Annotated in this window: 42 protein-coding genes (1 of these 42 cut by a window edge); 16 read left to right on the top strand and 26 right to left on the bottom strand. The window is 31.1% G+C overall.

From position 1 onward, the window contains the following. Nucleotides 1-150: 150 nt before the first annotated feature. Together Q0998_RS13265 and Q0998_RS13260 are read left to right on the top strand one after the other, a co-directional pair. Nucleotides 151-612 carry a (2Fe-2S)-binding protein gene (locus Q0998_RS13265; RefSeq protein WP_299670493.1) on the top strand — a complete coding sequence of 154 codons (462 nt, stop codon included), beginning with the start codon at nt 151-153 and terminating at the stop codon, nt 610-612. Between the two features lie 110 nt (nt 613-722). After that, on the top strand, nt 723-2,876 hold the full coding sequence (locus tag Q0998_RS13260; protein ID WP_299670491.1) for a molybdopterin cofactor-binding domain-containing protein: 2,154 nt from the start codon (nt 723-725) through the stop codon (nt 2,874-2,876). 57 nt (nt 2,877-2,933) lie between these two features. Here Q0998_RS13260 and Q0998_RS13255 read toward each other — a convergent pair whose 3' ends face one another. The 4 genes from Q0998_RS13255 to metG all read right to left on the bottom strand — a co-directional run bounded on the left by Q0998_RS13255 (nt 2,934) and on the right by metG (nt 7,228). After that, a complete protein-coding gene (locus tag Q0998_RS13255) occupies nt 2,934-3,638 on the bottom strand; it encodes an OmpA family protein (protein ID WP_299670490.1) in 705 nt (234 codons plus the stop codon). 5 nt (nt 3,639-3,643) lie between these two features. Continuing rightward, nucleotides 3,644-4,102 (bottom strand): lipocalin family protein, encoded by a 459-nt coding sequence (locus tag Q0998_RS13250; protein ID WP_299670488.1) that lies wholly within the window; start codon nt 4,100-4,102, stop codon nt 3,644-3,646. A gap of 79 nt (nt 4,103-4,181) precedes the next feature. Beyond that, nucleotides 4,182-5,084 carry a histone deacetylase gene (locus tag Q0998_RS13245; protein ID WP_299670486.1) on the bottom strand — a complete coding sequence of 301 codons (903 nt, stop codon included), beginning with the start codon at nt 5,082-5,084 and terminating at the stop codon, nt 4,182-4,184. After that, nucleotides 5,084-7,228 (bottom strand): methionine--tRNA ligase, encoded by a 2,145-nt coding sequence (gene metG / locus Q0998_RS13240; RefSeq protein WP_299670484.1) that lies wholly within the window; start codon nt 7,226-7,228, stop codon nt 5,084-5,086. Before metG ends, Q0998_RS13245 begins: the two co-directional genes overlap by 1 nt. 86 nt (nt 7,229-7,314) lie before the next feature. On the opposite strand from metG, the gene Q0998_RS13235 reads away from it, so the two are divergent. The 3 genes from Q0998_RS13235 (at nt 7,315) to Q0998_RS13225 (ending at nt 9,612) form a co-directional block, all read left to right on the top strand. Then, complete coding sequence (locus Q0998_RS13235; protein ID WP_299670482.1) at nt 7,315-7,881, top strand: hypothetical protein; 567 nt, start codon at nt 7,315-7,317, stop codon at nt 7,879-7,881. A gap of 1 nt (nt 7,882) precedes the next feature. Further along, entirely contained in the window at nt 7,883-8,881 is a 999-nt protein-coding gene (locus Q0998_RS13230) for an LD-carboxypeptidase (RefSeq protein WP_299670480.1), read from the top strand. Between the two features lie 371 nt (nt 8,882-9,252). Continuing rightward, on the top strand, nt 9,253-9,612 hold the full coding sequence (locus Q0998_RS13225) for a YraN family protein (RefSeq protein ID WP_299670478.1): 360 nt from the start codon (nt 9,253-9,255) through the stop codon (nt 9,610-9,612). On the opposite strand, the gene Q0998_RS13220 is transcribed toward Q0998_RS13225, so the two are convergent. Continuing rightward, complete coding sequence (locus Q0998_RS13220) at nt 9,609-10,973, bottom strand: TlpA disulfide reductase family protein (RefSeq protein WP_299670476.1); 1,365 nt, start codon at nt 10,971-10,973, stop codon at nt 9,609-9,611. The genes Q0998_RS13225 and Q0998_RS13220 overlap by 4 nt on opposite strands. 101 nt (nt 10,974-11,074) lie before the next feature. Here Q0998_RS13220 and Q0998_RS13215 point away from each other — a divergent pair, with 101 nt between their 5' ends. Then, entirely contained in the window at nt 11,075-11,869 is a 795-nt protein-coding gene (locus tag Q0998_RS13215; protein ID WP_299670474.1) for an SDR family oxidoreductase, read from the top strand. On the opposite strand, the gene Q0998_RS13210 is transcribed toward Q0998_RS13215, so the two are convergent. Next, nucleotides 11,862-12,224, bottom strand: a complete 363-nt coding sequence (locus Q0998_RS13210; RefSeq protein ID WP_299670472.1) for a hypothetical protein — start codon at nt 12,222-12,224, stop codon at nt 11,862-11,864. The two genes, Q0998_RS13215 and Q0998_RS13210, sit on opposite strands and share 8 nt — an antisense overlap. Before the next feature lie 81 nt (nt 12,225-12,305). Between Q0998_RS13210 and Q0998_RS13205 the strand changes: the two genes are divergently transcribed. After that, on the top strand, nt 12,306-12,821 hold the full coding sequence (locus Q0998_RS13205; RefSeq protein ID WP_299670470.1) for a CvpA family protein: 516 nt from the start codon (nt 12,306-12,308) through the stop codon (nt 12,819-12,821). Between the two features lie 41 nt (nt 12,822-12,862). Further along, nucleotides 12,863-13,246 carry a hypothetical protein gene (locus Q0998_RS13200; RefSeq protein WP_299670468.1) on the top strand — a complete coding sequence of 128 codons (384 nt, stop codon included), beginning with the start codon at nt 12,863-12,865 and terminating at the stop codon, nt 13,244-13,246. A 44-nt stretch (nt 13,247-13,290) separates the two neighbouring features. Here the strand turns inward: Q0998_RS13200 and Q0998_RS13195 are convergent, their stop codons facing one another. The 14 genes from Q0998_RS13195 to Q0998_RS13130 all read right to left on the bottom strand — a co-directional run bounded on the left by Q0998_RS13195 (nt 13,291) and on the right by Q0998_RS13130 (nt 27,504). Beyond that, complete coding sequence (locus Q0998_RS13195; protein WP_299670466.1) at nt 13,291-13,920, bottom strand: carbonic anhydrase family protein; 630 nt, start codon at nt 13,918-13,920, stop codon at nt 13,291-13,293. Nucleotides 13,921-13,932: 12 nt separating this feature from the next. Continuing rightward, nucleotides 13,933-15,795 carry a SulP family inorganic anion transporter gene (locus Q0998_RS13190; protein ID WP_299670465.1) on the bottom strand — a complete coding sequence of 621 codons (1,863 nt, stop codon included), beginning with the start codon at nt 15,793-15,795 and terminating at the stop codon, nt 13,933-13,935. An 85-nt stretch (nt 15,796-15,880) separates the two neighbouring features. After that, the gene (locus Q0998_RS13185) at nt 15,881-16,663 is read right to left on the bottom strand and encodes a universal stress protein (RefSeq protein ID WP_299670463.1); all 783 of its coding nucleotides are present in this window, start codon (nt 16,661-16,663) and stop codon (nt 15,881-15,883) included. 10 nt (nt 16,664-16,673) lie between these two features. Beyond that, entirely contained in the window at nt 16,674-18,257 is a 1,584-nt protein-coding gene (locus tag Q0998_RS13180; protein WP_299670461.1) for a SulP family inorganic anion transporter, read from the bottom strand. Between the two features lie 82 nt (nt 18,258-18,339). Beyond that, the gene (locus Q0998_RS13175) at nt 18,340-18,645 is read right to left on the bottom strand and encodes a hypothetical protein (RefSeq protein ID WP_299670459.1); all 306 of its coding nucleotides are present in this window, start codon (nt 18,643-18,645) and stop codon (nt 18,340-18,342) included. Nucleotides 18,646-18,711: 66 nt separating this feature from the next. Continuing rightward, entirely contained in the window at nt 18,712-19,470 is a 759-nt protein-coding gene (locus tag Q0998_RS13170; RefSeq protein WP_299670457.1) for a tetratricopeptide repeat protein, read from the bottom strand. Between the two features lie 2 nt (nt 19,471-19,472). After that, nucleotides 19,473-21,209 carry a BatD family protein gene (locus Q0998_RS13165; protein ID WP_299670455.1) on the bottom strand — a complete coding sequence of 579 codons (1,737 nt, stop codon included), beginning with the start codon at nt 21,207-21,209 and terminating at the stop codon, nt 19,473-19,475. Nucleotides 21,210-21,267: 58 nt separating this feature from the next. Continuing rightward, the gene (locus Q0998_RS13160; protein ID WP_299670453.1) at nt 21,268-22,077 is read right to left on the bottom strand and encodes a tetratricopeptide repeat protein; all 810 of its coding nucleotides are present in this window, start codon (nt 22,075-22,077) and stop codon (nt 21,268-21,270) included. Nucleotide 22,078: 1 nt separating this feature from the next. Beyond that, complete coding sequence (locus Q0998_RS13155; protein WP_299670451.1) at nt 22,079-23,125, bottom strand: VWA domain-containing protein; 1,047 nt, start codon at nt 23,123-23,125, stop codon at nt 22,079-22,081. A 27-nt stretch (nt 23,126-23,152) separates the two neighbouring features. Next, nucleotides 23,153-23,515: a four helix bundle protein gene (locus Q0998_RS13150; protein ID WP_299670448.1), complete on the bottom strand. Its 363-nt coding sequence runs from the start codon at nt 23,513-23,515 to the stop codon at nt 23,153-23,155. A gap of 40 nt (nt 23,516-23,555) precedes the next feature. Then, the gene (locus tag Q0998_RS13145; protein ID WP_299670446.1) at nt 23,556-24,560 is read right to left on the bottom strand and encodes a VWA domain-containing protein; all 1,005 of its coding nucleotides are present in this window, start codon (nt 24,558-24,560) and stop codon (nt 23,556-23,558) included. Continuing rightward, nucleotides 24,547-25,470, bottom strand: coding sequence for a hypothetical protein (locus Q0998_RS13140; RefSeq protein WP_299670444.1), 924 nt, complete (start codon nt 25,468-25,470; stop codon nt 24,547-24,549). The genes Q0998_RS13145 and Q0998_RS13140 overlap by 14 nt, the downstream gene beginning before the upstream one ends. Nucleotides 25,471-25,476: 6 nt before the next feature. Continuing rightward, entirely contained in the window at nt 25,477-26,346 is an 870-nt protein-coding gene (locus Q0998_RS13135; RefSeq protein WP_299670442.1) for a DUF58 domain-containing protein, read from the bottom strand. Between the two features lie 168 nt (nt 26,347-26,514). Next, a complete protein-coding gene (locus Q0998_RS13130; RefSeq protein WP_299670440.1) occupies nt 26,515-27,504 on the bottom strand; it encodes a MoxR family ATPase in 990 nt (329 codons plus the stop codon). A 140-nt stretch (nt 27,505-27,644) separates the two neighbouring features. On the opposite strand from Q0998_RS13130, the gene Q0998_RS13125 reads away from it, so the two are divergent. From Q0998_RS13125 to Q0998_RS13110, 4 genes are all read left to right on the top strand, one after another. Continuing rightward, on the top strand, nt 27,645-28,211 hold the full coding sequence (locus Q0998_RS13125) for a sigma-70 family RNA polymerase sigma factor (RefSeq protein WP_299670439.1): 567 nt from the start codon (nt 27,645-27,647) through the stop codon (nt 28,209-28,211). A gap of 65 nt (nt 28,212-28,276) precedes the next feature. Further along, on the top strand, nt 28,277-29,266 hold the full coding sequence (locus Q0998_RS13120) for a FecR family protein (RefSeq protein WP_299670437.1): 990 nt from the start codon (nt 28,277-28,279) through the stop codon (nt 29,264-29,266). Between the two features lie 20 nt (nt 29,267-29,286). Continuing rightward, nucleotides 29,287-32,223, top strand: coding sequence for a TonB-dependent receptor (locus Q0998_RS13115; protein WP_299670435.1), 2,937 nt, complete (start codon nt 29,287-29,289; stop codon nt 32,221-32,223). Nucleotides 32,224-32,369: 146 nt separating this feature from the next. After that, a complete protein-coding gene (locus tag Q0998_RS13110; RefSeq protein WP_299670433.1) occupies nt 32,370-35,189 on the top strand; it encodes a TonB-dependent receptor in 2,820 nt (939 codons plus the stop codon). 104 nt (nt 35,190-35,293) lie between these two features. On the opposite strand, the gene Q0998_RS13105 is transcribed toward Q0998_RS13110, so the two are convergent. From Q0998_RS13105 to Q0998_RS13085, 5 genes are all read right to left on the bottom strand, one after another. Further along, nucleotides 35,294-36,061: a UDP-2,3-diacylglucosamine diphosphatase gene (locus Q0998_RS13105; protein ID WP_299670431.1), complete on the bottom strand. Its 768-nt coding sequence runs from the start codon at nt 36,059-36,061 to the stop codon at nt 35,294-35,296. A 93-nt stretch (nt 36,062-36,154) separates the two neighbouring features. Beyond that, nucleotides 36,155-36,400: a hypothetical protein gene (locus Q0998_RS13100; RefSeq protein WP_299670429.1), complete on the bottom strand. Its 246-nt coding sequence runs from the start codon at nt 36,398-36,400 to the stop codon at nt 36,155-36,157. A gap of 49 nt (nt 36,401-36,449) precedes the next feature. Further along, nucleotides 36,450-38,021, bottom strand: coding sequence for a S41 family peptidase (locus Q0998_RS13095; RefSeq protein WP_299670427.1), 1,572 nt, complete (start codon nt 38,019-38,021; stop codon nt 36,450-36,452). Further along, nucleotides 38,014-38,439: a dCMP deaminase family protein gene (locus Q0998_RS13090; RefSeq protein WP_299670425.1), complete on the bottom strand. Its 426-nt coding sequence runs from the start codon at nt 38,437-38,439 to the stop codon at nt 38,014-38,016. The genes Q0998_RS13095 and Q0998_RS13090 overlap by 8 nt, the downstream gene beginning before the upstream one ends. Nucleotides 38,440-38,601: 162 nt before the next feature. Beyond that, nucleotides 38,602-39,183: a HupE/UreJ family protein gene (locus tag Q0998_RS13085; protein WP_299670497.1), complete on the bottom strand. Its 582-nt coding sequence runs from the start codon at nt 39,181-39,183 to the stop codon at nt 38,602-38,604. Nucleotides 39,184-39,298: 115 nt separating this feature from the next. Between Q0998_RS13085 and Q0998_RS13080 the strand changes: the two genes are divergently transcribed. Next, nucleotides 39,299-40,330 carry a helix-turn-helix transcriptional regulator gene (locus Q0998_RS13080; protein WP_299670423.1) on the top strand — a complete coding sequence of 344 codons (1,032 nt, stop codon included), beginning with the start codon at nt 39,299-39,301 and terminating at the stop codon, nt 40,328-40,330. Here Q0998_RS13080 and Q0998_RS13075 read toward each other — a convergent pair. Beyond that, a complete protein-coding gene (locus Q0998_RS13075) occupies nt 40,327-41,784 on the bottom strand; it encodes a BLUF domain-containing protein (protein ID WP_299670422.1) in 1,458 nt (485 codons plus the stop codon). The genes Q0998_RS13080 and Q0998_RS13075 overlap by 4 nt on opposite strands. A 242-nt stretch (nt 41,785-42,026) precedes the next feature. Between Q0998_RS13075 and Q0998_RS13070 the strand changes: the two genes are divergently transcribed. The 3 genes from Q0998_RS13070 to Q0998_RS13060 all read left to right on the top strand — a co-directional run. Beyond that, a complete protein-coding gene (locus Q0998_RS13070; protein WP_299670421.1) occupies nt 42,027-42,467 on the top strand; it encodes a DUF2383 domain-containing protein in 441 nt (146 codons plus the stop codon). Between the two features lie 385 nt (nt 42,468-42,852). Next, nucleotides 42,853-43,632 carry an EcsC family protein gene (locus Q0998_RS13065; RefSeq protein ID WP_299670420.1) on the top strand — a complete coding sequence of 260 codons (780 nt, stop codon included), beginning with the start codon at nt 42,853-42,855 and terminating at the stop codon, nt 43,630-43,632. 807 nt (nt 43,633-44,439) lie between these two features. After that, on the top strand, nt 44,440-45,240 hold the 5' portion of the coding sequence (locus Q0998_RS13060; RefSeq protein WP_299670419.1) for a TonB-dependent receptor. 2,298 nt of this gene lie beyond the right edge of the window; the window shows 801 of its 3,099 coding nt (coding positions 1-801); its start codon is at nt 44,440-44,442; its stop codon lies beyond the right edge, outside the window.

Raw genomic sequence — 45,240 nt, 5'->3', positions numbered from 1 at the left:
ATTTGTAGGATGGTTGAAGAAAAGCCAGTATATCAAAAATTAATAAAACAGAAGCTAAACGTATAACTCAATAATTAAAATTATATTCTTGAATCAATAATGAAGTTTAAAATTTTGTAACTTACCTCAGTAATTTAAAACCAACTATTTATGCCGAACTACACATTAAATATTAACGGAAAAATGAGGTCTGTTTCTACAGATGCAGACACGCCATTACTATGGGTTTTAAGAGATGAATTAGATTTGGTAGGTACTAAGTTTGGTTGTGGTATTGCACAATGCGGCGCTTGTACAGTACATATAGATGGTTTAGCAGCAAGAAGTTGCCAAATGCAAGTTGCTATTTTAGAAGACGTAAAAATAACAACTATAGAGGGTCTTTCTAAAGACGGAAATCATCCTGTACAAGAAGCTTGGAAAGAAATTGATGTACCGCAATGCGGGTATTGTCAATCAGGACAAATAATGACAGCTGCTGCTTTTTTAGCGGAAAATAAAAGCCCTTCAGAAAAAGAAATAAGAGAAGCTATGCATGGTAATATTTGTAGATGTGCTTCTTATAATAGAATTGAAAAGGCTGTAATAGTTGCTGCAGAAAAAATGTCATAATCAAAAAAAATCCTTGAATTTTTACGAAGAAGACCTTCTTAAAATTGTCATATCCGTAAAATTTATATTCAACTTAATAGGATAACGGAAATCTAAAAAACGGTAAACAAATGAAATCTCAAAATAACTATAATTTTAGCCGAAGAAATTTTTTAAAAACATCTGTATTGGCAAGTGGTGGACTTTTAATTGGTTTTAATTTGATTTCTGCCTGCAAAGCAGAAGCAAAAATGCCAGTAGATATTGCCAATTTGAACTTTAACGATTTCAATGCATTTATTAAAATTTCTGAACAAGGGTATGTTACTATTTTTTCTCCGAACCCAGAAATTGGTCAAGGTGTAAAAACTTCAATGCCAATGATTATTGCTGAAGAATTAGATGTAGATTGGAAAAAAGTAACGGTTGCACAGGGCGTTTTAGATACAAAAAATTATACAAGACAAGTTGCTGGCGGAAGTCAATCTATTCGTAAAGGTTGGGATGCTTTAAGACAAACAGGTGCCACTGCAAAACAAATGTTAGTAAATGCTGCAGCTCAAAAGTGGAGTGTTGATGCTTCCACTTTAAAAGCTTCCAATGGAATTATAACCAATTCAAAAGGAGAAAAATTAGGGTATGGTGATGTTGTAAAAGAAGCGGCTTTATTAGAAGTTCCAGAAAATGTAAAATTAAAAGAAGCGAAAGATTTTACCATCATTGGTCAAGAAATTGTAAATGTAGATATCGATAAAATTATTACTGGAAAGCCATTGTTTGGTTTAGACTATAAATCTGAAGGAATGCTGTATGCATCCGTCTTAAGACCACCTGCATTCGGACAAACATTAGATACTTTTGATGCATCCAAAGCAAAAAGCATCAATGGTGTTTCTGAAATACTTAAATTTGGAGATAAAATTGCAGTTTTAGCAACTTCTACTTGGGCAGCAATGAAAGGTAAAAAAGCACTTTCTGCTACTTGGAAAACAGCTTCCAAAGCAGAAAGTACAGAGGCTCATGATAAAATTTTAACTGAAATTTTAGATGGGAATAAACTAGAAGTACGAAGAGAAGATGGAAACATTAAAAATGCGTTTGCCAAAGCAGATAAAGTAATTGAAAAAACATACCATTCACCTTTTTTACCACACAATTGTATGGAGCCTATGAATTTTTATGCAGATGTAACGGCAGACAAAATTCACTTAGTTGGACCAATTCAAACGCCACAATGGACAGCAAATAGAGTGGCAAAATTACTGGAACGAAAAGTAGAGGAGGTTCATTTAGAAATGACAAGAATGGGCGGTGGTTTTGGTAGAAGATTGTATGGAGATTTTGCTTTAGAAGCAGCAGAAATATCAAATCTGGCAAAAAAACCTGTAAAAGTTGTGTTTTCTAGAGAAGATGATATGACGGCAGGAATTTATAGACCAGCCATTAAATATAGAATAAAAGCAGCTTTAAAAGATGGCAAGGTTACAGGGTATCATTTAAAAGAAGCAGCTGTAAATGGAAATATGTATGGTTTGATTCCTAACTTTTTCCCCGCAGGATGTATTCCAAATTACAAAGTTGAAGCAGGGAATTATAAAAGTAACATAACCACGGGAGCTTGGAGAGCGCCTTATACAAACTTCTTGGCGTTTGCAGAACAAAGTTTTTTTGATGAACTAGCTACTGAATTAAATATAGATCCTATTCAATTGCGTTTAGACTTGTTACAAAATGTAAAAAATACTGACGATAAAAGAATCGAATATTCTGGTCAAAGAATGGAAGATACTATTAAGTTGGTAAGAGAAAAATCTAATTGGGGCAATACATCAGAAGGAAGATATCAAGGTTTTGCAGCGTATTATAGTCATAATACACATGTTGCGGAGGTTGCAGAAATCGAATTAAAAAATGGAAATCCTGTGATTAAAAAAGTAACAGTAGCTGTAGATTGTGGTGTTGTGGTAAATCCTACTGGCGCAAGAAATCAGGTGGAAGGTGGTGTCATTGATGGAATTGGGCATGCCATGTACAGTGATTTTTCTTTTAAAAATGGAAAGCCAGCATACCAAAACTTTGATAGGTATCGATTGATTAAAATGAACGAAACGCCAAAAGTAGAAGTTCATTTTGTAGAAAATAATTTATCGCCTACAGGTTTAGGAGAACCTGGTTTACCACCTGCAGGTGGCGCAGTTGCCAATGGAATTCATGCAGCATTAGGAAAAAGAATCTATCGTCAACCATTTGTAAATGAGTTGAAAAAAAGTAATCTACTTGGGTAAATAAAGAAAACCGCTTTTAAGCGGTTTTCTTATTCTATTAAGTAAATATATCAACCTTTATTGACCAGCTTCTTTTTTTGCTTCTTCTACCATTTTATCGTTTGGTACAATAGCAACATTTACTCTTCTATTTTTTGCTCTACCTTCTGCAGTAGCATTGTCATATTTTGGTTGCGTTTCCCCAAACCATAAAGTTTCAAACCTGCTAGACATTACGCCATTGTTGGCTAAATAATTAGTTACAGACTTCGCTCTTTTTTCAGACAAACTTAAGTTATAACTATCTCTACCTGTATTATCGGTATGTCCAACAACTAAAATTTTAGTATCTGGAAACTCTTTAAAAATGCCAGATAACTTATTTAAAGTTTCTTGAGATTTCGAATTGATGTTTGACTGATTTGTGTCAAAATACACTCCACTATTCTCATCAAAAGTAACTACAATACCGTTGTCTACTCTTTCAACTTGCGCACCAGGAACTTCAGTTTCTATTTTTTTAGCTTGGTCGTCCATTTTCTTACCAATTAAAACTCCAGCACCACCACCAATAACACCACCAATAACAGCTCCTAATTCGCTGTTGTCTCCACTACCAACATTATTTCCAATAATAGCACCAATAATTGCACCAGCTCCAGCACCAATTACGCCTCCTTTTTGTTTGTTGTTTGCATTTTTGGTTGCTTCACAGCTAGAAAATCCTGCGGTTAAAGTAATTGCAATTGCAAAAATCGATAAATTTTTAAATATTCTTTTCATAATAATTATTGTTTTATAAAGTCCATATTAATAATAAAAGGCGTTCCATTTACAGTTAAATTTTGTTGCCACCTCATTGTAGATGCTGTTAATTCAGATAAGTCTACTCTAAACCCAATGTTACTTTCATTGTTTTTTGGTTTTAATAAAAAATCATAATAACCAGAAATTTCATCTATTTCTTGAATAACAAAAATAAATTCTCTTTCTCCTGAGATACAATTTGCACCAGTTATAGCATACACACCCGAATTGTTATTAGGCACAAACTTCCATTCTGAACCTTCTAAACATTCTTTTGTAGTATCGTCAAACATGGTCACATTATAGTCACCAGTTTTACTATACGTAATAGTATTTAGAACCCAATTTCCTTTGATTGTTTTTTCTTTCGATTTGATAGTTTTTGAAGCTCCACAAGAAAATAAGGTCGCAACAAATACCAAGAGCATTAATTTTTTCATAAGATTTACTTTTTTGTAGTGCGAAATAACAACTAAACAGGCAAAGAAGTTAACTCATAAGCAAAAATTATGAATGCATTTAAAAATAAATTTCTTGTGCTAACCTAAAAGTGTTGGCATGTGCATCTACTATTATATTAATATCGGAAGAATAACCGCCTCCCATAGAGCACATCACAGGGATTTTTAAATCGAAACATAATTGCAGCACAAACCTGTCTCTTTCTTTGCAACCATCTAAGGTTAAACCCAGTTTTCCTAACTTATCGGATACAATTACATCTACACCACATAAATAATAGATAAAATCTGGTTTTTCTTGATTGATGAGTTTTGGAAGTGTTTCTTTTAGTATTGATACATACTCAGCATCTTGAGTATCATTTTCTAACGGAATATCTAAATCAGATTTTTCTTTAACAAAAGGATAATTGCTTTTTCCATGCATAGAAAACGTAAAAACGGAAGTATCATTTTGGAAGATTTCTGCGGTACCATTTCCTTGATGCACATCTAAATCTACGATTAAAATTTTCTTTGCCAAACCTTTATTTTGAAGATATCTTGCGCCAATAGCTTGGTCATTTAACATACAGAAAGCTTCACCTCTGTTAGAAAAAGCATGATGTGTTCCACCAGCAATATTCATGGCAATTCCGTTTTTTAGTGCAAATTCAGAAGCTTTTAGAGTTCCATCTGCAATAATCATTTCTCTTTCCACAAGAACTTCAGACAACGGAAAACCAATTTTTCGGGCGGCTTTTTGAGAAAGCGTAATATTTAATAAATCAAAAAAATATTCTGGATCATGAACCGTAAAAAAATGTTTATTGTTGGGGATCTCTGGTTCAAAAAAATTGTCTTCTATACAAGTACCCTCATAGATTAATTGCTGTGGTAAAAGATCATATTTTTCCATAGGAAAACGATGCCCTTCTGGTAATTCATGTTTGTATATGGGGTGATATGCTATTTTAAGCATTAACTAACTTCTTGTCCGTTTTTAACTACTTTTTCTGGTTCCATAAAGGCTAGCTTTCCATCAGGTGTATCTGTCATTAAAATCATTCCTTGACTTTCTACTCCACGAATTTTTCTTGGCGCTAAATTTACCAAAACAGCAACTTGTTGACCAATAATTTCTTCTGGTGAAAAACTTTCTGCTATTCCAGAAACAATAGTTCTAACATCAATACCCACATCCACTTTTAGTTTTAGTAGTTTTTTAGTTTTTGCAACTTTTTCTGCTTCTAAAATGGTACCAATTCGAATGTCTAATTTCGTAAAATCTTCAAAATCGATGGTTTCTTTTTGAGGTTCTACCACTTTATTTTCTTGCTCATTAGCAATCTTTGTAGCTTCTAATTTTTCTATTTGAGTTTCAATAGTTTTATCTTCTATTTTAGAAAACAATAACTCTCCTTTATTTATTTGATGACTAGCTTCTATTAAAATATTTTTCTCTGAAACTTCACTCCAAGATAATTTTTCATCTAAGTTTAACATTCCCTTTAATTTACTAGAAGTAAAAGGTAAAAATGGTTCAGATAAAACTGCTAAAGCAGCAGAGATTTGCAACGCGACATACATAATTGTTTTTACCCGCGCTTCATCAACCTTAATTACTTTCCAAGGTTCTTCATCTGCTAAATATTTGTTTCCAAGTCTCGCCAAACTCATTAATTCTTGACTAGCTTCTCTAAAACGATATCTTTCAATAGACTTCCCAATAGTTATTGGAAACTCTTTTACAGCAGCCAAAACATCTTCATCAACTTCGGTGAAATTGTTTGGTGTAGGAACAATTCCCTCGTAATATTTGTTGGTTAAAACAACCACTCTGTTGATGAAATTCCCAAAAATGGCCACCAATTCGTTATTGTTTTTTGCTTGAAAATCTTTCCAAGTAAAATCGTTGTCTTTACTTTCCGGCGCATTTGCCGTTAGTGTATAACGTAAAACATCTTGCTGATTTGGAAATTCTTCCAAATATTCATGCAACCAAACTGCCCAATTTTTCGAAGTCGATAATTTATTTCCTTCTAAATTTAAAAATTCATTTGCAGGCACATTTTCTGGTAAAATATAGTCTCCGTGCGCTTTTAACATACTCGGAAAAATAATACAGTGAAAAACAATGTTGTCTTTTCCTATAAAATGAACCAGTTTTGTGTCGTCTTTTTTCCAGTAATCTTCCCAGTTTTTTCCTTCTCTTGCTGCCCATTCTTTGGTGGAAGAAATGTAGCCAATTGGCGCATCAAACCAAACATATAAGACTTTTCCTTCTGCACCTTTTAGAGGCACAGGAATCCCCCAATCTAAATCTCTGGTTACCGCTCTTGGTCTTAAACCGTCATCTAACCAAGATTTTACTTGTCCGTAAACATTCGGTTTCCAGTCTTTCTTATGTCCCTCTAAAATCCATTCACGTAAAAAATCTTCATGTTTATCCAAAGGTAAAAACCAGTGTTTGGTTTCTTTAACTGTAGGAACATTTCCTGTAATTGCAGATTTTGGGTTGATTAAATCTGTTCCGTTATGAGAAGTGCCACAGTTTTCACATTGATCTCCATAACTTTCTTCAAATCCACATTTTGGACAAGTTCCCACTACAAATCTGTCGGCTAAAAACTGATCTGCTTCTGCATCATACAATTGCGCAGAAACTTCTTCAATAAATTCGCCATCATTATACATTTTTGTAAAAAATTCGGATGCTGTTTCATGATGAATTTTAGAAGATGTTCTTGAATAATTGTCGAAAGAAATCCCAAAATCAGCAAAAGACTGTTTGATGATTCCGTGATATTTATCGATAATATCTTGTGGAGAAACCCCTTCTTTTTTTGCGCTCATGGGTATGGCAACACCATGTTCATCAGAACCACAGATGTACGCAACATCTTTACCTGTTAAACGCAGGTAACGTGCATAAATATCTGCGGGCACATAAACACCTGCCAAATGGCCGATATGAATAGGGCCATTTGTGTAAGGTAAAGCTGCTGTAATGGTATATCTTTTTGGAGTATTCATCGAATTTTCCTTAATTTTATTTGTGGATTGATTTTTGCTTGACAAAAGTACAAAAAACCGAGTTTTAAAACCGATTGAAAATTGATACATTTACAGGAATAAGATTTTTAGATGATTAGAACCAAGAACCAAGACTTATTTTGAAAGTTAAATCACTTTTTTTATTAATTTTTCTGATGATTTTTGTATCAACAATTGCTCAAGAAGATGTTGATACTTTAAGAATTAAAAGTAATCCAGTCTTTTTTGCAGGAATGAATTTAGGTTTTGTAAATGGAAACCTTACAGGATTAAATGCGAGTTTCGATTTAAATTATCAAAGTAATAATAATTTATTAACTTTTAAATATAATGCCATATTAGATATTGAAGAATTCGGATTTTTATATTTTATACCCACTGCTGATATAAATTCTGAGACGGAAGAATTTTCTATTCTGTTTGGTAAAAGATATATTGAAGATGGGTTTTCTTACCATTTTTCTGGAGGGATTTCTTATAGTATAACAGAAGGTCAACAGGCAGATCTAACATATAGTTATACTGGCTTTCCTTTAGAAATAGGAATCAGTTGGTTTAAATCTAAAAAGGAAAGATTTAGAATTTTGTATGGCTTAATTCCTGTTGGAAAACCTACTGCTTTTGGAAGGTCTATTGGGTTTAAACTGTATGGAAATGTTTCAAAAAAATCATATATTGGTATTGGGTTGAATTTTGGCCTAGGTTGGCATAAAAAATATTAGTATGAAAAATAAAATTACATTTATCAGTTTGTTTTTGATGATATTTTCATCAATAACTGCACAAGAAAAAGTTATGGAATTAATGCAACCTGCATATCTAAAAAAAGGAGACTCCGTGGCTATTGTGGCGCCTGCTGGAATTTTAAAAAACAAACAAGAAGTTGTAGATACAGCTAAAAAATTATTAGAAAGCTGGGGTGTAGAAGTTGTTTTAGGAGAAAATATGTTTAATGACGAAAATCATTTTGCTGGTTCTGATGCTGAACGTTGCGAAGATTTTCAAAAAGCATTAGACAATAAAAACATCAAAGCAATTTGGGCGGCAAGAGGTGGTTACGGTTCCGTAAGAATTTTAGATAAACTCGATTTTACAAATTTTAAAATCAACCCAAAATGGATTATTGGGTATTCTGATATTACTGCATTTCACAACCATGTTCATAATTTAGGCGTTGAAAGTATTCATGGAATGATGACCACAAGTTTAGGGAGTGAAGCTGAAGAAATTGCTGAAACAATTGCTAGTTTTAAAAAAGCACTTTTTGGTAAAGAATTGAAGTATACAATTCGAGCTTCTAATTATAATAGAAATTTATCTACTGATATTGTTGAAGGGCAATTGGTTGGTGGTAACCTAGCCATTTTAACATCGATGTTAGGTTCTGTAAGTCAAATAAATACCAATAAAAAAATTCTCTTTATTGAAGAAATAGGTGAATACAAATATTCAATAGACAGAATGTTGCAAAGCTTAAAAAGAGCAGGCTATTTTAAAAATGTAAAAGCAGTAATTGTTGGCGATATTTCTAATATTAAAAACAATACCACAAAATGGGGAAGTTCTATTGAACAATTAATTTTAGAAGCTGTACCAGAAAAAATTCCTGTTTTATTTAATTTTCCTGCAGGTCATGAGAATGATAATAGAGCGTTGATATTTGGAAGGAAAGTTCAGTTGGCAGTTGGCAGTGAGCAGTATTCAGTTAGATTCACTGATTAAATTAGTGAAACTCAATTTCTATTCCGAAGCTTCGGAATAAAAATTGCTAGCTGAACTAATCCCGCTTTTTTTAGCGGGATCTATGTGTTTTATCCCCCAACGATCTGCGTCAAATAAAAAAGAAATCCCTACTTGATATCTCGAACCCTTGGGGCGAGTTTTTCATTTTAGCGTTTTCTATTTTGAAAATAAATTGTTACGAATTCAATGTAATTTGTGAATTCATTGCAAAATCTATCTCCTTAAATATTTCAACTTCTTGAAAAGTAAATAATAATTTGTAAATTAAGACGCTGCAATTTTCAATTCATAGTTTTTTAAAACCATAAAACTGACTGAAAACTGCCAACTGAATACTGAAAACTAAAAAAATGGCAGAGCATAACGAACTTGGTAAAAAAGGAGAAAAATTAGCCATCGATTTTCTACTAAAAAACGATTATAAAATTCTGGAAAAAAACTATCGTTACCTAAAAGCGGAAGTAGATATTATTGCTCAAAAAGAAAATACATTAGCCATTATTGAAGTAAAAACAAGAAGCACCGATTATTTTGGAGATCCACAGGATTTTGTAAATCCTAAAAAGATAAAACTGTTACTTTCTGCAATTGATTATTATGTAATTGAAAAAGATTTAGACGTAGAAGTAAGGTTTGATATTATTGCCATTATCCATCAAAATAAAACTACAAAAATTGAGCATTTAGAAGATGCTTTTTTGCATTTTTAAAGTTTTTCTAAAAAAGCTTTTAGCTCTTTTAATTCATCTGGTTTTGCAATAATTTCCTTATCTGCATTTAACACAAAATACGTTGGTGTAGCATTAATATTATAGGTTCTTGCAATCTTATTTTCCCATTTATTTAGACCTAAAATATGACGCCAATTTGGTAAGGTTTTTTTCATATTTTTCCAGCCAAAATCATTTCTTTCCAAAGAAAAAGCCACCACTTTAATATTGTTTTTTTCTTGTAAAAATTGATACAATTCAGGGATTTCTTTTAAACAATGCGAGCAATCTGTACTCCAAAAAACCAATACATAATTTTTAGCATCTTTTAGAGTTGCCAGTTGTAGCGTTTCACCATTCTCTTTCCATGAAAAATTAGGAGCTGTTCTGCCAATTTCTGTAGCTAGAAGTGTTAATTTTTCGCTTTTAAACTTTTCACTTTGTAAAGATTTTGGCAATTTGTTATAATAGTCATCAAATAAATGATCTATCATTTCTACGTTCTTGTTTTCTTCAAACTGACCAATTAAAAATTCAATAACATCTTTTTTAAAATTTACATCTTTAATTTTTGAAAAAACAGTTTCTATAGACTCTTTATAAAGTTTCTGTTGTGTCTCTTGGTCCTCTGAATAATTAATGTAAAATACGTAGTCTGTAATTCGATCTACTAAAAAAGAAGAGTTTAAAAGCGTAGTATTTGCAAAATCCATATTGTCAAAAAAAGTAGTTCTCATATTAGATAAATACTCTTTTGGTGTTGTTTTTATCTCTGAAGGATTTGCTCTTAACGTTGCTTTTATAAAAGGCTGTACGTACATTTCTTTAGTACTATCCAAATATGTTGTTTGAATACTATTTATTTCCGCTAATATTTTTTTATAGTTAGCTTCCAAATCTAGTTGTTCATCTCTAAAGGCTACAACTTGAAGAGAATCTAATTTTTGTTGTTGTGCAGAAATTTCTATCAAGTAGTTTTTATAGAGTATGTTCTCTTTAGATTCAGAAAAGAGCACCGTTTGTTCTGGATAATCTGGATGAAATGTAAAACTTACATTTTCTTTATTAAAAATGAAATCTACAAAACCAGGATCAGTTGTTCTGTATTTAATTCTGTAAGAACCAATTTTGGTATCCAGAGGTAGCGTAAATTGAAATGTTCCTATTGCCTGACTCTTCCCATCTATTACAACCGAGTCTTTTTTAATGTTTGTATTCTGAACAAATAATTGTCTAGATCCTTCAATACTATATAAAATAACCCAATCTGTATCTAAACTATGGGTTAATGTTCCATTTATAGTAAATTGTGCTTGTGCAAAAGAAGATATTAGGAAAATAAAAGCAAGTAATTTTTTCATTTTTAAGGTATTGAATTCATTTCTAGAAAATCTATTTTCAAGAAGTGTACCAAAAGTACTATTTATGTAACAATTTAGGTATATTGTAAGTTAAAAAAAGAATGCCTTTTTCAAATAAAGTAGTTTGGGTTACTGTTGCTTCCTCTGGAATTGGAAAAGCATTGGCCATTGAGTTGTCTAAACAAAATGCAAAACTAATTTTGTCGTCTAGAAATAGTGAAAGCTTAGAATTGGTAAAGAATGCCTGTAAAAATTTAGAAAATATAAAAATCATTCCATTAGATTTAGAAGATTATACAAATTTGCATTTTAAAGCAAAGGATGCTATTGCTGCTTTTGGTACTATAGATATCTTAATAAATAATGGTGGTATTAGTCAACGTTCTTTAGTTGAAAACACTCAAATTGAGGTAGACAAACGCATTATGGATGTCAATTATTTAGGAACCGTTGCCTTAACAAAAGCTATTTTACCTTATTTTATTAAACATCAAAAAGGTCAGTTTGTAGTTACCACCAGTATTGTGGGCAAAATAGGCACGCCTTTACGGTCTAGTTATGCCGCAAGTAAACATGCTTTACATGGTTTTTTTGATAGCTTAAGAGCAGAGAATCATCTAAATAATATTAAGGTAACTTTAGTGTGTCCTGGTTTTATACATACAAATGTTTCTAAAAATGCATTGACCGGGAATGGAACTCCTCAAGGGAAGATGGACACTGCAACTGCAAACGGCATGTCTCCTGAACGCTTTTCTAAACTGATGCTTAAAGCCATTGAAAATAAAAAAGAAGAAGTGTATATTGCTGGTGCAAAAGAAAAACTAGGGGTGTATTTAAAACGATTTTTTCCTAGTTTGTTTGCTGTTTTTATTAGAAAAATGCGTGTTACTTAGTGGCTAAAAATTGTATTTCATCAAAATAATTAATAATAGATTCTTTCATTAAAACGGTTTGTTCACCAGCTTTTAAGCTTGGTAATTCTGTTAGCATTTTATAATGGGGCCAACCATCGGCATCAAAAAAATCGAACTCATAATACCCATAAGGTTCTAATAACTTACAAATGGCAATATGCATTAGATTTACTTTTTCGTCTTTTTTAAACTTTCTGTGACCTTGACCAAGCTCTTGAACTCCTATTAAGTAGATAATTCCATCAATATTTAACGCATCTCCATCCGCAAATTGATCTGTTAGTTTTGTAACTAATAAATCCCACTTTTCTTTGAGGTTTGTTATTTTTGACATGTAATTTGTTTTAAGTTTGTAAAGATACAATGCCTATTTTTAAATTTTAAAAAAAAGATGTAGGTTTGAATAAATTTTTTTATGAATATTTTTGATATAATTATTGCGGCATTATTACTATTTGGCTTTGTTAGGGGTATTATGAAAGGACTTTTTGTTGAAGTAGCCTCTTTAGTTGCTTTAATTGCTGGTGTATACGGGGCAATACATTTTTCTTATTTTATAGGAGATTTTTTAAAAGAAACCGTATCTTGGAGCGAAGAATATATTTCTTTAGCTGCATTTGCAGGAACGTTTATAATCATCATAATAATAATTGCTTTTTTAGGTAAAATACTTACCAAATTAGCAGATTTTGCCGCTTTAGGTATTTTAAATAAAATTTTAGGTGGCGTTTTTGGATGCCTAAAAATCGGATTAATTCTAAGTGTAATTTTTATTTTTTTTGGAAAAATGAATGATACCATTCCTTTTTTAGAAAAAGAAACTTTAGAAGAGTCTATATTATATGAACCCGTAAAAAAAATAGCCCCTACTATTTTTCCTTCAATCATTAAAAATGAAGAAGAGGAAAAGACTCCTATTTTAAATATCTAAATAAGAACGATTTCTTATAAATCGATTTTTTAAATTTAATAATGAGAAAATTATACTTTTTAATAGCTTTTGTAGGAATAGGAGCTTTGATGTCTTTTACAGCACAAGATTGTTCTATATTAAAGAATAATTCTTTCAATTATAAAGTGGGTAGTAAAGATGTGTTGGTTGTTTTTGGGGCAGACGATTATATTGAATACCACGAAAAGAAAAAATATTACATAAAATCTGATATTGATTGGGTAACAGATTGTGAGTACAACTTGGTTATTCAAGAATCTACACTACCAAATTTTCCATTTAAAGCGGGCACTACTATGAACATTAAAATAGATAGAGTCAAAGGGAAAAAAGTATACTATACAGCCTCCTTAGGTGGTAGGTCCTGGGAATGGCGAATGACAAAAGTGAAGTCATCAAAATAACAAAAAACCAAGGTAAAAATCTTGGTTTTCTGTTTTTATAAAATTTATAAAATCGTTACGTCTCCAGTTTCTAAAGAATACACCCCTCCAACAATTTTAAGGTCGCCGATGTCTTCCATTTCTTTAAGAATGGTACTTTTTTCACGAATTCTATCGATCGTTAAAAGCACATTGTTTTCAACAGTTTTTGCTACAAATTCTTTATTGTTAGAATTTTTTTCTCCTGCTACTTCTTCAGATGATTTCTTTACAGCAGGAATAATATTGCTTAACATTGCCGTTATGTTTCCTAATTCTACACCATCGCAAGCAGCTTTAACGGCACCACAACTTTGATGACCTAATACTAAAACTAGTTTGCTACCCGCTACAGCACAAGAGTATTCTAAACTTCCTAAAATATCTGTATTTTCAAAATTACCGGCAACTCTCGCGACAAAAATATCGCCAATGGTTTGGTCAAAAACTTGTTCTACAGGAACTCTAGAATCTATACAAGAAAGTATCACCGCTTTTGGATATTGTCCTCCAACAGTATCTTTAACTAAAGAATTATAATCAACTTCTTGTAAAGAATTATTTTTAAATCTTTCGTTTCCTTCTAAAAGATTTTTTAAAATATCATTTGGCGTTAAGCTACTTTGGGCTTCTTTGTTTAATGCTAATTTTCTCATTTTTTTAAATTTTTAGTATTCGTCTTTAATATTTAGTTTTATCCATTTTACACAAGCGTCAAAATTTTTGAAGATGTGTTCTGTAGGAATAAAATCTGGAATGATGTCAATTCTTTCCATCATATATTTTGGCTGTTGTAATAGGTTTACAAATAAAACTTCTACATTTCGCTTTTTTAAATCTTGCAACATATCTTCCATCGCATACAGCCCAGTCTGATCCATATACTGCATTCTACCCAAACGCATAATTACTGTTTTTGCAGTTCTAGGAATTTGCTGGGAAAGTGCTTGAAACTCACTTGTAGACCCAAAAAATAACGGCCCTTTAATGTGTTTTATAAACACTTCTTCTTTTAAATTTTGAGGAAAATCTAGTTCATCTGCCCAAGATTCTTCTTTTAAAGATTTTACATCAGATCTTTCTGCTGTAAGGTCTCCAATTTTTTTCATAAACATCAAAGAAGCAATTACCAAGCCAATACCTACTGCATACACTAAATTCCAAAAAGTAGATAGTACTAGCACTACCATCATAATTAACACTTCTGAACTTAGTTTTATTGGGCCAATTTTAAGGTCTTTTGGTAAATAAGGAATTGCTTTTAAACCTTTATAGTCCATCACACCAATACCCACAGTAATTAAAATACCCGCCAAAACTGCAGCCGGAATTTTAGATGCAATTGGGCCTAAACCCAACATAATTACCAGCAACATGATTCCTGCAATCATACCAGAAAGCTTTGTTTTTCCACCAGCATTTATATTTACAACGGTTCTTATAGTAGCTCCTGCTCCAGGAATTCCTCCAAAAATTGCAGCGATACTATTCCCGATTCCCTGGCCCACTAGTTCTTTATTTGGTTTGTGTTTCGTTTTGGTCATATTGTCTGCCACAACACTTGTTAACAGCGAATCTATGGCTCCTAAAAGTGCTAATGTTAAAGCTGTAAAAATATAAGGTGTAATACTAGCGAGGCTAAAGTTGGTGAAAATTTCTAGTTTAGGAATGGGTATTCCGCCAGGTATTTCTTGAATTGTCCTATAATCTAAACCAAAACCAACCGCAATCCCAGACATCACAACCAGCGCAACCAGCGTACTCGGAACCTTCGTGGTAATCCTTTTAAAACCATAAATAATAATGATGGTGCCTAATGCCAACAAAAGTTCTAGTAAGAGAATATTTTTTATGGCTCTTGGAAACGCTTTAATAGCACCTAAAGCACCAGAAGTTTCTTTTGCAGCCAATGTTTGAGATTCTTTTTGAATGTCTTCTAGAGTAATTAATTTACCTCTTCTATTTGTTTCCTCAAAATTTTCTAAAACTAGAATGCCTTCTCCTGCTTCTTCTTTTAAAATGTTTTCTAGAATAACTTCTTGCGCTTGCGGTTGAAACTGGGTTACAAATTCGGTATCTTCTTTCGGATAATATCCTAAAGATGGTAATATTTGTGTTAGTAAAATAATAACACCAATTGCGGTCATAAAACCAGAAACTACTGGGTAGGGAATGTATCTTATATATTTTCCTAAACCGATTACTCCCAGTATAATTTGAAATAAACCTGCTAAGAGAAAAACAGTTAAAATGGCTGGCAAAGCTTTAGAAACATCACCGTCATTTGCTGCAATAATACCAGCAATAACCACCATACTTACTGCCGTCATTGGTGCAGTTGGTCCAGATATTTGGGTATTTGTTCCACCAAAAAGCGCAGCAAAGAAACTAATAAAAATAGCACCGTACAGGCCTGCGCTTGGCCCTAAACCAGATGAAACACCAAAGGCCAAAGCTAATGGTAAGGCAACAATACCTGCAGTGATACCACCAAAAGCGTCACCTTTGATGCTTGAAAACAATTTTTTCATTACTATTTTTTAGTTGTTTTAAAGTAAAACCAAGTTACTGATTCTATTTTAACTAGAAGCTGGTTTCTGTGCTAGAATTTATCGCTTAATTTGTTAACATTAACGAACAATCTAGATTATTTGCCAAATTACTTATTCTAGATTTTGAACTTTTTATTTTTTCATTTTCTCTATTTACAAATAGTAAATTAATGTTATTTTTAGAGAGGTAGTTTCCCATATTTTTAAAAACATGGTCTCCTTCCTCAAAAATAAAATCGATTGTTTTTTCTGCTGTTGAAGTTTTATTTTCAATCGAACTTTTAGTGTTTATTTGAAAAGATTTTAAAGGTTTATTTGTATAGGATACTAACTTTTCTGCAAATCTATTTTTTAACGAATTTGCATCATTTAATAAGCCTAAAGAAATTTTGGTAGTTGCTTCTAATGGATTTTTCTCTGATACAATCATTGTGGTGCCAGCGTATTCTTTTAAAACAAAGTCGATGATATTATCGCCCATAAAAGACAAAATAGTAGATTTTCTTTTCCCTAAAACTACAATATCTGGTTTAATGTCTTTTAAATGGTCACTAATTTCATCCTTTAAATTACCAAATGAAATTTTATGACGAATTGGTATCTTTTCATTTGCAGACAAGTCTTTAATCAATTTTTTTATTGTATTATCTGCTTTGATAAAATTTTCATTGATAGATCTCATTGCAGAAAGCTGACTTTCTTTTTCCACAATATCTGTAGGTTTTTTTACACAGAAAAAATCAATTTCTCCGTTTAGCATTTTTGCTAAATTTATTCCGTTTTTTAGAACGCCACGTGTAGATTTATCCACATCAGAAAGCACTAGAATTTTACATGTATTGTTCATAATTATTTTTTTAAGCAGACTTTTTAGGTCTTAATTCAAAAAACTCAATATAACTTGGCGGATTTTCTACAATACCTCTTTCAGAAATTAATTGAATATCGATATTTCTTTCTTTTGCTTTAAACGCAAAATCTTCTAATATTTCAATAATATCATTGTCTAAGTATCTTGTTTTTCTAACATCTAATTCTAAATAGGTATCTCTTGGTAAACTGTCTAATTCTTTTAAAATAGCGCCTTTATTAAAGAAGGTTACTTCTTCTGCTAGCGTCATTTTAATTCTGTGTTTCCCATTACTTTTATCTTCAATATGTAAAAAGTGAGAATTTTGGAAACTCTTTATTAAAATTACAACAATACCAACGGTTAAACCTAGACCAATACCCACTAACAAATCGGTAAAAACAATCCCAATAACAGTTACAAAAAAGGGAATTGATTGTTTCCAACCCAATTGAATCATTTCTTTAAACAATGCCGGTTTTGCCAACTTGTAACCAACAATTAATAAAACTGCCGCCAATACAGATAATGGAATTTTATTTAATAGAGTAGGAATTAGAATTACAGAAATCAACAATAAAAAACCATGAACAATGGCAGACAATTTTGTTCTACCGCCAGATTGAATATTCGCAGAACTTCGAACAATAACTTGTGTAATTGGCAAACCACCAATGAGACCAGAAATAATATTTCCTGTTCCTTGCGCTAATAATTCTCTGTTTGTTGGCGTTACATTTTTATGAGGATCTAATTTGTCTGTAGCTTCTACACATAATAAGGTCTCTAAACTTGCCACCAAAGCAATTGTAAAACCAGTAACCCAAACTTGCGGATTTGAAATTGCAGTAAAATTAGGGAAACTAAACTGACCCAAAAAAGAATTGAAACTATCTGGCACAGGAACACTTACCAAATGCTCTGGATTTATACCATATTTAGAATTTTCATTTGTAATAAAATAATAAGCAATACCTGCAACAACAGCTACTAAAGGGCCTTGAATTATTTGAAAGAATTTTCCTTTTTTAGAAAGCACATTACTCCAAAGTAATAAAATACCCAAGCCTATAAAACCAACAATTGTGGCGCCGATACTGATGTTATTGAAAGTATTTACAATTTCTGAAAACGAATTTTGACCATCTACTTGAAAGAAAGCAAAATCTCCTTCAGGATCTGCATCATAACCGAAAAAGTGTGGAATTTGTTTTAAGATAATGATAATACCAATACCTGTTAACATTCCTTTAATTACTGATGATGGAAAGTAATACCCGATAATTCCGGCTTTTAAAAAACCAAATACTAATTGAATAATTCCTCCTAAAACTACGGCAACTAAAAAATTTTCATAGCTCCCTAGAGTACCAATTGCGGTAAGTACAATTGCAGCTAAACCTGCTGCAGGACCACTTACACCAATTTTAGAACCACTTAAACTACCCACTACAATACCACCAACAATTCCTGCAATTAAACCAGAGAAAAGAGGTGCTCCACTTGCTAATGCAATACCTAAACATAAAGGCAATGCTACGAAAAATACGACCACACTTGCAGGTAAATCGCTTTTAATGTGTTTGAACATATATAAAAGATTTTTCTCTAAGCTTCATTTACTTAGAGTATTGTTTAAAATAAAAGATTGTTTTTTTTATACTAGTTAGAAATTATAGCATAAATTTTGGTGGTGGGGTTGTAATTTTTAGATATTCTGAAACATAGTTTTTAGAATGAAAACGTATGTTTTTATTCATTTGAGAATCATTCGATAAAAAAGAAGTTATAAAAGTGGAAGAATGAATTTTTAGTTCTGAATCTATTTTAGATTCTTCTTTTCCTTTATTTTCTTCTTCTTCATTGATATCTAAAAAGAAAGCAATCTCTTGAGAATAGTCTGTGAGACTAATAATAGTAGGCGTAGCCAAAAGGCTAACAAATAATATTGAGAAGAAGATTGCAATTTTAACTTTCAAAAGCGTGTTAATTTTTAGAGAACGTTAAAAATAAGAAAGTTATTTAACTATTTTGTTATTTTATACCTAAAAATCTGACAAAAGTTTTATTTCATCAGCAATAATCCAACCTAATTTACCATCTGCAATTTTAATTTTCTTCCAATTATCTATAGCGTCTAAGACAATTACTTTTGTGCCTTCATGAAGCGTAAAAACTTTTTCTGAATTTAAAGTTGGTGCATTTCTAACCTCCGTTTTTTCAGCATAAACAATAGCTTCTTTATTGTTTATCGTCTGATTATATTGATTATACGTTATAAAAATAGTGAAAAATAAAAGGATAAAACTAATCATACTCAAGGTAAAATAAGTCCTTTTTAGCGACGGAGAATACGCAAAATAAAACAATAGAAATAAAAGAGAAGCTAAAAAAGAAAATACAACCACAACAATAGCCCACTCATTATAAGTCAGTTTTTGTAGGTAGTTTGTATTCAATTTTTGAAACACCGTTTTTGGTACTTCTTCAATATTGTCTAAGGCTAAGCGTTTTGCAAAAACTAAATTATTTTTGACATCTGTATTTGTAGGATCTAATTTTAGTGCTTTTTCATAATAGAAAATTGTAGGCCCCACTTTGTTTAATTTGTAATATGCGTTTCCTAAATTAAAATATAACTCTGATGAAACCGCATCTTGAGAGGCTATTTCTTTATATTTTTCAATAGCATTTTCAAAGTCTCCGTTTCTGTACAATTCATTTGCAGCAACAAACAAACTGTCTATATTTTGAGCAGCAATTGAGTTGGCGATTATCAATAATAAAAATAATAATTTCTTCATTTTTATAACTGTTTATCTAATTGAACAATAACTTCTTTGGCACGTTCAAACTCTTCTTTCATTTGAGTGGCTGTAAAAGGTGTATACCTTGCAAAATCTGAACTTTTTAAAACCTCAATAAATTGTTGAATGGTTTCAGGTGCTACCTTTTTAGCTTCTAGAATTTGAGTAATTTTTTCTTTACTGATATCAAAAGTTTCGATGCCTAATTTTGCTTTTAAATAATTGTGAAGCGCGCGTTCTAAAGCTTCATAAAAAGCTTCTTTTTTGCCTAGTTGTTTTTGTGCTTTAGACAAGTATTTTTTAGCTAATCTTTCAGCTTTTCTCAATCGATTACCCACAAGATCATTATTTCTTTCTTTACTCTTTTTCCCAATGAATATTCCTAATGGAATGGCAATTAAAGGTAAAAAAAGGAGCATATAAAAAAAATTCGTTTTAAAGAAATCTGTTTGTTCTTTCGATACAAAACTAGTTTTTGTGGCAATATATCTAAAGTTTTTACCAGTGGTAACTACATCTTGTTTTCTTACAGCACTCGAGTCTACAGTAACTAATTCTTTTCCTTCTTGAACATCTACAAAGAAATCTTCTGTATCAATAGTGGTGTATTTCTTTTCTTTTGGATTAAAATACGAAAAAGAAACACTAGGTATCTTGTATTTCCCTTTGTATTGAGGCACAATTGTGTAGGTATCTGTTACAGAACCAGAAATGCCTGTTGTATTTACACGTACACGCTCTTTTCTTTCTGGTTGATATTTCTCTAGCTCTACGGGAGTTTCTACAGAAGGCAATTCAAATAGTTTTAAATTTCCTTTTCCAGAAACAGCTACTTTAATTTGGCTCGTTTCATTGGCTTTTAAAATTTCTTTGCTTAAGGAAACATCAAAATTAAATTGACCTACTGCACCGGTAAAATTTGCTGGTTTGCCTTCTAATGGAAGACTCTTAGGAGCAACTGTTTTTTTAGCTGAAGAAAATTCTCTTCTTACATTTCTTGTAATTACATTCCCAAAAAAATCAGACCTACCTGAGGGGACTCCAATTACAATATCCATCTTCATTGGGTCGATGGATAATTTTCCTGTTTTAGTAGGAATTAATAAGGCTTTCTGAAGTACAATGTATCTGTAGTTTTCTCCATTGTATTTTCCCATTTTAACAGGAAAGCCATTAATTTTTATATCTTGATTCCAAAAACCATTGTATTTTGGTGCTTCTGTTACAGAGGTATCGTAAACGCTCACATTTTCACTTACATACAACCTGTATTCCACATAAATACCTTCACCAACATAAGGACTCGATTTTGAAATTTCAGCAACTAAATGAATATTTTGTTGTGCAATATAATTAGGATCGTTTGGGTTTTTAGGAATGTCTACAGCATCTAAAACAATTATTTTTACAGGCTCAGATTTTATTATTTTTCCGCCAATTCTAATACTTGCGGTTCCAATAGAAATTTCTCCTTTTCTTTTGGGTTCAATAATATACGTGTAAGATTGTGTAAAAGTAACTTGTCTGCCACTTGGTGTTTGTCTAATAGATTGACTTACAGATTGACTTGGTCCGCCAACAACTTTAAAATTATTAAAATTTGGAGGCGTAAAATTTTCTCCTCCTTGCTTATTGATAGAAAATTCTACTCGTAAACGTTGGTTTACACCTAGTTTATTTTTACTAACTGTTGCCTTTAGAGTTGCTTCTTGCGCTACTAAAGCTACGCTTAGCAAACACAAAAATATAGATATGTAAAATTTCAGCTTCATCTTCTTTTCTAAAATGGTGAATTTACCAATCTTTTTCTTGTTTTACTTTTTTCCCTTTTGCTTTTTTAGCATTCATTTTCTTTTGGGTTTTTTTCTCCTCGTTATTTAAGCTTTCTAATAATTGCTTTACCTGTTGAGGTGTCATTTTACCTGGCTGTGGCTTTGGTTTTTGTTGGTCTTTTTTGTCATCCTTTTTTGGATCTTGCTTTTTGTCCTTGTCCTTATCGCCTTTGCCGTCTTTATCTTCGTCTTTTTTATCTTTATCCTTCTTGTCTTCGTTGTCCTTGTCTTTATTCTTATCGTCTTTGTCTTTTTTATCCTTGTCCTTTTTGTCTTTATCCTTATTTTTATCGTCCTTATTATCTTGTTGCTCTTTTTCTAATAATTTTTGAGCAACGGCTAAATTGTAACGAGTTTCATCATCATTAGGATTGTTTCTCAACGCATTTTTATAAGCATCTACTGCACCTTGATAATTTTTAGACTCCATCATAGCATTCCCAATATTATGATAGGCTTCTGCTTTTGTAAATTTATCTGTGGCCGTTTTTGCAGTTAACTCGTATTGAGGAATGGCTTCTTTAAAGTTTTTATTTTTATACAAAGCGTTTCCTAAATTATAAGTTGCTTTGTCATAATTAGAATGGTTTCCTAATGCTTTTTGATAAGCTACAGAGGCATCTGTAAATTGTTCTTTTTGATACAACTCATTTCCTTGACGCAACATTTTTCTAGCACTTCTTTGTAAGCTAATTGTATCTTTTTGTGCTGCAATTTCTGTTGTTGAAACGAGCATTAAAAAAAGAACAAGTATGTATTTTAGTTTTTTCATCTTACTTTTTTGTTTTCTCTTCGTTAAATAAATCAACTTTTCTTACCCATTTTGTTTTTTTATCAAATAAGAAAATATCTATAACTAATAATAGCAAACCTAGTGCCAAAAACCATTGAAACTGATCTTTGTAATCTGAAAACTGTTTTGTTTCGAATTCACTTTTTTCTGCATTTGCAATGATTTCTGCAATTTCGTTTACCGGATTCTCAGTGATATTTCCGTCCATATATTTTCCGTCAGAAGCATCTGCAATTCCTTGTAAAACTTCTGGCATTCGTTTGGTAATTACCGTTTCTCCTTGCCTGTCTTTTTTATAGCCAATCATAGAGCCGTTTAAACGCATAGGAATTGGTCCTCCTCTTTCTGTACCCACACCCACCGTGTAAATTTTTACACCTTCGTTCGCTAAATTTTGAGCCACTTGTTTTGTTTCTTCTTGATGATCTTCACCGTCTGAGATAATAATTAAAAAACGATTGGTTTGCTCATCATTATTATAATAAGTTTTTGCCAATTCTAGGGCTTCATTTATTGCAGTTCCTTGGCTAGAAACCATATCTGGATTCGCATTTTGTAGGAACATGTTCGCAGCTGCATGATCTGTTGTGATGGGTAAAAGCGGATACGAATTTCCGGCATAAATAATAATACCCACTCTGTCTGAACCTAGTTTATCTATAATTTTAGAAATTATTTGTTTCGATTTCTCTAATCTGTTTGGCGCAATATCTTCTGCCAACATACTTTTAGAAACATCTAGCGCAAAAACAATGTCTACACCTTCTCTTTTTACCGTTTTTAACTTGGTTCCCATTTTTGGGTTCGTTAAAGAAATTACTAAAAAGGCAACACCTAAAAGTAAAATAATCAACTTTAAAGTATTTTTGAATGTGGATGAGTTTGGCGCCAATCTTTTCAACAAAGTAGTATCAGCAAATTTACGTTGCGTTCTTTTTTTCCACCATAAAACCAATAGAAAAATAACAATCATTGCTGGAATAATTGCTAATACATAAAAATAAATTGGTTCTTCTATACGATACATTTGGAAAAGGTATAACTGTGTAATTGTTTAACTGTTTAATTGTGCTTTTCGTAGAGCATTTAGCATATTTGATATTTTGTAAATCCTACTTCTTAAATCGTTATATATTTCATTATTAATAAATTCAAGCTTTTTGCATAAAATAATACGATTCAAAACCTCCATAGTTGAGCTAAATGCAATTGTTGAAAAATGAGCTTTGTCTTTATTCGTAATTCTTGATGTCCCTTCTGCTATATTAGCTGAAATTGAATTTGAGGCTCTTTTTAATTGACTCGTAATTCCATACTTTTCATCCGCAGGAAATTTTTTAGAAATACTATAAATTTCTACAGAGAAGTCTATTGCTTCTTGCCAAACTTTTAATTTTTCAAACGAAAATGTATACATTTTTTCTACAATTACACGATTAAACAATTACACATAACTTTTATATAAAACTCTTAAATAACGTATTTCTTAAAATAAATTCTAACACTAATAATCCCAATCCGAATAAAACAAAAATTCTAAATTTCTCTTGATAATTGTAATATTTAAATTCTTCTATTTTTGTTTTTTCGAGTTTATCAATTTCATCATAAATTTCTTTTAAAGATTCATTGTCAGTGGCTCTAAAATATTTTCCTTCTGTTTGTTTTGCAATATCTTGTAATAAGGCTTCATCAATTTCTACTTGTTGTTTTCTAAAGTTTAGTTTTCCTGTTCTTGGGTCTCTACTCCAAGGAAAATCTGCCATTCCATTAGTTCCAATTCCAATAGTATATACTTTAATCTCTAATTCTTTTGCTAATTCGGTTGCTGTTCTTGGATCTATATTACCAGAGTTGTTTACACCGTCTGTTAATAAAATAATTACTTTACTTTTTGCTTTGCTTTCTTTTAGTCTGTTTACACCAGAACCTAAACCCATTCCAATCGCAGTTCCGCCTTCTAACTGTCCCCATTTTAATTCAGAAATAGAACGTTTGATAATGCTTTTATCGCTAGTAATTGGTGTTTTTGTAAAACTTTCACCAGCGTACACTACAATACCAATTCTATCGTTTGGTCTTCTATCTACAAAATCAATTGCTACTTTTTTTAGTGCTTCTAATCTGTTTGGTTTTAAATCTTTAGCCAACATACTTGCAGAAACATCAATTGCCATCACAATATCGATACCTCTGTTTGTTTTTGTTTTTTTGCTAATAGCAACATTTCTAGGTCTTGCTAACGCTACAATAATTGCTGCCAAAGCGAACAGTCTTAAAACGTATAAGATGGGTTTCAGTTTTGGTAAAATAGCATCTGTTTTAAACCCTTTTACACTTGGCATTGCTAACACTGCAGCATCTTTTTTACGCATAAAAAAATGCCATATTGCTAATAAAGGAATTAAAATTAGCAACCAGAGAAACTCAGGATTGTAAAACTCGAAATTACTCCAATCCATTTTCTTCTTCTTTTTCTATTATTGGTTTTGGCTTTAAATTGCCGATAATGTATTCTGCATCTTTTCTATCGTCTTCAATTTCAATGGCCAAAGGTTTCGATTTTGCAAATTTCACCAAATCTGCTTCTCGCAATAAATCTTTTAATTTATCTATGGTTTCTTTTGAAGTTTGAATGGTATCAGCATCTTTAAAATCTTTTAACATTCCTAAAACTTCATCTGTGGTATTTTCTAAAGCAGGCACTTTTAATTCACGCTCAATATAACCACGAACAATTTCTGTTAACTCACTATAATATTCTTTTACTTTATTATTTTGCCATAATAATTTCTCATCCAATTCATTCAACCTATAAATTGCTTCTTCGTAAGGAGGCAATGTTCTATAAGTTGGGTCTTCTGCTTCAATTTTTCTTTTTCTGATGACAAACCAATAAATCCAGAAACCAATAATGGCCAAAACGGCTAAAATGATGTAGAGATAGATTTTAAAATCATCAAAAGTATATGCTTCTTTTTTTATTGGTTTTATCGGAAACTTCTTTACTTTAGTTGTATCTACAGCAACTGTAGCTACGTTTACTAATAATGAATCTGTTAAAAAAGCTTGATTTTTTACAAAAATTTGCTGCTGTGGAATGTAAAAGGCTCCACTATCAAAACCTGTTAAAATATATTTTTTAATTAAGCTATTTTTAAGGGTATCTACGCTGGTAGAATCTACAATTTCTAATCCTTTTAAAGCTAATTTTGGAATGATTACATTCTGAGTTTCATCTACCGAAATTTTTAATTGAAATTGCTCACCAATTCTAATATATGTGGTGTCAATTTCTGCTTTTACCATTGGTTTTTGAGCGAAACAAACTACTGAAACGAATAGAAAAATATGGAATATGTATTTTCTCATTTTTACTTACCTCCCTTTATGTTTAAAATACCCTAATAATTTTCTTACATAACTTTCATCAACCCGTGTTGTGACAGTTCCTGCACCACTTCTTTTAAACATACTTGTATAATAGTCAGACAAACGTAAAGCATTTGCCTTGTAATTTGTTCTTACAGATTTTGATGCTGTATTTATCAATTGAACATTGCCTGTTTCTGAATCTAACATGGGTACCATTCCTAAATTCGGAATTTCCTCGTCATGCTTGTCATAAATTCGAATACCAGTTAAATCGTGCTTTTTAGCTGCAATTTTTAAAGTTTTCTCATAATCATCGTCCATAAAATCAGACAACATAAACACAATGGCTCTTTTTTTCATCACACTAGATAAAAATTTAAGTGCCACAGCAATGTCTGTTTTTCTGCTTTTTGGTTTAAACTCGATGAGTTCTCTAATAATTCTTAAAACGTGACTTTTTCCTTTTTTTGGCGGAATGTACAATTCTATATCATCAGAAAATAGCATCAAACCTACTTTGTCATTATTTTGAGTTGCCGAAAAAGCCAATGTTGCGGCAATTTCTGTAACGGTATCTTTTTTAAATTGATGTGATGTTCCAAATAATTCAGAACCAGAAACATCTACCATTAATAGCATGGTTAACTCACGCTCTTCTTCAAAAACTTTAATATAAGGTTCGTTGTAACGTGCGGTAACATTCCAATCAATAGCTCTTACATCATCACCAAATTGATATTGTCTTACTTCAGAAAAAGTCATACCACGTCCTTTGAAAGAAGAATGGTATTCACCTCCAAAAATATGATCAGACAAACGTCTTGTCTTTATCTCTATTTTACGAACTTTTTTAAGTATTTCTTTTGTTTCCATGAGCCCATCCTAAATCTTTCCCAAAGGGAAGGACTTTTACTGATTGATTGTTAAATTAGTGTGTTCAAGATTTAAACTTTACTGTTGCTTTAAATTATTTGTAACGATTTTTTTGTGAGTTTGATTCCGTACACAATTTCCCCCTTGGGGGGATTAAAGGGGCTTTTTCTAAGGTACTTCAACCTCATTTATAATAGAATTGATAATGTCTACAGAAGTTACATTTTCTGCTTCTGCTTCATAGGTAATACCAATTCTATGACGTAAAACATCTTTTACAACGGCTCTAACATCTTCTGGAATTACATAACCTCTTCTCTTAATAAAAGCATAACATTTTGCGGCTTTTGCTAAATTGATACTTCCACGAGGTGAAGCGCCAAAACTAATTAAATCTTTTAGTTGTGGCAAGTTGTATTTTTCTGGGTAACGTGTTGCGAAAATGATATCTAAAATATATTTCTCAATTTTCTCATCCATATAAACTTCATTCGCTACTTCTCTTGCTTTTAAAATTTGTGCTACAGAAACTACCGGATTTACACTGGAAAAACCACCACTTAAATTCTGACGCATAATTATTTGTTCGTCTTGCAAACGAGGATAATCAATCACCACTTTTAACATAAAACGATCAACTTGCGCTTCTGGTAAAGGATAGGTTCCTTCTTGTTCTACAGGATTTTGAGTTGCCATTACTAAGAAAGGCTCATCTAATTTAAAAGTAGTATCACCAATAGTAATCTGGCGTTCTTGCATGGCTTCTAATAATGCAGATTGTACTTTTGCAGGTGCTCTATTAATTTCATCTGCCAATACAAAGTTTGCGAAAATGGGCCCTTTTTTAATAGAAAAATCGTTTTCTTTCATATTAAAAATCATGGTTCCAACAACATCTGCAGGTAATAAATCTGGTGTAAATTGTACTCTACTAAAACTTGCTTGTACTGCTTTAGATAAGGTATTAATTGCTAAAGTTTTGGCCAAACCAGGAACTCCTTCTAGTAAGATGTGTCCATTACCAATCAAACCGATTAACAAACTTTCTATCATTTGCTTCTGCCCAACAATAACTTTATTCATTTCTAAAGTTAAAATATCTATAAACGCACTTTCTCTTTCGATTTTCTCGTTAATAGCTCTTACATCTACATCCATTGTATCTTATATTAGATTGTTATTTTTTTTAATGAGAACAAAACTACAATTTTAACAAAATTATTCTTGTTAAAAGAAGGTTAAAGATGATTGGTTATTTTTTACTATTTTTAGAGAATATTTCGCCTCTAAAATTTTACATGGAAAAATTAACAGATAAATTTATTTGGAAGTCATTAAAAGAAGGTGATTTAAAGGCATTTTCAGTACTTTTTGAAAGTTATTATCCGCAATTGCATGATTACGGATTAAAAATATCTAAAAACGAAGCGCTTACTGAAGATACTTTGCAAGACTTCTTCCTATATATTTATGATCATAGAGAAAATTTAAGTGATTTAGAAACCATTGCTCCTTATCTTTTCACATCTTACAAACGTTTTTTATTAAAGGTGATGAAAAAAAATGCAAAACTAAAACATACAGATTTTTCTGATGAAGTGTTGATAGACCTTAAATTTACACCCGAAGAATTATTAACCAACCAAGAAACAGAAAGTTTTAAAAATAAAAATCTTGCGAACCTCTTAAATAAGTTGCCAAAAAGACAAAAGGAAGCTGTTTATTTAAAATATTACAGTGGCTTAAAAGCAAAAGAAATATCAGAAGTAATGGGCATTAACTACCAAAGTGTAGTAAATACGCTTCATAAAGCTATAAATAGTTTAAAAGAAGAAATTTCGATTATAAAATTATTTAAGCTTTAACAGAAAATTAAGAGTATAGAAAAAGGAAAAATACCTTATCTAAATACATTGTTATATTTATTGACATGATTAAGAAAAAATACAATACCATAAATGATTTTTTAGAAGATGCTTCTTTTAAAAATTGGGTGCAACAAAGTAATGGCACAGACATCAATTTTTGGGAATTTTGGATTGCAAATAACCCCGATAAGCAAGAGCTAGTAAACAAAGCCAAAGATTTGGTTTTGGGTATTTCTTTTAAAAAGAATTTTGTTAGTGAAGAAAAAGTTGCTTTCGAGTGGAAGAAGTTAGAAACTAAAATTCAATCTAGAAAAGCTGTACCAAAAAGAAAACTAAGATTTTTAAAACCAATGGGTATTGCTGCCTCTATTTTATTATTAGTGTCAGTTGGATTTTATTTCATCAATCAAAACACAAAAATTACGCACAAAACCAATTATGGTGAAATCTTAAATCTTAAATTACAAGATGGTAGTGACGTTACGTTAAATTCAAACTCTAGCTTATCCTATTATAAAAATGAAAGTAGAAAAGTGTGGTTGTCTGGTGAAGCATTTTTTCAGGTTGATAAAAAGAAAACCACAAATGCAAAATTCTGGGTTATAACAGAAGACTTGTCTGTAGAAGTTTTTGGAACCTCTTTTAATGTAAACACCAAAAAGAAGAAAACAGCTGTGTTTTTAGAAGAAGGTAGTATCTGGTTAGCACTAAAAAATGGAGAGAATAAAAAAATGATTCCTGGTAATTATATCTCTTATTCGGCTAAGAAAAATAAAATTTTAGAAGATATCAATCTTATAAACCCTACGATAAAAACTTCTTGGAAAGACGGTTCTTTACTTTTTGATAACCTATCTTTGGAAAAAGCCATGGAAAAAATCGAAGAATCTTACGGTTATTCTATTATTTTTAAAGACGAAGAAAGCAAAAACACCTTAATTACCGGAGCAGTACCTATTACAAATATAGACATCTGTATAAAAGCAATTGAGAAATCAGTTGACGTAACTATTATTAAAGAAGATAATAGTTTAGTTATCAGTAAGAAATAGTTGTAATTTTAAATCCATACATGTTCGAAAAACTAGTATTCAAAAAATATTTATTACTATTTTTTGTTCTTTTTACGTTCCAAACAACTTTTACTCAAAAACAAAAAAAAGCAGTAGTTTCATTAGCTGTTTTATTAGATGAAATAAGTGGTGAACATAAAATATTTTTTACGTACAACGCTAATTTACTTTCAAATAAATTTATACAAAAAGAAGGTTTTACCAACTTATCCTTAAGAGAATCTATTTCTTTATTAAAAAAACTAACACCGTTTCTATTTGATGATCTAGGGAATAGTTATTATGTTATTTATGCAAAAAAAGAATCTAAAAAGAGAGAAAATCGTTTAAAACAACAAACAATTTTGTCTAGTAATATAGGTGTCGACAGTATTTTTTATGAAAATAAAATACTCGTAAAAGGAATTGTTTTGAGTTCAGACAACACACCTCTAAGAGGCGCAACTCTCCAAGAAAAAGGATCTTTAAAAGGATTAACTACAAATAACGATGGAACTTTCAAGTTTGAAAAGAAACAAAATAGTTTTGTTACCATTAGTTTTTTGGGGCACAAATCTAGAACGGTCAAACTTATTCCAAATATATTGAATACCATTACCTTATTATCTGGTCAAGAATTAGATGAAGTGCAAATTGTGGGTTCAAGAAATAAAAATCGAGTGGCAAACGATACACCAGTAGCAATTGATTTTATTGATATCGAAAAAACATCCACAAAAAGTAGTCAAGTAGAAGTCAATCAATTTTTACAATCTGTAATTCCGTCTTTTAACGCAACAAAGCAATCTGGTGCAGATGGTGCAGATCATATAGATCCTGCCACCATAAGAGGTTTGGGTCCAGATCAAACATTGGTTTTAATTAATGGAAAAAGAAGACACCAAGCATCTTTAATAAATTTATACGGAACAAGAGGAAGAGGTAATTCTGGTACAGATTTAAATACAATTCCTATTTCAGCTATCAAAAGAATAGAATTATTAAGAGATGGTGCTTCTGCACAATACGGTTCTGACGCCATTGCAGGGGTATTAAATATTGTTTTAAAAGATTCAGATAACGAGCTAACGGTAAGCTCTACTTTAGGATTTTACAATGCAGATAGCAATGCTATTTTTCCAAATAAAATAGACGGATTTACCTACAAACTAGCATTAAATTATGGAGTAAAGATTAATAAAGGGGGATTTATAAATTTTTCTACGGAAGCTTTATCATCAGATAATACCATCAGAAACGGAACAAGTACGAGAGAAAATTTCGGACAAGCAGCCATGAGAAACGTAAGCCTTTTTTTTAATGCTGAAATTCCTATTAATAGAAATACAAAATTGTACGCAAATGGAGGTTTTAATTTTAAAAATCCAGAGGCATTCGCATTTACAAGAATGCCAAACAGTGAAAGAAATGTGCTGGAAATTTATCCGAATGGATTTAATCCATTAATTACTTCGAATATTATAGACAACTCATTATCTATTGGAATGGTTACAGATTTCAAAGAATGGAATGTGGATATAAATAATACACTTGGAAGAAATAACTTTCATTACTTCATTAAAAACACGCTAAATGCAACCTTAGAAGAAAACTCACCAACAGAGTTTGATGCTGGCGGACATCAATTGATACAAAATACGACGAGTATTGATTTTTCTAAATACTTTTTAAAAGAAACCTATGGTTATAACATTGCTTTAGGCTTAGAGTACAGACTAGATGAATACAAAATATTTGCTGGTGAAGAAGCTTCCTACAGTTCTTATGACATCAATGGAGATTTGGTAGACTCAAAAACGCCAACCTCAGATTATAGCACTCATAATGGTAAAATAAGACCCGCAGGTTCACAAGGGTTTCCTGGGTATTCACCAGCTAATGAAGTAGATAGAAATAGGTCTAATTTTGGAATGTACTTAGATACAGAAGTAGATTTTTCTAAAAAATTTATGATGGGTGCTGCGCTACGTTTTGAGTATTACAGTGATTTTGGAAGCACCTTAAACTATAAACTTGCAGCTAGATACAAATTAACAAAAAAATTCAATTTAAGAGGTTCTTGTAGTACAGGTTTTAGAGCACCTTCTTTGGCTCAAATTTATTACAATTTAACCTTTACAAATTTCATTGGAAATGATCCTTCAGAATCTATTTTAGTGGCAAATAATAGCCCGATTGCAAGAAGGTTCGACATTGACAAACTTAAAGAAGAAAAAGCCAGAAATTTTAGTTTAGGCTTTACTGCAAAATTAAGTCCAACATTTAATGCAACAATAGATGCATATTACGTGGCTATTAAAGATAGAATTATTTTAAGTGGCAATTTTAATGCTTCAAACTTAGGTTTGGGAATCGATAATGTTCAATTTTTTGCAAATGGTGTCGATACAAAAAGTACCGGTGTAGATTTAATTCTAAATTGGAAGAAGAAAATAGGGAATAGCGAATTGTCATTTGATTTTTCTGGTAATATCAACCATATGAATATTACAGACATCAAAAATAAGATGTTAGATAAAGAAACTTTTTTTGGAGAGAGAGACCAACAATTCTTGTTAGCATCTGCACCAAAAAATAAATTTAATCTTGGGATGAATTACGAATATAAAAAAATAAAAATAGCTTTAAATTTTACGAGATTTAGCGAAATAAAATTAATTGATTGGCAAATAGGGCAAAATGTTTCTAAATTTAATAATTCTGAAGCAGAAAGATTAGAAGCTGCAACAGATATGTATCAACCAAAAATAACAACAGATTTACATCTTAGTTATCAAATCAGTAAAGCTATAGACCTTCAGATTGGCGCCAATAATCTATTTAATAGATACCCAACCCGACAAAATACCTTTACGGATAGTGGTGGTTTATGGGATGCTACACAAATGGGAACAAACGGCTCATTCTACTACACAAAATTAAGTCTAAGGCTATAATTAGTAAGCAATTCATACTTTTTTATCTTTTTTTTTAAAAAAAGTAAAATTTTTAGGGTATCCTTTTTCTTTTACGGTCTTATATAATAAATCAGTTCACGCTTTAGACTAAAGTAAGAACACATTTATTAACTAAGAATTTATTTATGAGACAAAAGTATTTATTAAAATTATGTACCGTTGCTTTTATGTTAATGTTACCTCTAGGCTTACTGGCACAAACTATTAAAGGAAAAGTAACCGACACTTCTGGCGAAGCGCTTCCTTTTATGAATGTTATAGAAAAAGGTACTTCTAACGGAATAACTACAGACAACAATGGTGAATTTAGTATCACTGTAAAAAGCTTACCAACAAAATTTGTGATTTCTTCACTTGGTTTTAAAACCAAAACGATAGATGTAACAGACAGTTCTTTTTTATCAATTATGATTGAAGAAGGAAGTGAGTCTTTAAGCGAAATTGTAGTAACAGGTTCTAGAACACCGCAGAGAAGTAATACAAAAAGTCCTTTACCAATAGATATCGTATCTGCAAAAGACTTAGTATCTACTGGTCAAACAACCTTTGATAAGGCTTTACAATACAAGATTCCTTCATTTAATACGGTACAAACACCTGTAAATGATGCAACTTCCTTACTAGATCCGTATGAAATTAGAAATATGGGGCCTTCTAGAACGTTAATTTTAATTAATGGTAAGCGTAAAAATTTAAGTGCATTACTATATACACAAGATTCTCCTGGACGTGGTGAAACAGGTGCTGATATTTCTGGTATACCAACTGACGCAATTAAGTCAATTGAAATTCTAAGAGATGGAGCTTCTGCTCAATATGGTTCTGATGCCATTGCTGGTGTAATGAACATTATCCTAAAAGATACTCCAAATGGAGGTTCTGCAACTTTAAGAACAGGAATGACTTCTGAAGGTGATGGAGAAATGTTTGGAATAGCTGTAAACAATGGCTCTACAATTGGAGATGATAAAGGTTTTATTAATTATACAGTTGATTTTTCTAAAACTAGTTTAGCAAACAGACCAGGAGTTGTTAGTGCAGAAGGAGAAGCTTTTGCAGGTACTGGTTTTGATGCTCCTTTAGCAGATGTTAAAGAATTTTTAGGTAGAAACCCAGATGCTAATAATATTAATGGTGCACCAGAAACTGCGGCTTCTAAATTTTTAATTAATGGAGGGTATGATTTAAGTGAAAACTCAAAATTATATTTTAATGCAGCTTATGTTTTCAAAAAAGTTAATTCTTTTGCTAATTACAGAACCCCATATTGGAAAGTAGCAACAGGAGATTTAGCTTATTTACAAGATTTATTTCCTTCTAATGAAGCAGGAGGTTTTGATGGATATGTTCCAACATTTGAAGGTTTATTAAATGATTATAATGCAACATTAGGTTTTAAGACTGTTAAAAACGATTGGAATATTGATTCAAGTATTACTTTTGGAGGTAACCAACAAACCTATACTATAAATAATTCTCATAATGCTAGTGGAGTTAAAGATCAAACTATTTTTGGTGATTTAAATGGGAATGGAGTTTTAGATATAGATATACCTGCTTATGATCTTGACGGAGATGGAACAATTGGAGCAACTGAAGGTTTTGAATTTAGTGAAACTAACAGATATAGAGAAAACAGCCCTACTAGTTTTAATCCAGGAGGAACTGCATTTAGCCATATTGTAGGAAATTTAGATATTTCTAAAATACTATCGGATAAGGTAGCAATAGGTTTTGGTACTGAATTTAGAAATGAAACTTTCACTATAATTGAAGGAAGTGTTGCTTCTTATGAAGCTGGTGGTGCAGATTCTTTTGCAGGAAATGACATCCGAAATTCTGGGAGCTTTAATAGATATAACTTAGGTGGATATTTCGATTTAGCTTGGGATATTTCAGAAGACTTCTTAATAAATGGTACTGTTAGAGCAGAAGATTACTCTGACTTTGGAAGTACATTTGTTTGGAAAGTAAGTTCTCGTTACAAGTTTGCTGATGATAAATATACAATTAGAGCATCTGTTTCTACAGGATTTAGAGCACCAACTTTACACCAAATTTACACAGAAAAATTACAATATTCTTTTGCTGAAGATGGAGGTATTGAAGTAAATGGAATTGTAAATAACGTTTCTCCAAAAGCAAGAGCTTTAGGTATACCTAGTTTAAAACCTGAAGAGTCTACAAACTTTACAATTGGTTTTGGTGGTAGACCAACAAGAAACTTTAGCTTTACTTTAGATTATTATAAAATTGATGTTGAAGATAGAATTATCTTTACAAATCCTATTGGAGGAAATCAATTTTTTATAAATGGTTTAAATACTACAACTTCTGGGTTAGATTTTGTGTCTAATTTTAAAGGTGTTGAAATTGGTGATGGTAAATTATCATTAAACTTATCTGGTAACTATACTATCGAGAACGATAGAACTAATGAAATACCAACGATTGCTGTAGATGGAACAAACGTTCCTGTTTTAGATAGATCTACTGAAGCTTTAATGTTTACTTCTAGACCAAAAACAAAATGGATTTTAGGTACTAATTATGACATTAATAAATTTAATATATCTTTAAACAATACGTATTTCGGAAAAACAGTTTTTAAACAAAAGTTTATGAGTGAAAACTTAAGAACTGAGTTTACTCCAAAAATTGTGACTGATTTAGGTGTTAATTTTAATGCAACTGAAAAAATTACAATAGCATTTAATATAAACAATTTATTTAATGTAATACCAGAATGGGCATTTAAAGCAGAAAACGCAGCAGGTCAGGCTATATTAAATGATACAACTATAACGGCTTCTGGTTTAACTGAACTTCAAAATAATTCAAATGCAATAACATTTAATAATCGTTATGCTATAACGACTTATGATGGATCTCACTTTAGTCAGTTAGGAACGATGTTTAATTTATCCTTAAATTACCAGTTTTAATTTTTATTAAAACTCATTATTTGAATTGAAAAATGCTACTTGAAAAAGTAGCATTTTTTTATTTTTAAAATATTCTATTTAGAAGAAATCTTCTAAGATTAAAATTAGTAGTTAATTTTTTTTAACGAGAACTTATTTTCCTTAAACTCACCATACGTAAAATAGTATATCCAATCTCCAAGATTGATATAGGTACTATCTTCTTGCAATTTTATTTCTAATGGAAGGTGTCTATGTCCAAAAACGAAATAATCATAATGTACTTCTGTAAGTTTCCTTTTACAATACTGTACCAACCATTCATTTTCTTCACCCAAAAATTGAGCGTCTTCATCACCAGAAATGAGTTTGTTTTTTACAGACATGTATTGTCCTAATTTTACACCTAGATCTGGATGCAACCACCTAAACATCCATTTAAATAATGGAAATGTAAACACCTTTTTCATGCGTTTGTAACCTTTGTCTCCAGGACCCAAACCATCTCCATGACCAATCAAAAATTTTTTATTATTGATGAGGAATTCTTTTGGAGCATGATACACAGGAATATCGAGTTCTTTTTCGAAATAGTCGTGCATCCATAAATCGTGATTTCCTACAAAAAAATAAATAGGAATTCCGCTATCTCTAATTGTTGCTAATTTTCCTAAAACTCTTACAAATCCTTTTGGAACAACGGTCTTGTATTCAAACCAAAAATCAAACAAATCTCCTAGCAAGAAAATAGCTTTAGCATCTTTTTTTACCTCATCTAACCAAGCAACAAATTTTTTTTCTCTAGGAAAACTGGTTTCTGGAGATGGCGCACCCAAATGTTGGTCTGAAGCAAAGTAGATTTTTTTATTTTCTGAAGTGTTGATTGTTATCAATGCGATAAAATATTTTCTGGATCTTTTTGTGTGGGATAGATTCTTGTTATCAAAATTTTTTTCTCAATAATTTTATACAAAACTCTAAATTTTTTATTGATACTTTTCTAAGAGTTCTTCTTGAGATTTAAAGAGTCCATTTTTATAAGATTCAACGGCTTTACTATTTCTCCCTCTATATTCTTCTTTAGAAATTGAATCTCCATTAATAGTGTAGGCAACGATTTCTTTACGATTCAATTCTTTTTGTAAAAAAGACTCAAAACGCTCTACTAAACGTGCATCTTTTATTTTTTCAAACTCCTCTATAAATTTATTTTTTCTTGTTGCTAGATCCATAATAATATATCTATGTAAATACAAATATACATAAATTAGAGAAAGCTACTTACTCTTCTTCTTTCTCCAACTCCAATACTTTTTGTAGCATTTTATCTTCTTGATGTATAATTCTGTAGAAACCAACATCGCCAAAAAGTACATTGGCAATAGATGCTTTTAAATATTTTTCGATGCTTTGTTTTGCTCTAAAAGAAGGCTTAATTTTGTCTTTTATTTCAGATAAATATGTATTAAAAACGGCTTCATCTTTGTCAAAACCTTCAATAAAAGTATCAATATTCCATTTTTCTAATGTTGTTCTGTTCATGTCTACATAATCGAAAGCAAAATTATTGATGGTGGTAAAATAAAAATTAGACATGTAAGAAGTGGTGTCTATCGCTACAAAAACGTCAGGAATAATACCACCACCGCCATACACTGTTTTTCCTTTGGGTGTTTTAAATTGTAAAGAGTCTACCACCTTTATGCTGTCTTTGCTTAGCAATTCTCCGCTAGAAATTCTTTCTTGATAATCTCCGTAATAGTTTGCATTTCCATTACCAGCGTATGGTTTTTGAATAGAACGTCCTGTGGGTGTATAATACCTTGCAGTTGTTAAGCGTACTGCAGAACCATCACCCAGATCCATTTCTATTTGTACCAAACCTTTTCCGAAAGAACGTCTTCCAATGATAATTCCTTTGTCATTATCTTGTAATGCGCCTGCAACAATTTCTGATGCTGAGGCTGAGTTTTCATCAATTAAAACATACAAACCGCCTTTTTCAAAATCTCCTTTTCGGGTTGCAAAAGATTCATCGATTTCTCCTTTGTTATTTTTAGTAAAAACAATGAGTTTATTATCTTCTAAAAACTCATCAACAATACTATTGGCAATGTCTATAAAACCACCACCATTTCCACGAAGATCTAACACTAAATCTGTCATGCCTTCATCGATCAAATTATTTAACGAAGCTTTAAATTCTGTATAGGTATTTCTTGCAAAACGATCTAGTTTAATATACCCAATAGAATCGTTTATCATATAAGAAAGGTCTACGCTTTTTATATTTACTTTGCCACGTGTAATGTTTACATCAAATAAAGAGTCGTTACTTTTTCTATATACTTGAAGTTTAATTTTTGTATTTGGTTCTCCTTTTAAATATCTAGGCACTTTACCGCTTATCATTTCTTTTCCGAAAAGTGTGTCTTTATTGGCCATTAAAATTCTGTCTCCAGCTTTTATTCCCGCTTTAATACTTGGGCCACCTTTGATAGGTTGAATAACAGTAATAGAATCTGAAATCATTCTAAATTGCACGCCGATTCCTACAAAATTGCCCTGCATGCTTTCTTTAACAGCTTGTAGGTTTTCTTTCGGAATGTATACAGAATGAGGATCTAGCTCACCCAACATTTGTGTAATTGCGCCATCTAAAAGACTATCTGTACTCACTTTGTCTACATAATCATTTTCAATAAAATTGATGAGTCTTTTTATTTTTAACTCTTGAGATGAGCTTTTTGAGGAAAATAATAGCGTGCTAGAATTTCCACCAAAAGACATTCCTATCAAAATACCAAAAACAACTGCTATCGCTAAAAAAAGCGGTAAATTTTTCTTATTCATAAGGTAGATAATTAATTTCGACACCTGCTTTTTCTAAAAAATTCAAACCATTATTATCTTTATAAGCATTTGCATAGACTACTCGTTTTATGCCCGCTTGATGAATTAATTTACTGCATTGTATACAAGGAGACAATGTGATATACAAGGTTGCACCTTTTGCAGATTGTGTAGAAGAAGCCACTTTTAAAATTGCATTTGCTTCTGCGTGCAAAACTTCCCATTTGGTATTTCCGTTTTCATCTTCGCAACAATTTTCAAAACCAGTTGGCGTTCCGTTAAACCCATCTGAAATAATCATTCTATCTTTTACAATTAAAGCACCTACTTGTTTGCGTTTGCAATGAGAAAGTTTGCCCCATTCTAAAGCCATTTTTAAGTAAGCTTTATCATATTTTAACTGTTTCTTTTCTGTCATGATTACGAAAGTAAATAGATTCATAAGATTGTAACGTTAATAAATAGACAAAATTTTTAATAAAATTTGCTAATTAGATTCCTGTTTTTTTTGAATCAAGTTCAGCAAATGCACAGGAAGACATTTTATGTAAACTCGAAGTAAAACAGTGCTACTTTTCACTTACCAAAAAACGCGATCTAACATCATTTGAATTGCAAAACCAATTACAATAGAAGAGCAAACTAAAATCCAATCTCTTCTGGGAACTCTAACAAAGTGTTGCAATAGGGTGCCTATAATTAAAATGCCTAAGACAATAATTATCTGAGCAGTTTCTATCCCCAAAGCAAACTCTAGTAAAGGAAACAGTTTGTCATCTTCTTTACCCACCATCATTTTAAAATAATTAGAAAATCCAAGACCGTGAATTAACCCGAAGAAAAGTGCAAAAACTAAATTGGTGTTTTCTTTTCCTAAAGATGATTTTTTTGCAGTGAACACATTCATTACACCTGTAATAAATATGGTTAAAGGAATTAGAAACTCTATAAGTTTCATGTTTACATTTAGAATTCCGTAAGCAGACAAAGCTAGGGTTACAGAGTGCCCAATGGTAAAAAGTGTTACCAACCACAATACTTTTTTAAATTGGTTAAAACTGAAAACAACAGCTAAAACAACCAGAAATAATATATGATCATAAGCACCAAAGTCTAAAACGTGATTTAGACCCATTTTAAAATACAAAATAAATTCGTCCATTATTATAATCTTTAGAGGAATTTCAAAGATATAAAAGAAAATATCTAAGATCATAATTTTTTTAATTGGATTCATATCAGAAAGAATTATATTGCGGTAAATTCTCTGAGGAAGAATGACTAAAAAAGTTACTATTGAAGACTTATATGTAGAAGATCTTGTAAAAGGTGTTGCAAAAAAGATGAATGTGCTTTGTTTAGAAGAGCATAACATTACAAAACTAACCATACCAGATGATATTGGTTCAGGTTTTTTAAAAGCAACACAGTTTGCATCTGGTTTAGGAATTTTAGAAACTTCTTATAATTTTAAAGAAGATTTTGTAATTGAAATGGAGAAGCACAAAGTGAATCCGTTAAAATTTGTATTTAATTTAGGCGATAAGTTTTATCATAAATTTAATCAAGAAGCCACTTTTGAAGGCATAGATAAATATAGTGGTGCCATTATAGGAAGTTCTATAGATAAGCACCATTCTTTTAAAATTCCAAAGAATAAAAATATTGTGATTTTTAGTTTAGAATTGAACAGAAACTTGTTTGAGCACAAGCTAAAATCTTTTAAATTTGATTTAAATGACGACTTAAATACTCTTTTAAGAGATGTAAAAGCCATAAATCCGTTCTTTTTTAAATATTTATTTGGTGCAGAAATCTTCGAATTGATTAATAAAATTACTACCAATAAAAAAAAGGGTTTTATAGGTTCTCTTTACAAAGAAGGTTTAACGTATAGCATTCTTTCAGATACTTTAGAAACCTATTTAGGAGAAAAACATAGTGAACATCTTCATAATCTAAGTGTAGAAGACGTAGATACGGTTCTAGAAATCTCTGATTTTATAGAAGAGAATTTAAGCGAATTGCCAACCATAGATGTTATTGCTAACAATCATCTCCTTTCAGAAACAAAAATTCAGAAAATTTTTAAAGATTATTACAACTGCTCTGTACACGATTTTATTAGAAATAAACGTTTGACAGAAGTTAGAGAATTGCTCGAAAAAACAAATTTTTCAATAGGAGAAATTGCAGATAAAGTAGGTATACTTAGCAATAGCTACCTGTCTAAAATTTTTAAAGAACGTTATGGTGTAAGTCCTTCTAAATATAGAGGTTCTAGATTGTCTAAAGTTCGTTTCTACTAAGAATAAGTTCTTTGTTGTTGTACAATTAAATAATTTCTAGCTTTTTCCCACATGTATTTTATCGCTAACAGATTTTTCATATCTGTATGAGGTAAAAAATCTACTTTAAAAGCATCGAAATTATCTTCTGGCTTACCATCGATTGAAAATTCCCCTTGCACCAAAGACATGCTCCATTCTTTAAAAGTTCTACCAGATTTTATACCACTGTATAAAACAGATAGATTACTATTTCTTTCGTCTTTTTTAATCTTTTCTACTAAGTTGAGCACTTCTTTTTTAGGACCTTCTAAGATTTGATAGAACGAATTTTTATGATAGACCAAACAACTAGAAATTCCTAAAGATTCATTCTTCTTTTTAGAAGGGTCTAAAATGCTTTGTAAATCTTCTTTGGTAATGTTTTCTTTTGCTTTAGACGAATAAACAATCTCAAAAGTTGGGTTTGCAATGTGATGGTATTTTCTATATTCTGTTGGCAATAAACCGTATTTGTTGTAAAATATTTTAGAGAAATAGCTTCTGCTATTCAACCCTATTTTATAAACAATTTCAGAAACAGTATGGTCAGAATTTTCTAAAAGCTCTTTTGCTTTTAAAACTCTTAAGTTCGAAATAAATTTATTTACAGTTTCATCAAAAAAGAATTGAAATCCTTTTTGAATTTTCTTTTTATTCAAACCACTTAAATCACAAAGTTTGTCTAAACAAATGTTTTCACTTAAATTATGACTGATATATTCACTTAGCTGAATAATTTTTAAAGTATCGCACTTAGATAAAGGATTCAGATTATCTAAAGATTCGATGTCTTTACTATGACTTGAATACTGCTCTGCCAAAATTTTAAAAACCGCCGCCTCATTTATTAAAATGTTAGACAAACCAGATAAGTTGGTGTTAATTAGTGTTTCTACATGCACTGCAGCTTTGTTAGAAATTTCACCAAAATAAGCATACTCTTCAGTTTTGTTTAAATTAGATAAAACGTTAGAAAGCAATTCAGAGAGCTTACTTCCAATATTCATTTCAGTAGAAAGTGTATCAATTTCGACAATAGTTATGATGCTGAATTTAACTTTAGCATTTTTTTCGATAACTATTTTACTAGACCTGTTTTGGTAACTTTCTACAATTACGTTTTGTAACCTACTAATGGTTTGTTTTTCTAAACTATCATCAAAATGATGAAAGAGGTTTCCTTCAGCACAAAAGATAAAATGCAAGCAGTTTTTTCCAGTATAGAGATTTTCTAAAACTATTTGTTTTTCAGACTGAATATTTACAGTTACAACTTCTAAACCTGAAAATAGTTGAAATGCTTTTGCAGTACCTTTGCCACAATTATTTTTGAATGTCAAGAAACCTCCATAGCTACTCTCTACAAAATTACCATTTAGTTTTGCAGAAATACTTCTTAAAGAATCAATAGCGTTTAAAGTGTTTATCAACATAAATTTTTTGGTACAAATATATTTCGATATGAAAGTATTTAGTAACAGAATAGAGTAAATCATTAACGATTTACCTTGATATTATTGACTTTTTTACGGTTTTTTAAATAAATTTACTCTAATTACAAGCGTTTTTTTTAGCCCATTTGTGTTAAATTTTTCCTTTTAATTGTTAAGCAATATAATGTCTATAGAATAGTTTTGTCATAAATTTTAATTCAAACTGGTAAGTATTTATAAAAATGAAAGGTGAAGAATTGTTTAGTAAGTTAGATTGTATTTTAGAAAATTCTATTGATTCAGAATTAGGCTATTATAAAATAGCAAAAAATACAACTAACCCGCTCATACAATCTATTTCTAATTTGAAATATTCTGAAAGAAATAATTATACTTTAGAATTGAAACAGTGTTTTTTGCAAATTAACGCTGTTCCTGTTAGACAATCTTCAAAAAATAGAAGAGAAATTAGTAGATGGGTAAACCCGAAGTCTATTTTAAATACAACTGGTTTAACAATGGTTATTGATGAAATTATTGAAAGTGAAAAAAACTCTTTAAAAGATTATAATGATATTTTAAATAGAAAAGATTTGCCTTTAAGATTAAGAGATACGTTAGAAACACAAAAAAGTGCTATTTTAAATGGAATTGTAAAATTGAGATTGAGAAAGGAAAGTTAAAAAAAAGTTTGGTTAGAACTGTGAATTAGAAAAAGTAAAACCCCCATTGAATAAATTCAATGGGGGTTTTTAGTAGCTTAAAAATAACCACACAGTTTTTTTAGAAGTAAAATCGTATAAAGAATTCTTTGCTTCAAGAGAGTAGTTTTAAGAGTAAGTAAAAGAGTAAAAAAAGATGCTCTATAAAAGCCCAAAAAAGGAAAATGATGATTTGTGTATACCCGATAAAAAAAAATCGCCTTTATGTAAAGAGCACAATGGCAAAAGTAGAATTGGGTTGAAAGAGTAATTTTTGGTATTTTTGAACGTGAACATACAGTAGATATATAGAAACTGCTAAAAAAAGCAGGCCTATAAAACTATTCTTTCAAAAACTAAAAATTGAATGCATATTACGGAAAATGATTTAGAAGAAATAAGAAGTGCAAAAAAACTGCTAGAAAACCCTGATTTAGCTGCAAAAATTACCAATTTAATCGGAGATCCTATAGAAAGAGGATTCGAAAGCCTGCCTAAAAAGTGGAGCGACAAATTAGGAGAGGTCGCTCAAAAATCATTGCTTAAAGCTGCAAACGGAGCCATATTTACGATGAAAGACCATCCTATGAAAAAATCTTCTAATGCAGTTCATAAAATTGCTGTGGCAGCAAGTGGAGGTGTTGGAGGCTTCTTTGGATTAGCCGGTTTGGCTATAGAACTGCCCATTTCAACAACAATCATGTTGCGGTCTATTGCAGATATCTCTAGAGAACAAGGAGAATCAATTCATACCATTGAAACAAAACTTGCCTGCTTAGAAGTTTTTGCGCTTGGAGGAACCTCTAAATTAGATGATGGCACAGAAACAGGGTATTACGCAATAAAAGCATTGTTGGCAAAATCAGTTTCTGAAGTTGCGAAATTTATTACTGAAAAAGGAATTGTTGAAGAAGGTGCACCCATTATTTTAAAACTAATTACAAAAATTGCAGAAAGATTTAGCATACAAATTGCAGAAAAAATGGCTGGACAAGCCATTCCAATAGTTGGAGCAGCGGGTGGAGCATTGATAAATACCATATTTATGAATCATTTTCAAGACATGGCCAAAGGGCATTTTATCATCAGAAAACTTGAAAAAAAATACGATTCAGAATTTGTTAAAAAGATTTACGAAGAAATATAAACTTTGCTTCTAAGTCTAATCTTAGTTATAAACCCATAACGCAGGGTTCTTGACTGTCATATTCTTAACGATTTCGGGAGTGATATCATAAGATAAAGATTGTCATAAACTTAAATTTTTTCTTCGTCTTGATTGCTAATCCAAATATTGCTAATCGAGTTTTCTTCGAGTGAGTTTCTGTAAAAAGTAAAATAATTTTTCATTTTATTCATGCAATCCATCTTTTATAACCGTCCAAATTTGAACTAATTTGTCTTGATAGAAGGTAAGTTTAGGATAAGGTGTTGGAAAATAAATTTCTGTACCCATATTTACTGTCAGTCAGTTTTAGAGATATCTTTTTGTTGAAACTTTTTATTTGAGATAAACCCGTTGTGCATTTTGAGTTTAAATATATTCCAAAATATCAGTTCAAGTGATTTTTTGATAAAAAAAATTGTATAGAGAACTAGTTTAGAAACGAAAATTCTTATTCTCGATACAAATTTCACTCATTTCAATCGTGAAATTCACTACCATTGACATAGCTTTTAAGTTACTGTTTTACAGATTATTAATATATGTCTGGTCGAGCGCAGTCGAGACCTCATTAAAACCTCTCGACTGCGCTCGAGGAGACATTACGTCATTCCAACCGCTTGATAAAAATTTTTTCTTGGGTCTCGAATTGACAGAATTTATCAAAATGCACAACGGGTTTGAGATAAATATAATTCTATATTTAGTTAAATATTATGCAAACGTTTGCATAATAAAAGTATTTTATTATATTTGATGAAAATTACACTCAAAATAAATATTTAATTTATGAAAAAATCAGCTCAAAACCTTTTTTCAAATCTCTTAGCTTGGAAATTTGTAAATAAATCAACTGTTTTATTTTTTATGTTTTTGTTTTTTGTTGTGCAGTTGCAATCGCAAGATTTTTCGATAAGTGGCAAAGTAATAGATGAGGTTACAAATGAACCTATAGCAGAGGTTACTGTAATTCTTAAAGGATCTAATATTGGGGTGCTTACTGAAATTGATGGATCTTTTAAAATGAATGAAGTATCTGCAAATAGTGTTTTAGTATTTTCCTATTTAGGGTACGATTCCTTAGAGATCATTGTTGGAAATAAAAAATTCTTTAATGTAAAATTATCACCAGCATTAAATGTACTTGACGAATTGGTTGTTGTGGCATACGGAGTTAAAAAGAAAAGAAATATAACAGGTGCTATCGTTTCTATAGATAGCGAAGAGATAACTCAGACCAGTTTACAAGACCCTATATCTGCCTTGCAAGGTAGAGCTGCGGGTGTGCAAGTGGTCTCAAATTCTGGTGCTCCTGGTGGAGGAATGTCTATAAAAGTTAGAGGTAATTCTTCATTAAATTCGGGCAACACGCCACTTTACGTGGTAGATGGTGTTCCCATTGAATCAAATTCACTGTCTTCACTAAATGGAACCGAAAATTTTGGATTAAATCCACTAGCAGATATCAATCCTAATGATATTGAATCTATAGAAATACTAAAAGATGCCGCTTCAACAGCAATATACGGTTCTAGAGCAGCAAACGGCGTGGTTTTAATTACTACTAAAAGAGGAAAATCTGGAAAAACA

The organism is uncultured Polaribacter sp., assembly GCF_947501385.1.
Taxonomy (GTDB): Bacteria; Bacteroidota; Bacteroidia; order Flavobacteriales; family Flavobacteriaceae; genus Polaribacter.
Note: the sequence above shows the minus strand (reverse complement) of the source record. Positions and strands in the feature narration are given on the sequence as shown.

What these genes read in the sequence shown, in the direction of transcription:
- Q0998_RS13265 (WP_299670493.1), top strand. Translation starts at nt 151, where the DNA reads ATGCCGAACTACACATTAAATATTAACGGAAAAATGAGGTCTGTTTCT.
- Q0998_RS13260 (WP_299670491.1), top strand. Translation starts at nt 723, where the DNA reads ATGAAATCTCAAAATAACTATAATTTTAGCCGAAGAAATTTTTTAAAA.
- Q0998_RS13255 (WP_299670490.1), bottom strand. Translation starts at nt 3,638, where the DNA reads ATGAAAAGAATATTTAAAAATTTATCGATTTTTGCAATTGCAATTACT.
- Q0998_RS13250 (WP_299670488.1), bottom strand. Translation starts at nt 4,102, where the DNA reads ATGAAAAAATTAATGCTCTTGGTATTTGTTGCGACCTTATTTTCTTGT.
- Q0998_RS13245 (WP_299670486.1), bottom strand. Translation starts at nt 5,084, where the DNA reads ATGCTTAAAATAGCATATCACCCCATATACAAACATGAATTACCAGAA.
- metG (WP_299670484.1), bottom strand. Translation starts at nt 7,228, where the DNA reads ATGTATCAATTTTCAATCGGTTTTAAAACTCGGTTTTTTGTACTTTTG.
- Q0998_RS13235 (WP_299670482.1), top strand. Translation starts at nt 7,315, where the DNA reads ATGATTTTTGTATCAACAATTGCTCAAGAAGATGTTGATACTTTAAGA.
- Q0998_RS13230 (WP_299670480.1), top strand. Translation starts at nt 7,883, where the DNA reads ATGAAAAATAAAATTACATTTATCAGTTTGTTTTTGATGATATTTTCA.
- Q0998_RS13225 (WP_299670478.1), top strand. Translation starts at nt 9,253, where the DNA reads ATGGCAGAGCATAACGAACTTGGTAAAAAAGGAGAAAAATTAGCCATC.
- Q0998_RS13220 (WP_299670476.1), bottom strand. Translation starts at nt 10,973, where the DNA reads ATGAAAAAATTACTTGCTTTTATTTTCCTAATATCTTCTTTTGCACAA.
- Q0998_RS13215 (WP_299670474.1), top strand. Translation starts at nt 11,075, where the DNA reads ATGCCTTTTTCAAATAAAGTAGTTTGGGTTACTGTTGCTTCCTCTGGA.
- Q0998_RS13210 (WP_299670472.1), bottom strand. Translation starts at nt 12,224, where the DNA reads ATGTCAAAAATAACAAACCTCAAAGAAAAGTGGGATTTATTAGTTACA.
- Q0998_RS13205 (WP_299670470.1), top strand. Translation starts at nt 12,306, where the DNA reads ATGAATATTTTTGATATAATTATTGCGGCATTATTACTATTTGGCTTT.
- Q0998_RS13200 (WP_299670468.1), top strand. Translation starts at nt 12,863, where the DNA reads ATGAGAAAATTATACTTTTTAATAGCTTTTGTAGGAATAGGAGCTTTG.
- Q0998_RS13195 (WP_299670466.1), bottom strand. Translation starts at nt 13,920, where the DNA reads ATGAGAAAATTAGCATTAAACAAAGAAGCCCAAAGTAGCTTAACGCCA.
- Q0998_RS13190 (WP_299670465.1), bottom strand. Translation starts at nt 15,795, where the DNA reads ATGAAAAAATTGTTTTCAAGCATCAAAGGTGACGCTTTTGGTGGTATC.
- Q0998_RS13185 (WP_299670463.1), bottom strand. Translation starts at nt 16,663, where the DNA reads ATGAACAATACATGTAAAATTCTAGTGCTTTCTGATGTGGATAAATCT.
- Q0998_RS13180 (WP_299670461.1), bottom strand. Translation starts at nt 18,257, where the DNA reads ATGTTCAAACACATTAAAAGCGATTTACCTGCAAGTGTGGTCGTATTT.
- Q0998_RS13170 (WP_299670457.1), bottom strand. Translation starts at nt 19,470, where the DNA reads ATGAAGAAATTATTATTTTTATTATTGATAATCGCCAACTCAATTGCT.
- Q0998_RS13160 (WP_299670453.1), bottom strand. Translation starts at nt 22,077, where the DNA reads ATGAAAAAACTAAAATACATACTTGTTCTTTTTTTAATGCTCGTTTCA.
- Q0998_RS13155 (WP_299670451.1), bottom strand. Translation starts at nt 23,125, where the DNA reads ATGTATCGTATAGAAGAACCAATTTATTTTTATGTATTAGCAATTATT.
- Q0998_RS13150 (WP_299670448.1), bottom strand. Translation starts at nt 23,515, where the DNA reads ATGTATACATTTTCGTTTGAAAAATTAAAAGTTTGGCAAGAAGCAATA.
- Q0998_RS13145 (WP_299670446.1), bottom strand. Translation starts at nt 24,560, where the DNA reads ATGGATTGGAGTAATTTCGAGTTTTACAATCCTGAGTTTCTCTGGTTG.
- Q0998_RS13140 (WP_299670444.1), bottom strand. Translation starts at nt 25,470, where the DNA reads ATGAGAAAATACATATTCCATATTTTTCTATTCGTTTCAGTAGTTTGT.
- Q0998_RS13135 (WP_299670442.1), bottom strand. Translation starts at nt 26,346, where the DNA reads ATGGAAACAAAAGAAATACTTAAAAAAGTTCGTAAAATAGAGATAAAG.
- Q0998_RS13130 (WP_299670440.1), bottom strand. Translation starts at nt 27,504, where the DNA reads ATGGATGTAGATGTAAGAGCTATTAACGAGAAAATCGAAAGAGAAAGT.
- Q0998_RS13125 (WP_299670439.1), top strand. Translation starts at nt 27,645, where the DNA reads ATGGAAAAATTAACAGATAAATTTATTTGGAAGTCATTAAAAGAAGGT.
- Q0998_RS13120 (WP_299670437.1), top strand. Translation starts at nt 28,277, where the DNA reads ATGATTAAGAAAAAATACAATACCATAAATGATTTTTTAGAAGATGCT.
- Q0998_RS13115 (WP_299670435.1), top strand. Translation starts at nt 29,287, where the DNA reads ATGTTCGAAAAACTAGTATTCAAAAAATATTTATTACTATTTTTTGTT.
- Q0998_RS13110 (WP_299670433.1), top strand. Translation starts at nt 32,370, where the DNA reads ATGAGACAAAAGTATTTATTAAAATTATGTACCGTTGCTTTTATGTTA.
- Q0998_RS13100 (WP_299670429.1), bottom strand. Translation starts at nt 36,400, where the DNA reads ATGGATCTAGCAACAAGAAAAAATAAATTTATAGAGGAGTTTGAAAAA.
- Q0998_RS13095 (WP_299670427.1), bottom strand. Translation starts at nt 38,021, where the DNA reads ATGAATAAGAAAAATTTACCGCTTTTTTTAGCGATAGCAGTTGTTTTT.
- Q0998_RS13090 (WP_299670425.1), bottom strand. Translation starts at nt 38,439, where the DNA reads ATGACAGAAAAGAAACAGTTAAAATATGATAAAGCTTACTTAAAAATG.
- Q0998_RS13085 (WP_299670497.1), bottom strand. Translation starts at nt 39,183, where the DNA reads ATGGACGAATTTATTTTGTATTTTAAAATGGGTCTAAATCACGTTTTA.
- Q0998_RS13080 (WP_299670423.1), top strand. Translation starts at nt 39,299, where the DNA reads ATGACTAAAAAAGTTACTATTGAAGACTTATATGTAGAAGATCTTGTA.
- Q0998_RS13075 (WP_299670422.1), bottom strand. Translation starts at nt 41,784, where the DNA reads ATGTTGATAAACACTTTAAACGCTATTGATTCTTTAAGAAGTATTTCT.
- Q0998_RS13070 (WP_299670421.1), top strand. Translation starts at nt 42,027, where the DNA reads ATGAAAGGTGAAGAATTGTTTAGTAAGTTAGATTGTATTTTAGAAAAT.
- Q0998_RS13065 (WP_299670420.1), top strand. Translation starts at nt 42,853, where the DNA reads ATGCATATTACGGAAAATGATTTAGAAGAAATAAGAAGTGCAAAAAAA.